Raw genomic sequence first — 57671 nt, forward strand, 5'->3', positions numbered from 1 at the left:
TTTACTTAAAGCGCCTTTGACGTCGTATATAATACCGGCATCAGCAAGATGCTGCTTTAAATCTAATTTTAAAAATTCTTTATGAGACACCGTAAGAATAATTGCGTCGTACTTTTCTGTAATACCAACCTTTTCTTTTAACTGAATACCGTATTCCTCCAGCACTTCAGATGAGTTTGCCCAAGGATCATAAGTATCTACAACGACTCCATATTCCTGCAGATTAGATATTACATCTATTACTTTTGAATTTCTTATATCCGGACAGTCTTCTTTGAAAGTTATTCCAAGGTTCAGTATTCTTGCTCCTTTAATACTGATATCTTTTTTGATCATCAGCTTAATCACCTGGGCAGCAACAAATGCACCCATAGAGTCATTCAGTCTTCTGGCACTGAGAATTAATTCTGAATAATAACCAATTTCCTGTGCTTTCTGAGCCAAATAAAAAGGGTCTACCCCAATACAGTGTCCTCCGACAAGACCTGGTTTAAATTTAAGAAAATTCCATTTTGTACCTGCAGCCTCCAGAACATCATTGGTATCAATGTTCATCAGTGAGAAGATTTTTGCGAGCTCGTTCATAAAGGCAATATTCACATCACGTTGTGAATTTTCGATAACTTTTGATGCTTCTGCCACCTTAATACTGGGAGCCAAATGGGTGCCTGCAGTAATCACTGATTTGTAAAGATCATCTACAATTTTACCAACTTCCGGCGTAGAACCGGAAGTTACCTTTAAAATTTTGTCTACGGTATGCTCTTTATCTCCAGGATTAATTCTTTCAGGTGAGTATCCTGCAAAAAAATCTACATTAAATTTAAGTCCTGATACTTTTTCTAAAACCGGAACACATTCTTCTTCTGTGACACCTGGATATACCGTTGATTCATAAATAACGATATCACCTCTTTTCAAAACTTTTCCAACGGTTTCTGAAGATTTGTAGAGTGGCGTGAGATCCGGTCTGTTATTCTTATCTACAGGTGTCGGGACTGTGATGATATAAACTGTTGCTGCTTTAATATCATTGAGCTCCGATGAGCAATACAGACCGTTTTTATTTGTATATAAAGGATTCTGCTGATCTAAAACCGATTTCAAAAGCTCATCATCTACTTCCAAAGTAAAATCTTTGCCTGCATTCAGGTCATCAATCCGTTTCTGATTGATATCAAAACCTACGACAGGATACTTTGTAGCAAGAAGTCTGGCAAGCGGGAGACCTACATAGCCTAAACCTATCACTGCAATTTTATGATTTGTGTTCATACCTTTAAAAGATTTTAATTTCAGAATATTTTAAAATCCTTTTTTATTGTTTAAAATTTAAACCAGTCTCTCCAGGTTTTGTTTTTCTGAGCTCCGTAGCCATAGCCATATTTGTATCCATAGCCATAACCACTGTTTTTCTTACTCACATCATTAAGTACAAAAGCTACATTCTTGATTTTATTCTGCTCCACCTGCGCATTTGCAAAACTTATCAGTTCTTTTTCAGTATAGTTAGATCTGGTGACATACATTGTCATATCTGCCACATCAGCGATAAGGAATGAGTCTGTAACCAGCATCAGCGGCGCAGTGTCTAAGATAATGTAGTCATAATCCGGTTTTAGAGATTCCACCAGTTCTTCATACCTTCCATTAGAGAGCAACTCTGTAGGATTAGGAGTAATCGCCCCGGAATAAATCACATCACAATACGGATTAAAGGTAGTCTGATGAATGATATTTTCTTTAGCCAAAGTTTCATCATACATAAACTCAGATAATCCGGTTAGACCCTTTCTTTTGTCATTGTATCTCTGAAGCTGAGGGTTTCGGATATCTGACCCGATGATAATTACTTTTTTTCTTGGTGTTGCTAAAGTAAGAGCCAAATTTACAGAAGCAAATGTTTTCCCTTCACCTTTTACTGTAGAAGTTACAAATATCACATGCCCTTTTTTATTTTTAGGCAGCATGAAATTAATATTGGTAATCAAAATCCTGAAAGCTTCTGCAAGCGGTGACATATCGTTGAGCTGTACCAACTCCGGATCGCCTTTTGAAAGAGAAGGAAGTTCTCCGATTATTGGTTTTCCTTCAGAAAGTTTCTCAAGGTCGTGCTTAGACTGTACTTTATTATTGAATAATTCAAGCAGATAAATAATACCGATCGGAATTAGTAGACCAACAAGCATTGCCAACAGGTATATTACTTTCTTTTTGGGCGATACAGGCTGAGGAGATGTAAGCGCATCATCTACAATTCTTGCTTTCGGTGCAGCGATAGCCAGAGAAATTGCGGACTCTTCTCTTTTCTGAAGCAGAAGAAGATACAGTTCTTCTTTTATAGTCTGCTGTCTTTCAATACTTCTGAACATTTTTTCCTGTACCGGGACCCTTGAAATACGGTCTGAAAGTCTGTTCTGTTCGCCTAAAAATGTGTTTTTGGTAATCTGAAGTGCAGAACGGCTTTTATTGAGGCTTCCTGCAATCGATGTACGCATATTGGCAATCTGTTTTGTAACATCCTGCACTACGGGGTTTAGCGATGTAGAACTTTCTAACAATCTATTTCTCTCAGTAACCAGCTGATTGTATACAGATATGTCTGAAGCGGTATTGGCATCCTGCAGACCTACATTCAGTGGCAAAATCTGATAACTTCCCTGTCTGTTAATATAAGTGAGTAGACTGTTAACCAATTCCAGCTGAGATTCTGTTTCAAGCTGTTTCTGTCTGTTTTGTGCATCTGTCTGAAGCGAAAGTTCAGCCTCTGCTTTTATATCTGTGATATTGTTTCGCTGCTTAAAGTCTTCCTTTTGGTTTTCAACTCTGCCCAGTTCCTCACCAATCAGCTTTACCCTTCCATCAATAAATTCTGCAGTTTTCTGTGCTTCAGAATTCTTATCAATAATCGCTTCCCGGTTGTAATTAATCGCAAGGCTGTTTAATATCATTTCCGCTTTTTCAGGCACCGGATAATTCATCGTCATCTTCAGAACAGTAGATTCTTCTTTTACCAGCTCAATGTTTAAGCTTCCCAAAAGATCACGTGTTCTGTTAATTGCCGAAGCAAACTGAAGACGGAATTTTACATCTTTAGCTTCTTTCAGATCATAAGTAGGATTTTTCTGAAACATAATTACCCCAAAAGGCATCGTAAGAGCTTTATTAAAATCTGTAACGATATTTTTCTTAAAATCTTCAGATTCAATAATAATCTTATTGTTTTCTATAGTCGCAAATACTTCATGGCCAGGATATGCTCCCTTTGGTTTTTCACTGATCACACGGACTATAAATGGTGCGGTATCTTTAAACAGCTCAATTTCTTTTATGCTGCCTTTAGAGTAAATATTGGTCTCAATACCCAACTCTCTCACCACCGACATCATCAGTTTTTTTGATTTCAGGATCTCAATCTCATTGTCTACCGAGTTAGTCCCCATACTTCCTACAGCTCCAATTTCTGAGAGAATTGACATTTCCGGCTGACCTGCGGAAGATTTATTAACTTCTTTGATCAATAGAGTGGCTTCAGTACTGTATACGGTGATAGAATACCGCAGAAAAAACCAGGCTACCAGCAGAGATAAGACAACACCTACTACAAACCAATACCATTTGTAAATGTAAGGTTTAATTAATTCCCGTAAATTAAATGGTGTTTTTTCAGTTTGATCCTGTAAATAATTTTGATCCACTATTTGTATATTTCTTTTAAATTAATTTTTTGTCAGGGCTAACACTCCGATGACCAGTGATGCGATTACCGATGCCACTGAAATATAAAGACCTGTATTCGGGTCTACTCTTGCTGCTTTTTCTCTGTTGGCATTTGGCTGCACATAGATGATATCGTTCTGCTTCAGATAATAATACGGTGAGTTGATGAAACCGGCTTTCGTAAGGTCTATTCTCTCTTTTGTGATCTGACCGTCTACATTTCTGATGATCAGTACATTGTTTCTGATTCCATACGGTGTAGTATCTCCCGCAAGACTCAGTGCATTGAGAATATTGGCATGGCCATCAGGAATTACATACATCCCCGGTCTTGCCACTTCACCGGTTACTGATACTTTGAAATTCACCAGCTTTACATCTACAACCGGATCTTTGATGTATTTGCTCAGTAAGCCTGTCAGTTTTTCCCTGAAGGTTTCAATATTTTCACCTTTGGTGCTGATTTTACCCAGCTGAGGGAAGATGATATTGCTGTCTGTATCTACAAAATAGGTAGGTCCGGAAGCGGGAATCTGCTGTGGCAGGTTGTTGGAATTCGGTGAAGAATACTGGGTAACCGTAGCAGATGAAGAATAATTTTGGTTGAACGGTTTTACAGCATCCATATCACGTGCAGAGATATTTACGATAAGCTGATCTCCGGGCTGAAGACTGCTGCGGCTGTTTTTTATAGCATTGTCCAGCGACACAGAGTCGATATCGGTCATGTAGTTGATTTCCTGTCTCGGTGTACATGAAGCCAATACAAGACCTGTAAAGCCATAAAGGCAGAATCTTCTGAAATTCATTCTCTCTAAAATTTTCACAAAAATAGGATTATTATTTATAAATTAAAATTCAAGGTTAAAATTAACTGTTAATATTATTTAACAGGATAGAAAATATTTTCTTATTATTACAATTTTGAATCAGTAAAAACAGCGTGCAAAAATATCAATAAATTTTCAAAGCCAGGTCATCATGTTATAAATCATTCTTATGATCATTTCAGACCGTGATCACTTACAAGAATTTCGTGGATAATAAATCTCAATTTATCTTTTACATTATAAACAAAAATCCTCACCAAAAGATATTATGACAGGCATAGCATTTGCACATTAAAACTTATTTGAAATTTTTATGGAATATAAACTGGAACTGAACACTGAAGGCTCATCGTTTAATATCGTTTTTCACAATTTAATCTTCAGCACCTTCAAAATAAACATCATTGAACGGTATCATGAAAATCAAAACGCACCGAGAAAACTGCTTGAGACCATTATCAAAGTGCGAACTCTTGATAATGTGCTTATCAAGGGCAAAACAGGAAACGGCCGCGTGATTCTGAAAGACAGAAAATTTGTTGACTATGCAAGACTAAGCAAGGCTCTCCGTTCCTACGAATACAGAAGAAGACTGATCAATCCCAAAGAGGTTGAACAGAATTATATAGACTTTTTACTTCTCGTACTTATCGCGAATTATGATGTAAACTCAATCCTCTAATAAATATATATTGTTTAGGATTTTACATTCTGTATTTCCGGATACTGCAGTTCAGCTGTAATGTATTCATTAATAAGTGTACACGTTCATATACATTAAATTAAACGTGAAGGATCAAGCTCCTCTGTTAGAGTACATCTATAATTGTCATGGTTTTTCAGGTAATTTAAAAGAGACTGTTTAAAAATGATTAAAATAAAATTTGCAGGTCATTTTTCTTCTCCCTAACCCTGAAGGATGGAAAAGTGCCTGAAAATTTAATCAAAACTGACTCCGCTATTATCCTGAGCTTGTCTAAGGATTGGAGAAATTAATTTAGATAAAAATTTAAACATGCTCTAGGTAATCAACTTCATTTTTAGTAAATTAAATAACGGTGCCTAAGACTTAACGCAAATGGACGATTTTAAAAGACCATTCAGCTGAATTATATATTCAAAGTCATCTGAATTTTACTGTATGTGCAATCCATGTATCTAAATCAGCTCATAAACATTCTTACTGATCATATAAAAATCCCTTTTTATACAAATGAATTTAGACGAATATCTATGAACAGATTCCTTTATCAATCATATCTCATTTATGTTTTTTTTATATTTTTTTCTTAAAAAAAAGATGAAATCATTATATTAAATAAAATTTATTAAATTTGTCTAAAACTTAAAATTTAATGCCTATGACGAAATTCTTTACAATTTATTCTTCACAACGCACAGAAAGCTTTAAAACAAGTCCTTGTTTTAAACAGTTCAAACAATTTTTTATTAGTAAAACTATGTGTAATTCTTATTATCCTTTCGGATATAAATATTTTAAAATATGAAAAAATTATTACTGATTTGTGGTCTGCTGATCAGTCTGTTTTCTTCTGCTCAGGTGGTTCAGATAACCACGGGAACAGCAGGAACTCCGGCTTACAATGCAGGACCGGTTTACCGATCAAGTGCGGCCAGTGCCTACGATGCCAGCAGGTATACTTACTTGTATACTTCCAGTGAGCTGGCTACTGCCGGTATAACCGCCGGAACTATTATCAATGATCTGGGGTGGGTAAAAAACAATAATGCCACCACGACAGGCGGAGGAATCTTCCGCATTTACATGAAAAATACAACTGCAACTGCTTTTGCGGCTGCATCAGAAACCTGGGCCAACTTAAATACAGGTGCAACAATGGTTTATCAGAATTTAAACCAGGCAATCCCTGCTACGCAAGCTCCAAATTACATTGTATTTACATTGAACTCGCCATTTACCTACACCGGTGGTTCTCTGGAGATTTCTGTAGAATGGGATATTAACCAGGTTTCAGGGAATCCTTCCACAGGAACTTTTGACTGGTTATGGAGCACAGTGCCAAACAGAATTTACGGTTCAGGAAATACAACTTTGGCTCCTATTACTACACTGTCATCAACTACCAATTCAATCAGTACGATTGATGACAGACGTCCGTTTTTACAGATTGGCTATACTCCGGGCACTGCCTGTTCCGGTGCAGTAACCGCTGGTGTAGCATCTGCATCAGTATCTTCAGCATGTGCCAATACACCTTTTACACTCTCGCTGGCAGGGGCTACTTCAGCAGGAGGTATTACCTACCAGTGGCAGGCATCACCGGCAGGAGCCAATACTTTTACTAACATTGCCGGAGCTACTACGATGTCTTATTCTGTTGCCAACCAAACTGCGGCAACAGATTACCGATGTGTTGTGACATGTACTAACGGAGGAAGCACTCAAACTTCCAATGTAGTTTCTGTTGGTCAGAATACAGTATTGCAATGCTTAACCTACTGTACTCCTGTATACAGTACAGGCTGTAGCAGTGGTGATAATCTCAACAGCGTTGTGATCACAGGGGTGGCAGGATCTGTAATCAGTGATCTGAATACCGGATGTAACGGTAATGGATATTATGACAGAACATCTGCATTTACACCTGTCAACATGCTTCCAGCACAGTCTTATCCTGTACAGATGAATACCACGTACAGCTCACCAGCATCAGAAGTTGTAAGTATCTGGATTGACTTTAATGACAACGGAGTTTTTGACGCATCAGAAAAACTGTTGACAGATCTTCCGATGGTACAAAGCCCTGCATTTGCCACGGCAAACATTGCTATTCCTGCCAATGCGCCACCCGGTGTGCACAGAATGCGTGTCCGTTTAATCTACAGTACCACGAATGTTGATGCCTGTGCTTCCGCAACATGGGGAGAAGCTCATGATTATAATGTAAATATACTTCCGCTTCCTGCGTGTACAACAAATCCACCGTCTAACATTACTGTAGGACCAATAACCCCTACTACAGCTACAGTTAACTGGGTACCGGCCACGGGAGCAACTTATATTCTAAGATACAGAGTGTCGCCAAGTGGCGCATGGATAACTGTTCCACTTAATACTCCGCTTACAAGCAGTTATAATATACCTTCACTGAATGAGCTTACAGCTTATGACGTCGAGATTGCCACTATCTGTGGAGGAACAACGGGAGCATTCTCAGCAACGACAACGTTTACCACACCTGCGGTTACCTATTGTACTGCCTGGGGAACATCTGCAGATGAGTTTATTTCTAATGTGACGGTAACCCCGGTAGGAATGCCACCAATGGTGAGCACATCTACAATGGCTACTGCAAGCCCATATTACTCAGATTATACGGCAGATCCTGCACGTCTTATAACACTTATCCGTGGTACAGCCGCTAATAATATCGTGTCTGTAACAAGATCATGGCCGGGAACTGTTTACAGCTGTGCTACAGTAGTCTGGATTGACTGGAACAGAAACGGTGTTTTTGAAGACAGCGAGAGAGTTCTCAATCAGGCATCTAACAGTACGCCGGTTAATACTTCAGCAGGTTTTGCTGTTCCGGCAGGTGCTTATGCTGGGAATTTAAATCTCAGAATGAGAGTTATCATCAGAGAAAGCACTACGCCTACTGCGTGTGGAACTTTCAGCTGGGGAGAAGTGGAAGACTACTCTGTTAAACTGATTGATCTTCAGCCGTGCAGCACTGTTGCACCAACACCGGTAAACTTCGGAACAGCTACTGCAACCACGCAGTATGTATCATGGATGCCAACAGCAAACGCTACCTATAGAATCAGATGGAGACAGGGAACAACCGGTGCATGGTTGCCTGCACCACTAGGTTATCTTGAGTTACCTGCAGGTCAAAGCTGGCATACAATTACAGGATTAACTGAGCAGACTGCTTATCAGGTGCAGATTCAGGCGAAGTGCGGAACTACTTGGGGAGCATGGGGAGCATCATGGCCTTTCACTACTCCGCCGCTTACTTACTGTCCTATGACTGGAGGTGGAACAAACGATCATATTGCCAACGTTACAGTGAGTCCTACAGGTCAGGCTGTGATGAGCAATACCTCAACTCAGAACGGTTATACTTTATATAATACTCCTGCAACTTTAATCAATCTGGAAATTGGTTCTACCAATAACCAAATTTCGGTTGCCAAGGGATGGACAGGTTCTACATCTGCTGATGCAGTGACAGCCTGGATTGATTATAACAGAGACGGTACTTTTGCTAATGATGAGAGAATATTGATCTCTGCATCAAGTACTACAACACCGGTAACTGCAACTTTCAATGTTCCGCAAACTGTTTATACAGGACCATTTAATACTACCATGAGAGTTGTATTAAATCGTGGTGCTGCTCCAACGATGTGTACGAGCCCTGCAAACGGTGAAGTTGAAGATTATTATGTAAAACTGAGACCTTGTAACAATGTTGCTCCGGCACCACCTACATTTACTACGGTTACTCATAATTCTGCTGTAGTAAACTGGGTTAATGCTAACAATAACCTTAACTTTATTGTACAGTACAGACCGGTAACTACACCAGCTTCTCCGTGGACTAACGTGAACGCTTCTACCATCACTAATAACCCACCATTGACGTTAAACGGTTTGACCCCGGCTACAACGTATGAAGTTCAGATCTCTGCGGTTTGTAACGGTATCGCCGGAACTCCGGGAGCGATCAGAACATTCACTACACGATGTGATCCTACGCCTCCAAACGTTACGATCTCAAGTGTAACTTCAGGTTCTGCAACCGTTACATGGAACCCGATTGTACCTAGTGCAACTTATATCCTGAGATACAGAGTTGTTGGTGCGACCAACTGGGAGCCTACAATTACATTACCTGTTCCTCCAACGAATACTTATATTCTTCAGGGGTTAAGTTCTTATGTGACTTATGAGGTTCAGATTGCCAATATCTGTGTGGGAGAAACCACTCCAAACCCATGGTCAAACCCGGTAGTGTTTACTACAATCAGAGTCTGTTCTATTCCGCCTCCGGGATTGACGATTACTCAACTGAATCCTACAAGTGCTGAAGTTACATGGGAACCTTATACAGGAACCGGTGCTACAAACAGCTATATCTTAAGATACAGAAAAGTGGGAATTCCGAGCTGGACTACGGTTACGGTGAACAATACCAATACTCACTTAATCACAGGTTTGCTTGAGCTTACCAAATACGAAATGCAGATTGCGAACGTATGTACCGGTACTCCGGGTAACTTTACACCGCTGTACTATTTCACAACTCCAACTGTAACCTACTGTCAGATGGGAGGAAGCAATGCAGGAAGTGAGTACATCAACAAGGTTACTGTTACACCTTATCAGGGTCAGGCCTATGTTAATGAGACAACAGGAGGTGCTCCGGGATATCATTATTATGAAACCAATACAGACGGTAAGCAGATTGTTTTGGTTCAGGGAAGTCAGGGTAACGTGATCAGAGTTGATAAAACTTCATCTACCGGTTCCAATACCGGAGTGGCAGTATGGATTGACTTCAACAGAAACGGATACTTCGATATCAACGAAAAAATCCTTTCAAACGGACCGAACACCGCAGACAATGCAAGTGCTTCATTTACAGTTCCTGATGACGCTTTCGTGAGCCTTACAGATTACAAATATGTAATGATGAGAGTAGCGATGCAGAAAGATGGTATTCCTGTAAACTGTACGAGTTTTGCCAATGGTGAGGTTGAAGATTATCTTGTAAGAATCGTTAAGCAGGCAGTTGTAAACCCTCTTAACCAAACCGACATCATGATTTACCCTAACCCGGTAGCTACTGTACTGAATGTAAAAAATATCAGCAAAAAAGCCAATTACAAAATTTACAGTGCAGCAGGTCAGCTGGTATCAGACGGATTGATCCTGAACAACAAGATCGACGTAAGCAGATTAATCAACGGATTGTACGTGATTGAACTGGTTGACGGCGACAAAACAGTTCAGAAGAAATTTATTAAAGAATAATAAATTCAATTAAATAAGAACAGGCTCTCAGAAATGGGAGCCTGTTTTTTTTATTGAGATTCGGGATGCGGGGGGCGGGATTTGAGATTCAAGGTTCGAGGTTCGAGGTTCGAGGTTCGAGATTCAAGATTGAAGATTTAAGATTTAAGATTGAAGATTGAAGATTGAAGGTCAAAGTGGATTTTTGCAGGTGTGAGATGGGATACTGAGAAAGAATAATATTTGTACGTGAGTTGGGGCTCAAAGTCGGGAGACTTTGCGCAGCGGGGATTCGGGATGCGGGGGGCGGGATTTGAGATTCGAGGTTCGGGGTTCGGGGTTCGAGGTTCGAGATTCAAGATTCAAGATTTAAGATTCAAGGTCAAAGTGGATTTTTGCAGGTGTGAGATGGGATACTGAGAAAGAATAATATTTGTACGTGAGTTGGGCTCAAAGTCGGGAGACTTTGCGCAGCGAGGGCTCAAAGTTGGGAGACTTTGCGCAGCGAGGGGACTCTAAATTCAAGGTTCGAGGTTCGGGGCTCGAGGTTCGAGATTCAAGATTCAAGATTTAAGATTTAAGATTCAAGATTCAAGGTCAAAGTGGATTTTTGCAGGTGTGAGATGGGATACTGAGAAAGAATAATATTTGTACGTGAGTTGGGGCTCAAAGTCGGGAGACTTTGCGCAGCGAGGGGAGGGGCGGGATTTGAGATTCAAGGTTCGAGGTTCGAGATTCAAGATTTAAGATTTAAGATTCAAGATTCAAGGTCAAAGTGGATTTTTGCAGGTGTGAGATGGGATACTGAGAAAGATAATATTTGTACGTGAGTTGGGGCTCAAAGTCGGGAGACTTTGCGCAGCGAGGGGACTCTAAATTCAAGGTTCGAGGTTCGAGGTTCGAGATTCAAGATTCAAGATTCAAGATTCAGGATTCAGGATTCTAGATTTGAGGTTTGAGATTAGGGAGGTGGTTGCGGAGGGTGATTTTGCGGTTGAATTGGGGTACATAGTTGGGAGATTTAGTACCGAGGGAAGTTCTGCGCTTATTTTAATTTATCCTGGATTTCTAATCTTTGAACTTCTTAAGCATATCATCAATGCTGATGATTTTAAGATTGATACTGTTGATTACAATATCTAAATAGTTTTTCAGATCTGTATTTTTTGTAATCCGGTCTGAAAAATTCTCAACAACGGTTAACTCTTTTGAAACAAGATTTTCTGTAAATATCAGTTCATGGTACATGTCAACAGAAACGGTACAGTCTTCGGCAGCGAGGAATTTCAAATACTTCCTTACTAAATTTTTAAAGCGGTCATTTTTATTCATTTTGATATCATTAGTGTCATCGTTAAACGTAGGCTCTAAAAACATGCCATTCAACAGCTTCACACAAGACCCGTCTTATTTATTAAAGAAAAAACCCTGTTATCAAACGACTTTGATGTCACCCTGAATTTTTGCACAAAAGTTTTTTTGGGGACAGACGTGATTATCTACACCTATTTCAATCTGCAAATGTTTAAAGATTGATTATCCGTATCTTTGCCCTTTATTAAAGTATGGACAAAAAAATTGTGCTCATTCAGGATAATGCAGAAATCCTTGAACTGATGGATGATGTGCTACAGGATGAAGGATACGAAGTGATATCTTCACTAACAACAGAACCCATTGAAAATATCGACATCATTGAGCCTGATGTAGTGATCGTAGATGATTATATCCAGGGAAGTAAAAGCGGTTCAGAGGTGATTTCCGAACTGAAATTAAATCCTGAAACAGAAGATATCTCAGCTGTTTTATCCTCCACTTCTCCTGTTCTGCCGGAAACTGCAGAGAACTGTAATGCCGATGATTATCTGGAGAAGCCATTTGACATTGATCATCTGATCGATGTGGTTGAGAAAAATTCTTAGTTTTAAAACTGTAAAGCGGAGGTTTCTGACCTGAGGCAGCATGGGGTTCGAGATTCAAGATTCAAGATTCAAGATTCAAGATTTAAGATTTAAGATTTAAGGTCAAAGTGGATTTTTGCAGGTGTGAGATGGGATACTGAGAAAGAATAATATTTGTACGTGAGTTGGGCTCAAAGTCGGGAGACTTTGCGCAGCGAGGGACTCTAAATTCAAGGTTCAAGGTTCGGGGTTCGGGATTCGAGATTGAAGATTTAAGGTCAAAGTGGATTTTTTCAGGTGTGAGATGGGATACTGAGAAAGAATAATGTTTGTCAGTCACTTGGGGCTCAAAGTCGGGAGACTTTGCGCAGCGGGAGAGACTTTGCGCAGCGGGAGAGACTTTGCGCAGCGAGGAAATTAGACGGTTAAAATGGGTAGACAAAAACTGAAATCACAAATAAAATCCGCTCCTTTGAGAAGCGGATTTGTCATTTTGACAGAATATTTCGGTATCGTATCGCTCTATGATCGCTCTATGATCGCTCTATGCTCTGCCTATCGTGAACTATTATAAATTTTCAATCTTTTCTGACAGATTGGCAGGTGCATCTGATGCGGTTATTGTAACCTTATCCCCTACTAAATCTGTGTTTTGAACAGTAGCGGTGTATATCCATTCTACTCCGCTGTTCACAGCATTTCCTTCTTCTACCAGTGAGCCATCCCCATTTTCGATTTTCACTTTCACTTCCTCTACACCGAAATCATCGGTAACCATTATCCTGATGACGTCACCTACATTTCCGGTGTAAGCTGAAAGGTCAATACTTTCAATATCAGGGGCGTTCAGAAGATCTGCTACAGCTACATTATAGGTAGTCTGACCCTTGGAGCGGTCTACTCCTTCCTCATAAAGCTCTTTCTTTGCCGGATCATTCAGGACTGATTTTGCGTACAGTACCGCTTTCTGAAATTTCAGTCTGTGGGCTTTCTGCCCTTCGGAAAGTTCTTTTGTACTTTCTTTTGGAACTTTGCCTACAAAAGTTTTCCCGTTTCTTTGGCTGAATACCAAAAGATCTCCTACTTTCCCACTTAGTCCGTGGGTTACGACGTTGTTTTTGCTTCGTGCCATTTTTATAATATTTAAAATTAGACTTATTTCAAAACTAAATAAAATCCTCTTATTATAAAATATCAATAGTATAAATTTAACTTTTTTTATATTTATACAGTATTTTATACTTTCATTGCTGTGTGAATAAAACTCAGCGTAAGAGTCCATCTTTAGTGATTTTTTTAAATAATCTGGGATTTCTGCAAGGTGATTTTTCTGTACATTTTTTGGGGCGCCATAATTTAAAATTCTGTTAAAAATTGGGATGAGAGGTGCGGGATGCGGGATTTGAGATTTAAGATTTAAGATTCGAGGTTCGAGGTTCGAGGTTCGAGATACGGGGTTCGGGGCGCGGGGTGCGGGATTCGAGATTCAAGATTCAAGATTGAAGATTCAAGGTTCAAGGTTCAAGATTTAAGATTCGAGGTTCGAGTTACGGGGTGCGGGATGCGGGATTCAAATTTAAGATACATGATACGGCTGCTGGTAGGAATCAAAATCTTAGCTGGCAGACAATAAACCGTTCACAGAAAGCTTTTACCGTGCTTTTGATTAAAAAAAATGATATATCCTTAATTAGTAATAACCTAGTTTTTAAAAGTTTGATTGTCATTCCGATGGAATCTAAGCTGCTATATTTTAATGTGTTGAGATTCCTACGGAATGACAAAGTTACTGCTGATCTTAGATTATAATCAAAAACGGACAATCGTAAAAAAAAATGATATATCTGTGGCGTCCAACACTCAATATCATTCATCATTCATCATTCATCAATCATCAGTGCGGGATGCGGGATGCGGGATTCAAATTCAAGATTCAAGATTTAAGATTCGAGGTTCGAGATACGGGGTGCGGGATGCGGGATTCAAATTTAAGACACATGATACGGCTGCTGGTAGGAATCAAATCTTAGCTGGCAGACAATAAACCGTTCACAGAAAGCTTTTACCGTGCTTTTGATTAAAAAAAAATGAATATCCTTAATTAGTAATAACCTAGTTTTTAAAAGTTTGATTGTCATTCCGATGGAATCTAAGCTGCTATATTTTAATGTGTTGAGATTCCTACGGAATGACAAAGTTACTGCTGATCTTAGATTATAATCAAAAACGGACAATCGTAAAAAAAAATGATATATCTGTGGCGTCCAACACTCAATATCATTCATCATTCATCATTCATCAATCATCAATCATCAATCATCAATCATCAATCATCAGTGCGGGATGCGGGATGCGGGATTCAAATTTAAGATACATGATACGGCTGCTGGTAGGAATCAAAATCTTAGCTGGCAGACAATAAACCGTTCACAGAAAGCTTTTACCGTGCTTTTGATTAAAAAAAATGATATATCTGTGGCATCCAACACCCAATATCATTCATTATTCATCATTCATCATTCATCAATCATCAGTGCGGGATGCGGGGGTTTTAAATTCAAAATTTACAGCTGAAAAATTAAATTTCAGTTGTGGGAAGTGGAGATTTTGTGCAGTGGTAGAAGACGCGGTATTTTGTGCAGAAATACGGTACTGCACAGGAGAGCGACACAGACAACCGATTACACAATTAGTTTTGGATTCTGTCGCCTTGTCCCTGTCCGCTTACGGTAGCAAAAATGTATCTGAAATAGTCTGAGAGGGTGAGGCTGCTGAGCATCTCGGCATCTTTTTCTGCAAGTTTTACGGGGGTAGACATGTCGATTTCTTCTATCTGTGCCAGTCCTGTAATCCCGGGAACGGCATTGTATACGCCTCTTCTGTCGCGCTCTGCCATCAGTTCGGTCTGATTAAACAGGTTGGGTCTTGGGCCTACCAGACTCATATCCCCTTTCAAAACGTTGATCAACTGGGGAAGTTCATCTAATTTGGATTTTCTTAAAAAGCTTCCCAGCTTCGTAATTGTTACGTCTTTTGCAAGATGGGTAGCAACAGACTTTGTATTTACCGGCATTGTACGGAACTTGATGAGTCTGAAAGGTTTTTTATTGCGCCCCACCCTCTCCTGAACAAATATGGGTGAACCTGTATCAAACAGACCTAATATGTAGACTATTAAACCGACAGGCCACAAAAATAAGAGCCCTACAAATGAAAAAAGGAAATCGAATATTCGTATCATCACAAAGTTTAGTTTTAGTTTTGGTTTTTAAGGTTTAGAGTTTAAAAGGTCAACTGACTATTTTACGTTTTTTGAAACTCTTTATTGTTTTTATCAGTCCTTCTCTTGCTGAGTAGGGAAGTTTCTCAATTCCCAGGGGAGACTTAATTTTCTGATTGCACACTACATAAGACTCAGTGAGTTTCTGTAATCTTTCCGAATTCAAAGGAAGTTTTAACCTGTCTCCTATGCTGGCAGATCTCTGAATAAAGCTCTTTGATACGTTCCACAGTTTTGCTTTTTTATCCAAAGCCAGATTCACAGTTGAAATCAGATCGTTGGTAGAAAGGGCATCATCATCAGCAAAATTGTAGATTCCAGACTCCAGATCTTTTTTCAGAAGCATCTGATGTATGAGGTAATTTAAATTATCGATTCCCAGAAAGGATCTCTGGTTGTGGAAGGCTGCCAGTGGCCAAGGAATGCCTTTTTCAACAATCTGATAGAGAAGATTGAGATTGCCTTTATTTCCGGGACCGTGGATCATGCAGGGACGGATGATAAAAACCTGCTTATCTTCAGGCAGATTTTCCATGATGTATTTTTCAGCTGCTTTTTTAGACTTTCCGTAGGGCGTCTGTGGATTGGACACCGAAGATTCCGTTAAAATCCCTTCCACAGCATCTGCAACTGCCTTTACTGAGCTGAAATAGAAAAAATATTTCATTTCGGAAGCCAGAAACTCATTGTACAGCTCAATGGTAAGATCACGGTTGATTTTAAAATAATCTTCCGGTACCGAAACATTTTTGGTGTCATGTGCTTTGCCGGCAAGATGGATCATCACATCTGATGATTTGCTGACATTATTTTTCCAGTCTTTATTTCTTAAATCAAGACCCTCTACTTTATAATTTTCCTTCTGCAGATAGGTTGAAAGATTTTTCCCAACAAATCCTGAAGCTCCTGTAATGACAATGTTCATATTTATTTCTAATAATGAGGGACTACTACTGCTTTGATTCTGTATTCATACATTCTTTTCTGCCTTTATTTCTGCAGAAAACCTATAAGCTTCCAAACAATTCTGTATTTCACTTTGAATGGCGAGAAGTCAATCTGATTTCCGTTGAACGCTTTTCCTACCTCGCTGGTAATGGTGCGGTAACTGGAGATGCCCGAACTGCTGGCTCCTCCGGTAGCCATAGATGTGGTAATCACGCCTGAATACTTCCAGGTAATATTATGTTTCAGGAAATACCTGATAATCAATTCGTAGTCGGCAGCAATTTTATATCCCAGAATGTAGACACCAAGGTCGTCAAAAAGTTTTCTTTTAAAAAATACTGCGGGATGAGGGGGCATAAAACCGATTTTAAGTTTTTCAGGATTCCACCTTTTCGAAGAGTATCTTCTGATTGTCTTGCCGTTTCTGTGTTGGAGAATATCTCCCGTACATGCATCTACATGGTTGCTCTGGAGAAAAGCAGCTATTTTCTCTATCGTCTTTGTTTCATGAAAAGTGTCATCTGAGTTGAGAATACCTACATAATCTCCTGTGGCCATTGCAATTCCTTTGTTCATGGCATCGTAAAGCCCTTTATCCGGTTCAGAGATCCAGTGAGATACGGTATCGGGGTATTTTTTGATAATATCGACTGTGGCATCGTGAGAATTACCGTCAACGACGATATATTCAATATCACCATATGTCTGTGATGCCACCGATCGGATGGTATCTTCTACGGTAGCTGCGGAATTGTAGCAGACCGTAATTATCGAGATTTTCATTACAGTTTAGTTAGAGTTTTTATTTTAGCAGTTTATTAATCTGCGGTAAGGGGGTAATTACTTTATATTCCGTTGGTTTTGAGTCATCACGTAATTTATTCCTGACCATCTAAAAGATATACAAGAGAGGGTCTCCCTCAAGATTCTGATCCTCTAAAATAGAAATAAAATCTCAGGAAATATCTATGATTATCACAAAAAAATGAGCGTTGATGCACCTTCCCATTAGAGTTTCCTTTTAAATCATTAAATACCTTTAAATAATTCATAACAAGTTGATTAGAATGATTATTTTTAAATAATATCAGAGTTTTATGTTTACAGTTTTATTTTATAATTTTTTAGTATGTAGCTTTTAATCATATTTATATCACGTCCACAATGTTTTTTTATTTCGTACACCTTTGCGTCAACTAAAGTTCTGTACCACCATCCTTGTAGAAAATTCCAAAGAAATCCTTCTTTACCATCTAGCAAGCCAAGTTTAAAAAAATATCTGTACACAAAATACATCATTGCCCTCAGAAAAAGCGGACTCTTAGCATACTTCAACTTCATTTTTCTCTTTTGCTTTGCCTGCCCGTCCAGATTAGTACGATGCTCATTTCCAAGTATATTATATTCTACATCCAAAAGGTCAATAGCTTCGCGGATGGAATAGCTGTTGTGCTTATCTGTCCACCATCCAATTGTATTGAGATTATTATCTGCAAAACGAACATGCAAGTCCTCCACCCTACCCGATTCTAACTGAATATGCTCATCCATCCAACGGATTTCGGAACGTCCTTTTCCGTTGCGGAATAAGCGAAGCATTCTGATTTGCGGCATTCTTTTCATTTCCCTACGCATAAAGAACCGCACCAGCTTTAAAGTAAATCCTGAAACTTCAGCATCTGCAGTTTCCATGGCGTTACGAAGCTGTGCAAAGTCTTCTTTATACAGATATTCGTCTGCATCAAGTCTTAAAACCCAATCTGTTTTTATCTCACAATTGTCTAATGCCCAGTTGAACTGTACTGCATGATTAGTCCACGGATTCTGATAAAATCTGCAACTGTTGGCATTTGCTATCTGTTCTGTTGCATCTGAAGAAAAAGAATCTACCACCACAATATCAGTACAGACTTCCTGCAACGAAGACAGACATCTTTGCAAATGTATTTCTTCGTTGTAGGTTAATATAATAGCTGTTAAAGAAAGCCTATGATTCATTCATCTTTTTTTGCTGCAAAGATAATTTATACCTTTTGTTTTGAATTGCGACATCCCGTAATTGCGATAAAAAAACATTTTTTTTTGATTGTTATTAAATTTACCATTAATGCAATTGTCGTTTAACATAGGTTTCGTAATAATTTAATACCTCGCTGATGATGGAATGTTTTTTTGAAATTTATGAAAATGACCCAGCATAGCAAATCAATTAAATTTATTCCAACGAGAATCTAAGCATTCTTGTAATTGAATTTGGTCAATATAAATAGTACAATTGCAGTAATATCTAGCGTAAGTTATATATCATTCCAAGTAATTAATCTGTTACTGGATTCCTTAATGAGATTAGAAAACAATATAATGTCTTTATACTCCCGTAATCGCCATTTGTCGTTATACCCAGGATGAACTCCTATTTCTAAGGTATGTTCATTGTCTAATGACGAGATAATTTTTAAGATCTCTTTCCCCCAGTCAACATCAAATGAGTTTGTTGGCATGTAAAAATAGTCTGTTGACAAAAATTTTTTTTTAAGCCCCGAATCCATCTTATTATTTATTGCATTTAAGAGTTTTCTTTTTAGCCCAGCCTTATCAACAGTACTTAAAAAAGTATCTTGACCTTTTCTCACTTTTTTAATATTAAAATAATTGATTGCCTCTTCGATCGCTTCCTGAAAGATTGGAAATTTATGAATATGACCGTGAGAATCAACATGTGATACAGAAACAGATGAATCCAGCAATAAGCCTATTTGTCGTTTTGTTTCTTCAACTATTTCTTTCTTATTTAATAAATTAAGAAAAGATTTTATTCTTATCTTATTTGAAGGTAAAAACACGTCATTTTTCAACAAAGATTTAATTTTATCGGGATTACTAACTGGCCTTAATCTGTCAACATAGGTGAGATGTACACCAAAGCTATACTGAGAATTTTCTTTTGCATATGCTAAAGCATCTTTTGTAGAAGACATCGTTGGCATTATGGTAGCGCTTGTGAGAGCTCCTTTTTCAAAACAGTCAATAGTAGCTTTCAGCGTATCGTTATCAAAACCGAAATCATCTGCGTGTAGGATAATTTTCATCAACTTAAATTTTATATGAAGTCTCAATTAATTTTTCATCCAATAAAAGTGAAGTGTCATTAATACAATACAGTACCTGGTCATTATCCACACTATCTTTTACAAAAGGTAACTCATCAAACACGTCAGCAATAGGCTTATTTTTAGTTGTCTTTTTCAGCAACGCATTTATTTTCTTTATTGCTAATTCATCTGCTATTTTTTTTAAAGAAAATACCATAGCATTTTCGACCTTCTTTTTGGCAACCCTACAGGAAATTACTAAGTCTACGATTTTCAATGTTTCATCTTTAATTTTAACAGAGATAAATCCAACTAAGCCGTAATCGCCATATTTGTCTGTGCAATTAAAAGAAAAACACTTATAATCCGAATCAATTAGCAATTTATCATATTCTTCTATAGTATATCTGTTCGTTGATAAATTTAACTGATTAGACCTTGACAATAGTTCAAAACATCTCTCTTTTTTTTCAGGAGAATCTATGTTGCTAACCTCTAACTTAATATCAAGATTCTTGATGTAATCATCATAATTATCATTAAATGTCTGTTTTAACTCATCTCTTTTGGCCTCCGTTAAATATGAGAGTCTTCTTTTTTTGCTCATCTCTGTAATTGGAACATCGAATTCGGCGAGATTCAGAATTTCATCTATTTGATTTTCGTTGAATATTCTAATCATTGGCAGATTAGCTCTAACCTCTTCTCTTTCTCTGACATTATCATCTATAAAAGCAAAAGTATCAATTCCAATATTTAGCTTTTTAGCTATTTGTTTTAAATTCTCACTTTTTTGTCCCCAATTGATTGCAGGATAAACAAAATAATCAGCAATACCCAACTTCTCTAAAACCGGATAGGCATCTTCATAAGAATTTTTACTGACTATCGTATTAATTATACCTCTTTCATCTAATTTTTTAATAACCTCTATTGCATTTTCATTTAATTGAATGCCATTCTGACCATCTTCAATCAATACCCCATTCCATAAAGTATTATCTAGATCCCAAGCTACGCATTTAACTTTTTCAGCAGGTTTTAAATTTTCAATTTTATCTTTAGTTTTTAAATCCTTTTCTTTAACCTTAACGAAATCAAGCCAAGTAAATATTAATTTTGATTTAATCTCTGTTGTTGGAGAAACTAATATTCTTGTTTCTTCATTATTCAAAATATTAAATTTTACGTAAGGAATTTTGATTGAATTGATACCCTGTTTGATTATCAATATTTCAGAAAATAAAATTTTGGTTGTAGAATACGCCTGCAGCATTACCTGAATATCTGAATGGTTTTCAGAAAAACACTCAAATAAGAAATAATCCGGTTTGCTTTGTTTAACATTTAATTTTATAAATGATAAAAATTTATTTTTATAAAAAACATAACCTCTCAGAAGCATGTATTTAGGAGATATTTTTTTTAGAATTTTTGATAAATAATAAAAAAAACCTGAAGCCAATTTATCTCCTGCTATTATAAAATTCAATTGGTTGGTAGAGACCATTGTCGGCGAAATTACTGTTTCTAATTTTCCCCATTTTTTAAACTCGCAGGCAATCCCAAAATTGAAATATCCTTTATAATTGTAATCTCTTACCAATCCATTTTTTATACGCACACACTTCAGGTCTTCTCTTTTTTCATATATAAGACAAGTTGTGTAACATAACGGGACGGCACATTCTATGCAATGCTCCTCCCAATTTAGTAATGAAACTCTATCTATATCTTTTTTTTGAAATTTACTTTCAATTTTTGCGTGACGCTGTCTAATTGATTTACCTTTAAATAAAATATCATACATATATTTATTTTTTATTTTTATTTTATTTCTCTTGTTTTTAGAAATCTGGCTGGATTCCCACCCACTATTGTCCAAGGCTCCACACTCTTAAAAACAGAAGATCTGGCTCCCACTACGGCGCCTTCGCCAATTACTACACCCATACCGATAAATGCATCAGCACCAACCCAAACCTGACTTTTAATAATAATTGGTTTGAATAGTAGTTCATGTTTAGCACTGGTAATATCATGTGATGCAGCACATAAATATGATTTCTGAGATACCGTGGCGTAAGCTCCAATTATAATCTTACCTACGTTATAGCAATCTACCTCTGGAGCTAAACAGCTGTATTCGGCCATCTCTAAATTCCATGGCTGATAAATTCGTACTGATGAATTAATAACCGCTGTACTATGAACTTTGGCACCAAATAACCGTAATAAAAAAATCTTCCAAAAATCCCCGATTCCCCTAGGTAAGGGTCTCGCAAAGAGAGTCCATACAATCGACCATACCATTCGAGCAAGTTTATTTTTTCTGCTTAATTTATTTTGATATTGTGACAAAGTAATTTTCTCATTATTCATACTACAAAATCTGGTTTTTGTGTTTTATTAATTATCCAGTCATAAAGCTCTAAAAATTGCTTTCCCACTGATTCTATTGAATATTTATCTTCTACAAGCCTTCTTCCATTTTTTCCCATTTGTTCCAGTTCTGAAGAATCTTTTTGAAGAAATTCCTCCAATGTTGTTCGAAGTGAATCAACTCCGACATCAATCCAGGCTCCGGCTTTATAATCTTTCAAGTCTATCCACGGTGTACCTTTGGTTGTGATAACAGGAATACCACAAGATAATGCTTCGGCTACTACAATTCCAAAGTTTTCACTGTAGGTTGGCAAAACAAATAAATCGGCGTTATGATAGCTTTCAAGTTTTTCAGTTCCGAATTTAGAGCCTATGATATCAATTTTATCAGCGAGTTTTTTTGAGTCTATCTCCTGCTTCAGTTTGTTAATATAGGCTTGATCACCATTTCCAGCAATCTTTATTTTCCAATTCTCTTTTATGCTTTCATCTAATAATTGCCAGGCTTCAATCAAGATTTCAATACCTTTTTTAGGATGAATTCTGGAAAGAAACAAAATTGTTTTATTAGTTTTATTGTGATATTCTTTCTTTGGATAGTCGTCGAGATTTATTCCATTAGGAATTTTGGCAATGGGATTTTTATAACCTAAATTCCTTATGCTGTCAACTTCCATTTGTCCAGTTGCATGAAGACACGTTGCTGATTTTAAATCTTGATGTTGATACAGTATCATCGCCAATTTTTTCTTGTGTCTATTTTGTTGCATTGACCAAGGTTCCAACATTCCTCGCACAGAAATAATATAAGGTTTCGATTTTTTACGGGCAGATTTTGCCATTTGATGAATAGGCAAATTCCAGATTCCATGACCATGATATAGGTCAGCATCTTTCTTTTGCAATTCAATATTCAGAGTTTTGGAATAATCCAAAAAACTGGGCTCTAAAAACTTCAGATTAATTTTTTTATTTTCAAATTTTTTATATAAAGGATTTGATGATTCCAATGTCAACAGATCGATATATTTTATTTTATTAGACATTGCCAATGAATCAACAAGAACTGTAATACTTCTTGCAGGTCCTCCAGTTGTTTCATCGATTGAAGATATACAATGAATTACTTTCACAGTTTTATAAATTTAAATTTGCTACTTCGGATTCTCTTATAATAAAATTACTTTATGAGTTATATTATAATTTTAATTATAAATTGTCTTATTTGACAATTTTCCAACTTTATAGTGCATCTGTTGCTCAGTATAAAAATTATTTACTGCCAACCATTAGATTATCAAGCAGGAAAACTGTATGTTTATGAGTTATATTATAATTTTAATTATAAATTGTTTTATTTGACAATTTTCCAACTTTATAGTGCATCTGTTGCTCAGTATAAAAATTATTTACTGCCAACATGAATAACATGAATGAGGTAATTAGATTACCATATGTTGTTCCCCCAATGTAGGTTACGAAAACTAAAATAAACCAGTATGAAGAGAATGATTTTTTTAGATTTTTAGATTTAACTAAATAAAAAATTATTAAGCATCCATATAATACATAAAACAGCGCACCTACAAAACCTAAATCTACTAAAGTCACGACCAATCCAGACTGAACTGGTATTATAGTATTTTTTTCAATTTGACCTGGTACATGAAAACTGTATTGTCCAATCCCATAGCCAAAAAGTTGATAGATCGTTTTATCCTCTGTAAAAGTTTCCCAAATAATTACTTCCTGACGATCATTTTCTAATTCATCTTGAGCTCTGCCGAATGTTCTATTTTCCAAAGCTGACCAGAAACTATTATTATTAACATCTACATCGACAGACTCCTTTAAAAATGAATAGGACAACAAGGATCCAATTATAATTATTACAATACCAACGAGCTTAGGGCGAATATTAAGCTTATAAAAAACAAGAAGACCCGCTATTGACAATATTACAGTTATAAGTGCAGAGGATGAATATGTTTGTTGAACTACAAAAAAGCCTAAAGCCAAAAAAATTAGATGGTATGCACTATTTACTCTTATTATTCCCCTAAAATAAGAAAAGAAAGACATTACCAAGTAAGGTGCGACCAAAAAACCAAAATTCTTGGGTTCACCCGCAAAGCCATAAATACGCTGTACTATATCTCCTCCAAAATTAGCGACAACTTCTTTATTTTCGTTTATTCCATCAGTTCTCAAAATTGGTGCAAATTCAACTCCTATCTTATTAAATATGTAGTGTATAAGTCCAGTTATTATAGCTATTTCTACAGCTATGCAATATTTTGGGAAAATTCTTGTTGCAAAACCTCTTTTAAGACCAGAACCGTAAAATAATAGAAGTATAGCAGTAAGATAACCAAAATCTTGAATTAGCAATCTTTGTATCGGATTAACTGAAGCTGGTAATGGACCAGGTAATATCAATGCTATAAGGCTACTTACAATTATCAATATAAGTAATAATATTGCTATAATCTTGATTATTAAAATTTTATCATCTTTTTTTGCATCAAATCTTAACATACTAACAAGCATTCCAATTGACACTACCTTACTTGGACTCCAAATAGTAATAGCAAAATAAAAACAAGTTCCGAAAACAAGCCCAAAAAAATATAATATCAGTAACGATTCATGTCTTTTCTGTATAACAAATTTTATTGTTAGTAGCAAAAAAATAAAGAATCCTATTTGTTGTAATAAAAACCAGATCATTTATAATGAGTTTAAAAGCTCTGAATATTTTTGTGCTGCAATCTCAAATTTAAAATTACTGGCATAAGCAATTATTTTATTTCTGTCAACTTTAAAATTATTCAAATTAAGAATGGCTTCTTTCATTTCATTAATATCAAAAGGATCAAACAATAATGCAAAGTCATTTGCTATTTCAGGCAGAGAAGTAATATTAGAACAAGCAACAGGTATTCCTTGTGAAAAAGCTTCGATTACAGGCAAGCCAAACCCTTCATAGAAGGATGGAAAAATAAGCCCTGAACTATTTTTCACTAGTGTTTTCATTGTGTAATTATCTTGAAAGGGAATTGTTTCAATATCATCTCCTAATTTACTTTTTAAAAATAACTGATCTTTTTGAAAATTTCCAACAATTAATAATTTAGGGATATTAGGATTAACTTTCAATGCCTCATCATATGCTGCAAATAACCCTTTAATATTTTTTCTTTGAGATATATTACCCCACCAAATGAAGTATTTTTTTTCTTTAAAATTGTAAATAGAGTTATCTACAAACTTTTGATCAAACCAGAAATCATCAATACCATTATAGATAACAACTGTTTTACTGTCATTATTAGGAAATACTTTATGAACATCATTTTCTGTATATTTTGAGATACAAACAATTTTATTCACAAATTTAAAAATATATTTTTTCGACCACTTCGAATGTAATTTCCAAAACAAGGCAAACTTAATTGTAGAAAAGCCATGAATTGTAGATAAATCGGCAATAGAGTTAATTTGAACGCCTTGAAAATTTTTAATGTATTCAGGATTGCCAGGATTTAGAAATACATCGAAAGTTCCATCCAATTTAATTGAAGATAAACAAAGCATACTTTTAATTGCTACTACTTTTCGAGGGGCATTCATATGGACAACGCTGACATTAGTTTGCTCATGCAGTTCCCTGTAAAAAGATTGTAATAGTGGAGACTTCGGTATATTTCGATAGAAAAAAACAAATTTATCTTCCTTCCTTAGCTTTACTAACGCTAACATCATTCCTCTAACTGGAAATCCAGATGTAAAAGCACTAAAACAATCTCCAGATACTGCTATTTTCATACTAACTATTATCTTTTAATTTCCTAAACCTATTTTCAAAATCTTAATCTAACAATAATTTTATTTACTACTACTTATAACTTTAATGGCCAAATTATAGTTTATTTTCAGCAAATAGATAATTAACTTTCTTTTCCATGTCAGTAAGTGTTTAGCAGATTTATAATTCACCTTTATAACCTTTTCTATAAAATTCGAAATTTTCGGTGTCTCTACACTTTTATCTAGTAAAATTCTGAGCACAACATCCAGATTGAATTTTGACCATTCAATATTTACTGTTTGTAATAGGTTATATTTTCGCAATTTTTCTTCGACAGCTATTGCATATTGCACCATGTATTCACCCAAGATATTTCCTTGTTTTGTAATAGAGCCTACTCGTTGATAATAATAATATAATGGCTTCTTCAAATAAAAAATTTTTGGTTCATTTTTCAAAGCTACTTCTAATAATAATAGAGTATCTTCTCCCATCATCCGTTGATCGACAGGATGGGATACGGAATCAAAAACAGATTTTTTGTACATTTTCCCCCATATCGTACTAGACAAATCTGATGTTAACATTGATTGAACCACCTCAAGACCAGAGATATTTTGTGTAATATTATGTGTCCCCAACCTTTGCTTTCCTGAATCCCAAATAGCTGTCATATCATGGATCACAATGTCTACATCATTTTCTTTAAATATATTAAGACACTCAGAAATACTGTCAATATATAAAAAATCATCACTATCTAAAAAATAGATATAATCACCTTCTGCTTTTTCAAGTCCATCTTTTCTAGCTTTTGCAAGTCCCTCATTGTTTTTATCTATAAATTTAATTCTAGAATCAATCTTTTGATACTCTCTAATTTTTGCTAAAGTTGCGTCTCTACTTCCATCATTAATAATTATTGCTTCCCAATTATCATAATTTTGACGTACACATGATTGTAAACATCGTTCAATATATTCTTCTACATTATATGCAGGTATTATAATTGTTACTTTCATCTAAATTGAATTTTTTTGTGTATTATCTTATGGCTGACACCATACCTTATTTATGAATTCCTCTAAATCGTTTTCTGATTACAGAAGTAAAATACTGTAACGTTTCATTTTTAAAAAGTGCTGCTATTAATAGATACGAAATCAAACCAACGATGCTTCCCAATACCAACTGAGAAAAATTGTTCGTAACATGATAGGTGGTTAAATAGATTAGTAGACCTGAGCACGACGACATTATTAACGCAGGCAGTATATTTTTTAACTGTTGAATCATACTTGTAGATAAGATTTTAGCTGTAAAATACAGGTTAAAAGAAATATCAAGAAATGATATAAAAACAGCCCCCCAGCACATAATATTGACTCCGCGAGGTAATGTAATTATTAAAACAATTATAGCAAAAAATTTATTTACAATTTGCAATTTTAAGAGTAAACTAGACTTCCCTAATGCTTTAATTAATGAAATATTCACTTCATAAATGGGGCTCCACATAGTTGCAAAGCACAGTATTTGAAGAAGAACAGCGCTTGCGATCCATTTTTCTGTAATAAAAAAAATTATCAATGGCTTTGCTAAAACTGCTAAAAAAATCATTATCGGAAACGTTACAAAAGAAACAGTTCCAATCATTTTTTTATAATTCTCAAATAAATCTTTTTCATCGTGAATACTGCAAAAAGAAGGATATGTCACTTTGCTAATTAGCGATGTGATGATTGATGTTGGAAGAAATGCATATCCTTGCGCTCTTGTAAACAGTCCTAAAGTTGATGCGTTATAAAATTTACCTATAACGATGGAATAAATATTCGTATATGCAGCTTCCATTAAAGAAACCCCTAATAATTTAGAGCCAAAATCGAACAATCCTTTAAAAGAGCTTAATGAAAACATAAAAATAGGTTTCCAATTTGAGAATATCCAAAGAAAAATACATCTAATTACAGCACCAAAAATATTACTATATATTAAAGACCAAACTCCATATCCATTATATGCTAGACTTAGTCCAACTAAACCTTGAATAACAGCACAAATAATTGAAATTAATGCTGGGGTTTTGAGATTTAAATATATTTGAAATCTTGTATATTGAACATTGCACAATGCATTAAAGATTAATGGAATAGCTACATATTTGGTTATTTTTTCCAAATCTTGCATATTGTAGAACTCAGCTATTTTTGGAGATAAAATAAACAAAAGCAGATAAACACTAATACTGATTGCAATATTAAAGAAAAATACAGTTGAATAATCAATTTCTTTTCTGTCTTTTTTCTGAATTAGTGCTGCTGTAAAACCACTATTGATTATGATTTCAGAGAAAACCATAAAAACTGTAAGCATTCCAATTATCCCATAATCAGATGGTGCTAGAATTCTCGCCAAAAATATTCCATTTGCGAAACGAACACCTTGCAATGAAATGTTTTCAATAGAACTCCATGCGAAGCCACTTGCAATTTTATTTTTGGTTTTCATCAAATTTTGGTATTGCTCGAAGTAATGTATGAGCATTATACATTTCTGTAATTATTTTATGATTAGATTCTTCGGTATTTAAATTATGGCACACTATAGAAATATTTATTAAAATATTGCTTAATTCCTCATGGTCTGTACTATTGTAAATAATGGGGTTATTCACTTTTCCCTTAATATGGTTGAGAGATTTAACACCGTCAGAAACAATAACAATCTTATTAAGTTGCAAAGCATCTAATGGAGGTATGCCAAAAGGCTCAAATATTGAAGCATGTATATAAATATTAGAAGCTTTCATATATTTAATATAAGTTTCATCTTCAATCCATTCTTTTACAACTATATTATCTGACAGTTTTTTAAATTCATTTTTATAGAAATTATACTGAGGACCTCCCCCAACTATGGTAATTTCAAATTCATCTAATTTATTTACTTCTTTTAATACACGAAAACTATCAATGACAATCTTATACCCCTTTCTTTCTATAAATCGATTTGCTATAAAAATTTTGATTTTATCAAAAATGACATTTGGTTCTGATTCAAATTCAAAATTATGAGCATATGGAAATACTCTCACTTTACTGTCTTTAATCCTGTATTTTTCAATGAAGAATTCTTTTGTTGAATAACTCGCAGCAAATAAATAGTCAGCAGATTCTATGATCCGCTTTTTTATAAAGCTATGGAACTTGCCTTGATTTTCTATTTCTGGGTAGTCAGTAAAAAATGCAGTTTTCGTATTCGTAAACTTCAATAACACACAGTATAGAATATTTATTTTTTTAAACCAACCTCCGAATACTATAAAATCATAGGTTTTAAAAAAACAAAGTAAATCTCTAAATGAAAAATCATCATTATAGAAAGCATCCTTAACACGGTAATTCTTCCATTCTTTTTCAGAACTTTTTTTTTTAAAATATAAGGCATCAACCTGATGATTCATGCTTAAAACCTCAAGCCATTTATCTATATATGGAGCTGGATGGTTTGTAGTTATTAGTATTCTCATTGTTCATGTAAAATATAAATCTGTAATAATAATATTTGCAAAATTTAATTTAAGCTATTCCAATTTTTCTTTTCGAATATTTTTAATTTCATAAAGAGTACTTTGCGTCTAACTTGTTATTTGCTTTCGATATAAATCAAATTTATCATTCTCTCACAAATTTTAATAAAGCATATTTCATTTCCTAAGACATTGAGTTTAGAAGTGGAGGATCACCAATAAGCAAATCTATTTCAAAGTTATGTAGTATTGAGGTTTTAAAGAAACTCCTGCTGTTAAGACTGTTTTCATCGAGAGAGATGTGAATATTATATAAAGGATCATAAATTTGATCACTAGTTTTCTATTTACCACTTAAATTTAAACCAGTTTCTCCAGCTTTTTTTCTCCGGAGCACCATATCCATAGCCATATTTGTATCCATATCCATAGCTGCTGTTGGAAGTATCCACATCATTGAGTACAAAAGCTGCATTTCTGATTTTATTTTTTTCTATCTGAGTATTGGCAAAAGAGATCAGTTTTTTCTCGGTATATCCTGATCTTGCTACATAAATCGTAATATCTGCAACATTAGCAATCAGAAATGAGTCTGTTACCAGCATTAGTGGTGCGGTATCGAGTACAATATAATCGTATTGTAATTTTACGCTGTTCAGCAATTCTTTATACCTTCCGTTGGACAGCAAATCTGTAGGATTGGGCGTTACAGCTCCGGAATAAATAACATCACAGTGCGGGTTGAATGTGGAGACATGCGTAATTTCCTCTGCCGTCACCGTTCTGTCGTACATGAATTCTGCAAGACCGGCAAGGCCTTTTCTGCCTTCGTTGTACCTGTGCAGCTGCGGGTTTCTGATGTCTGAACCGATGATGAGCACCTTCTTTCTCGGCGTTGCCAGTGTGAGCGCCAGGTTGACTGATATAAATGTTTTTCCTTCGCCCTTTACGGTAGAGGTTACCAGCATTACTTTTGCCCCTTCTTTTTCGGGAAGCATAAAGCTCATGTTGGTAATTAAAATTCTGAATGCTTCTGCCATCGGCGAGAGATCATTGAACTCAACCAGCTCGGGCGCCCCTTTCGGAAGTGAAGGAATCTCGCCAATTAACGGTTTTCCATGGGAAAGTTTATCCAGATCTCCTGCAGACCCCACTTTATTGTTGAGCAGCCCTGTAATATAAACGATGATAAAAGGAATAAGTAAACCGATGATAAAAGCTCCGAGGTATACCATCTGTTTTTTTGGTGAAACAGGAATTGGTGCGGTAAAGGCATAATCTACAATTCTCGCTTTCGGTGCTGCAATCGCCAGTGAAATTGCCGCTTCTTCCCTTTTCTGAAGCAGCAGGAGGTAGAGTTCTTCTTTAATGGTCTGCTGACGCTCTATGCTTCTGAACATTTTTTCCTGAAACGGCACTTTCGAGATTCTTCCGCTCAGCCTGTTCTGTTCGCTCTGGATAGCGCCTCTGCTGATCTGAAGTGCCGACCGGGTTCTGTTCAGGCTTCCGATGATGGACATGCGGAGGTCTGAAATCTGCTTTGTCACATCCTGAACCACGGGATTGAGCTGCGTGGAGCTTTCCAGCAAACGGCTTCTTTCGGTAATTAGCTGATTGTACAGCCCCATATTCATGGAAGTTTCAGAATCGTTTAAACCGATATTCAGCGGTAAAATCTGGTTGGAATTCTGTTTGCTGAGATAGCCCAGTAAACTGTTGACCACTTCCAGCTGAGCTTCGTTCTCAATCTGATCCTGTCTGGTTTTTGCAGAGGTCTGTAACGAAAGTTCCGCTTCGCTGCCGATATCGGCAATATTGTTTTTTACTTTGAAATCTTCTTTCTGGCTTTCCACCCTTCCCAGCTCCTCACCAATGAGTCTCACTCTCCCGTCGATGAACTCGGCTGTTTTTTGGGCTTCAGAGTTTTTGTCGAGTACGGCTTCCCGGTTGTAATTCACCGCGAGTCTGTTCAGAATATCTTCAGATTTATCGGGAACTTCGTTTGTGATCGACAGTTTCAGTACGGTGGTTTCCTTTTCTACCACATCCACTTTCAGAGCACCTGAATAGGATCTTGCCCTGTTCATCCCCGACATAAACTGAAGGCGGAAGGTATGGGTGGATTTGAATGCAGAACCGTCTGTATTGACGTTCTTCTGGAACATGATCACCCCAAAAGGCATAGCCAGCGCCTTGTTGAAACCTGTTTTGATGTTCTTTTTATAACCTTCAGATTCCAGTATGATTTCGTCATTCTTAATGGTAGCAAAAACAGGCTTCGTTGGATACTTTCCTTTTCTTTTTTCACTGATCACCCGTACCGTGAATGGTGCAGAATCTTTGTACAATTCAACTTCCTTGATCTTTCCCTGAGAATAGATATTGGTTTCAAGCCCCAGCTCTTTTACCACAGAAAGCATGAGGTTGGCAGATTTTAAAATCTGTTTTTCATTGCTCACCGAATTGGAATTCATGCCGCCAATGCCGCTGATCTCTGAAATAACAGACATTTCGGGCTGCCCTGAGGTGGATTTTTTCACTTCCTTAATCAGAAGCGTAGATTCTGTACTGAAAACCGGTAAAGAGTATCTCAGAAAAAACCATGCTGCCACCAAAGCAATAAAAACCCCGATCACGAACCAATACCATTTGGAAAGGTACGGCCTGAACTGTTCTCTGAGGTCAAGAACTTCTTCCTGCGGCTGGTCTTCAAAATTGAACTGATCCACTGTTTAGTTTAGTTTAGTTTAGTTTAGTTTAGTTTAGTTTGTGTTAGTTTTTAGTCAGCGCCAAAACTCCGATGACCAGTGATGCGATTACCGATGCTACTGAAATATAAAGACCTGTATTCGGGTCTACTCTTGCTGCTTTCTCTCTGTTGGCATTAGGCTGCACATAGATAATATCGTTCTGCTTCAGATAATAATACGGTGAGTTGATGAAACCGGCTTTCGTAAGATCTATTCTCTCTTTTGTAATCTGACCGTCTACATTTCTGATGATCAGTACATTGTTCCTGATTCCATACGGTGTAGTATCTCCCGCAAGACTCAGTGCATTGAGAATATTGGCATGGCCGTCAGGAATTACATACATCCCCGGTCTTGCCACTTCACCGGTTACCGATACTTTGAAATTCACCAGCTTTACATCTACAACCGGATCTTTGATGTATCTGCTCAGCAAGCCTGTCAGTTTTTCCCTGAAGGTTTCAATATTTTCACCCTTAGTGCTGATTTTACCCAGCTGAGGGAAAATGATATTACCGTCTGTATCTACAAAATAGGTTGGTCCGGAAGCAGGAATCTGCTGTGGTATGTTGTTCGAATTCGGTGAAGAATACTGGGTAACCGTAGCGGATGAAGAATAGTTTTGGTTGAAGGGTTGCACAGCGTCCATATCACGTGCAGAAATCTTTACGATAAGCTGATCTCCGGGCTGAAGACTGCTGCGGCTGTTTTTTATGGCATTGTCCAGCGACACAGAGTCTATATCGGTCATGTAGTTGATTTCCTGTCTCGGTGTACAGGATGCCAATACAAGACCTGTAAAGCCATAAAGGCAGAGTTTTCTGAAATTCATTATTATTTTATTGTTATTCAACAGTCATGATTCTGATATCTGGTGATCAGGAAGCTGCCGGATTGATGTTGGTTTCTTTTTTCTTGTCTAAATGTTCAAATTCAGAATTGTTGCTAATATATTCAGGTACCAGGGATTTTAATAATCCTACGACCTCATTTTTGTCTTTTTTCATTGCAGAGCGTATGAGCTTTACAAAGTGCTCATCCACCATTTTGAAATCTTCACAGTAATCTTTGCTGATCATGATTTTCTCTGTGTGTGTAGGAACCGTAGTGGAATTATCGCTGATGAGTTCCTCATAGAGTTTCTCCCCAGGTCTCAGACCAATAAAAGTGATTTTAATATCTTCATCCGGAATGTAGCCTGAAAGTTTTATCATCCTTCTCGCAAGATCTACAATTTTCACAGGATCACCCATATCGAAAACATAGATTTCTCCACCATCTCCCATTGTACCTGCCTGCAGTACCAGTTCGCAGGCTTCGGGAATGGTCATGAAATAGCGGATGATATCCGGATGGGTAATGGTTACGGGCCCTCCTTTCAGAATCTGTTTCTTAAAATGTGGGATTACAGAACCGTTGGAACCCAAGACATTTCCAAATCTCGTGGTAATAAATTTGGTGACATTGCCCTCGGTATTCTGTAAAGACTGCACAAAGAGTTCTGCCGCTCTCTTGGAAGCTCCCATTACATTTGTAGGATTTACCGCTTTATCGGTAGACACCATCACAAATCTGTTGACTTTGTATTTCTTTGACAGTAAAGCGACGTTTTTCGTCCCTAAGATATTGACAAAAACAGCCTCATGCGGATTTTCTTCAATCAGAGGGACGTGTTTGTAGGCAGCGGCATGATATACCATGGAAAAGCTGTATTCCTCAAATATTTTTTCAAGCCTGTAACTGTTTGAAATATCCGCTAAGATGAATTTAAAGTTCTGTGCAGGAAACTTTTCCAACAGCTCAAGTTCCAGATCATACAGCGGGGATTCCGCCTGATCCAGAATGACAATGTTGGTAGGATTGAATTCTGCGACCTGTCTTACAATCTCACTGCCGATAGAACCGGCACCTCCGGTGATCAGTACATTCTTCTCGAAATGTCTTTTCTTCACCTCTACGTTCTCGATCTTAATCGGTCTTCTGTTGAGTAAATCTTCAATCTGCAGATTTCTGATTCCACCCACCAGGTCCTGATCTCTCATTTTTCCAATGGTTGGCGCTTTTAAGACTTTTAGGCCACTGTCCAGAGACAGGTTCATCCATTCCTCGAGTTCTTTTTTACTCATGATTTCTTTGATGAGCAAGACCGCATCAAAGTCTCTGAGGATTTTGGGACTACTGAAAAAATGTTTCTTGCTGTAGATGTTATGTCCCAGAAGTACGGCTCTTTTAGAATCCGTTCTGTTGGTGACAAAACCACCTAACCTGTACGGGTAGTTGGGATTGTGCATAATGGCTCTTGCGAGAGCGACCGACACATCTTCTACGCCTACTACAGCAATATTCAGTGTAGATGGTGCCCTGCTGAAATCAACCAATACATTGAAAAATCTTTTGGTAGCCATTCTGAAGAAAAACAGGAAAGACACCGAAACGAAGAAAAACAGAAAAATATTGGGATACAGAAACAGCGGTTTACCTCTTACCAGATAAAAAAAGTAGTTTAAGACAATGAGTGCTATTAAGCTGCTACCTGAAGACAGAAGTATTTTAAAAAAGTCGAAGAAAGTAGAATGTCTGATGATTCCGGCATAGGTGCGGAAAATAAACATAAATACAACATTAACCGCCAGAACAATAAGGATCTTTACCGGTAAAAGATTCTGATAATTGAGTTTAACATTGAGCTTCAGCAGAAAGTAATAGGAAATAAGAACAGAGAAAAATACGAAGCCAAGGTCAAAAAACAATACCATCCATCTGGGGATGTATCTTACCCGTGTAATTCTCAATAAGTTATCACCGGCATATAATGCTCTCAAACCATCGCTCAGTTTATTCATCAATGTATTTAGAATTGTATTTACTTAACCGCAAATTTATGAATATTATTGTTAAATAATGGATTTTTGTTTCATTTTTAGAAGATTTCCATATAGCGGTTTAAAGCATTAATAATCAATATTATACAGCAGAAACTTCATGACCACAGGAGGTGATAATTCTCATTTTGAAGATTAAAGAAGGGAATGTTGGGTGATGGGTGATGGATGTTGGGTGGTGGGTGGTGGATGCTTGATGATTGATGATTGATGATTGATGCTGGATGCTAGGTGCAGGGTGTTGGATGATTGATGATTGATGAATGATGTTGGTTGTTGGGTGTTGGGTGTTGGGTGTTGGATGATTGATGATTGATGATTGATGATTGATGAATGATGAATGATGTTGGTTGTTGGGTGTTGGATGATTGATGATAGATGATGGACGCCACAGATACATCATTTTTTTCAATGAAAAGCACGGAAAAAGTTCTCTGCGAATGGTTTATTGTCTGCCAGCTAAGATTTTGATTCCTGCCAGCAGCCCTATCCCGTATCTTCAATTTTGAATATTAAATCCCGAATTTTAAATTCTAAATTTTGAATTTCGCATCCCGCACTGATGATTGATGAATGATGAATGATATTGGGTGTTGGACGCCACAGATATATCATTTTTTTAATCAAAAGCACGGTAAAAGCTTTCTGTGGATGGTTTATTGTCTGCCAGCTAAGATTTTGATTTCTGCCATCAGCTATATCCCGTATCTTCAATGTTGAATATTAAATCCCGAATTTTAAATTCTAAATTTTGAATTTCGCATCCCGAGCTAATGATTGATGAATGATGAATGATGAATGATGAATGATATTGGGTGTTGGACGCCCCAGACATATCATTTTTTTTAATGAAAAGCACGGAAAAATCTCTCTGTGAATGGTTTATTGTCTTCCAGCTAAGATTTTGGTTCCTGCCAGCAGCCGTATCCCGTATCTTCAATTTTGAATATTAAATCCCGAATTTTAAATTCTAAATTTTGAATCCCGCATCCCGAACTAATGATTGATGAATGATGAATGATGAATGATGAATGATGAATGATATTGGGTGTTGGACGCCACAGACATATCATTTTTTTTTAATCAAAAGCACGGTAAAAAGCTCTCTGTGAATGGTTTATTGTCTGCCAGCTAAGATTTTGATTCCTGCCAGCAGCACTGATGAATGATGAAGGATGAATGATGAATGATATAGGGTGTTGGACGCCACAGACATATCATTTTTTTTAATCAAAAGCACGGTAAAAGCTTTCTGTGAATGGTTTATTGTCTGCCAGCTACGATTTTGATTCCTACCAGCAGCACTGATGAATGATGAATGATGAATGATATAGGGTGTTGGACGCCACAGATATATCATTTTTTTTAATCTAAAGCACGGTAAAAGCTTTCTGTGAATGGTTTATTGTCTGCCAGCTAAGATTTTGATTCCTGCCAGCAGCCGAATCCAGTATCTTCAATTTTGAATATTAAATCCCGAATTTTAAATTCTAAATTTTGAATTTCGCATCCCGCACTGATGAATGATAAATGATGAATGATATTGGGTGTTGGACGCCACCGATATATCATTTTTTTAATCAAAAGCACGGTAAAAGCTCTCTGTGAATGGTTTATTGTCTGCCAGCTAAGATTTTGATTCCTTCCAGCAGCCGAATCCCGTATCTTCAATTTTGAATACGTACCTCGAATTTTGAATCTTGAATATTAAATTTTGAATTTTGTATCCCGCATCCCGCACCCCGTATCTCGCATCCCGAACCTTGAACCTTGAATATTGAACCTTGAACCTTAAATCTTAAATCTTGAATTTCACACCCCGCATCCCGCATCTGGCACCCCGCATCAAAATAAAAAAAACCCCAATCAAATAAATGATTGAGGATTTGAATAAAAAACTGGCGGCGACCTACTCTCCCGCTTTCGCAGTACCATCGGCGCTGGTGGGCTTAACTTCTGTGTTCGGAATGGGAACAGGTGAGCCCCACCGCTAAAACCACCCTAAAGGCTGTATATAACGTAGGGATGTACTGTTGTATAATGTATAAAGTATGTAAGCGTTGTGCTTTACTCTGTACATTGTACTTTCATACATTCTACATAATTTTATCGATAAAAACATTCACAAAGAGAGAACCTGAGCGGCGCGGATTAACGCTGCCAATTAGGCTATAAATCTACGGGTAATTAGTACTACTCGGCTATGCTGTTACCAGCTTTACACCTGTAGCCTATCAACGTGGTCATCTCCCACGACCCTTAAAAGATGTCTCATCTTGAGGCGAGTTTCGCACTTATATGCTTTCAGTGCTTATCTCTTCCAAACGTAGCTACTCAGCGGTGCTCCTGGCGGAACAACTGATACACCAGAGGTTTGTTCAAATCGGTCCTCTCGTACTAGATTCAAGCCCTCTCAAACATCTAACGCCCGCAATAGATAGAGACCGAACTGTCTCACGACGTTCTGAACCCAGCTCGCGTGCCACTTTAATGGGCGAACAGCCCAACCCTTGGGACCTTCTCCAGCCCCAGGATGTGACGAGCCGACATCGAGGTGCCGAACCTCCCCGTCGATATGAGCTCTTGGGGGAGACTAGCCTGTTATCCCCGGAGTACCTTTTATCCTATGAGCGATGGCCCTTCCATACGGAACCACCGGATCACTATGTCCTGCTTTCGCACCTGATCGACTTGTAGGTCTCACAGTCAAGCACCCTTATGCCATTACACTCTACGCACGGTTACCAAGCGTGCTGAGGGTACCTTTGAAAGCCTCCGTTACTCTTTTGGAGGCGACCACCCCAGTCAAACTACCCACCACGCAGTGTCCTTCAATTAAGAAGTTAGGCTCCAAGTAAGTAAAGGGTGGTATTTCAACGTTGACTCCACAAACACTGGCGTGCCTGCTTCATAGTCTCCCACCTATCCTACACATTACTTACTCAAAGTCAATACGAAGTTATAGTAAAGGTTCACAGGGTCTTTTCGTCCCATTGCGGGTACTCGGCATCTTCACCGAGACTACAATTTCACAGAGCTCATGGTTGAGACAGTGCCCAGATCGTTACACCATTCGTGCAGGTCGGAACTTACCCGACAAGGAATTTCGCTACCTTAGGACCGTTATAGTTACGGCCGCCGTTTACTGGGGCTTCAGTCAAACGCTTCGCATTGCTGCTAACGCCCTTCCTTAACCTTCCAGCACCGGGCAGGTGTCAGACCCTATACTGCATCTTTCGATTTTGCAGAGTCCTGTGTTTTTGATAAACAGTCGCCTGGGCCTTTTTACTGCGGCCACCATTGCTGATGGCGTCTCTTCTCCCGAAGTTACGAGACTATTTTGCCTAGTTCCTTAACCATGATTCACTCTAGCACCTTAGGATTCTCTCCTCGACTACCTGTGTCGGTTTATGGTACGGGTTGCTTCACTTCGGCTTTTCTTGGAAGCACTTTCCCTACAGCAACTTCGCCCGAAGGCTAGGTCTTGACTATTCCGTCAGTCTCCAGTAAGTACGGCACTCCGTCCCCTTTTTAGTGTGAGCAAGTATGGGAATATTAACCCATTGTCCATCCACTACCCCTTTCGGGTTCGCGTTAGGTCCCGACTAACCCTCAGCTGATTAGCATGGCTGAGGAAACCTTAGTCTTTCGGTGAGCGGGTTTCTCGCCCGCTTTATCGTTACTTATGCCTACATTTTCTTTTCTGTCCGCTCCACAATACCTCACAGTACTGCTTCGGCGCAAACAGAATGCTCTCCTACCAGATACAGTCCCGTGACTGTAAATCCATAGCTTCGGTAATATGTTTATGCCCGATTATTATCCATGCCGGACCGCTCGACTAGTGAGCTGTTACGCACTCTTTAAATGAATGGCTGCTTCCAAGCCAACATCCTAGCTGTCAATGCAGTCCAACCGCGTTGCTTCAACTTAACATATATTTGGGGACCTTAGCTGTTGGTCTGGGTTCTTTCCCTCTCGGACATGGACCTTAGCACCCATGCCCTCACTGCCGACCATCATTTATTAGCATTCGGAGTTTGTCAGGAATTGGTAGGATTTGACTCCCCCGCATCCAATCAGTAGCTCTACCTCTAATAAACTGTAAATCGACGCTGCACCTAAATGCATTTCGGAGAGTACGAGCTATCTCCCAGTTTGATTGGCCTTTCACCCCTACCCACAGGTCATCCGAAGACTTTTCAACGTCAACCGGTTCGGTCCTCCACTTTGTGTTACCAAAGCTTCAACCTGCCCATGGGTAGATCACAAGGTTTCGCGTCTAATCCTACTAACTATGCGCCCTGTTCAGACTCGCTTTCGCTCCGGCTCCGCACCTGAAGTGCTTAACCTCGCTAGTAAAATTAACTCGTAGGCTCATTATGCAAAAGGCACGCCGTCACCCAACTTGTGGGCTCCGACCGCTTGTAGGCGTACGGTTTCAGGTTCTGTTTCACCCTTCTATTCGAAGTGCTTTTCACCTTTCCTTCACAGTACTTGTTCACTATCGGTCTTTCAGGAGTATTTAGCCTTGGAGGATGGTCCCCCCATATTCAGACAGGATTTCACGTGTCCCGCCCTACTCATTTATCACTTTAATATGCCTTTCATATACGGGGCTATCACCCTCTTTGGCTGTTCTTTCCAGAACATTCTATTAAACATATAAAAGCTTTTGGGCTAATCCGCGTTCGCTCGCCACTACTTACGGAATCTCTTCGATTTCTTTTCCTCAGGGTACTTAGATGTTTCAGTTCTCCTGGTTTGCTCTCCTTGCGGAGTGACATGTCTTCAACATGCCGGGTTGCCCCATTCGGACATCTCGGGATCAATTCGTGTGTGCCAATCCCCCGAGCTTTTCGCAGCTTACCACGTCCTTCTTCGCCTCTGAAAGCCTAGGCATCCGCCATACGCCCTTAACGATTTCTTTCCTAATTTGTTGATTAGTTCAGTATTTTTTAATCAGCATTGCTGCCAATAATATTTTTGTAAACTCAAGCGCTTTTCCGCGCCCGGTTTTCTCTTTGTGATATCTTTACCGTTAATGTCAATGATCTTTTCTCTACTTCTGATCTAATTCGCAAAATATTGTTTTTGGCTCTATCTGCTTTTTAAAATTAAACCATCGGTGATGGTGGAGAATAAGGGAGTCGAACCCTTGACCTCCTGCGTGCAAGGCAGGCGCTCTAGCCAGCTGAGCTAATTCCCCTCTAGTTTGATTTGAGATTTGATATTTGAGATTTGATATTCAGACTTAACGAATTTCAAATTTCAAACCTTCAATTTCAAATCACTTAAATTAGTAGTCTCGGGCAGGCTCGAACTGCCGACCTCTACATTATCAGTGTAGCGCTCTAACCAGCTGAGCTACGAGACTTTGTTATGAGTGATGATTAATGAGTTATAATTGATATTTTCATACCGCATATTTCATTTTCATTCCCAATCTCTTATCCCTTATACTAATTTCTAGTGGGTTTATGTTTTTTATAAGTGATAAATGATGATTGATGTATGATGTTTTATCACTGATCAATTATCTTTTATCATTCATATATATACCAACCAAATAAAAAAACTAAAGCTAAAAAACTTTAAATAAGTACAATGTACTTGCGTACTGTTTTTGTTTAACGTCGAAAGACGCTCTAAAATGAGATGTTCCAGCCGCACCTTCCGGTACGGCTACCTTGTTACGACTTAGCCCTAGTTACCTGTTTTACCCTAGGCAGCTCCTTTTACGGTCACCGACTTCAGGTACCCCAGACTTCCATGGCTTGACGGGCGGTGTGTACAAGGCCCGGGAACGTATTCACCGCGCCATGGCTGATGCGCGATTACTAGCGATTCCAGCTTCATAGAGTCGAGTTGCAGACTCCAATCCGAACTGAGACCGGCTTTCGAGATTCGCATCTTATCGCTAAGTAGCTGCCCTCTGTACCGGCCATTGTATTACGTGTGTGGCCCAAGGCGTAAGGGCCGTGATGATTTGACGTCATCCCCACCTTCCTCTCTACTTGCGTAGGCAGTCTCACTAGAGTCCCCAACTGAATGATGGCAACTAGTGACAGGGGTTGCGCTCGTTGCAGGACTTAACCTAACACCTCACGGCACGAGCTGACGACAACCATGCAGCACCTTGAAAATTGTCCGAAGAAAAGTCTGTTTCCAAACCTGTCAATTCCCATTTAAGCCTTGGTAAGGTTCCTCGCGTATCATCGAATTAAACCACATAATCCACCGCTTGTGCGGGCCCCCGTCAATTCCTTTGAGTTTCATTCTTGCGAACGTACTCCCCAGGTGGCTAACTTATCACTTTCGCTTAGTCTCTGAATCCGAAAACCCAAAAACGAGTTAGCATCGTTTACGGCGTGGACTACCAGGGTATCTAATCCTGTTCGCTCCCCACGCTTTCGTCCATCAGCGTCAGTTAAAACATAGTGACCTGCCTTCGCAATTGGTGTTCTAAGTAATATCTATGCATTTCACCGCTACACTACTTATTCCAGCCACTTCTACTTTACTCAAGACCTGCAGTATCAATGGCAGTTTCACAGTTAAGCTGTGAGATTTCACCACTGACTTACAGATCCGCCTACGGACCCTTTAAACCCAATAAATCCGGATAACGCTTGCACCCTCCGTATTACCGCGGCTGCTGGCACGGAGTTAGCCGGTGCTTATTCATACTGTACCTTCAGCTACCCTCACGAGGGTAGGTTTATCCCAGTATAAAAGAAGTTTACAATCCATAGAACCGTCGTCCTTCACGCGGGATGGCTGGATCAGGCTCTCACCCATTGTCCAATATTCCTCACTGCTGCCTCCCGTAGGAGTCTGGTCCGTGTCTCAGTACCAGTGTGGGGGATCACCCTCTCAGGCCCCCTAAAGATCACTGACTTGGTGAGCCGTTACCTCACCAACTATCTAATCTTGCGCGTGCCCATCTCTATCCGCCGGAGCTTTCAATATTAAATGATGCCACTTAATATATTATGGGATATTAATCTTCCTTTCGAAAGGCTATCTCCCTGATAAAGGCAGGTTGCACACGTGTTCCGCACCCGTACGCCGCTCTCTCTGTCCCGAAAGACAAATACCGCTCGGCTTGCATGTGTTAGGCCTCCCGCTAGCGTTCATCCTGAGCCAGGATCAAACTCTCCATTGTATGTTTGTCTGACTCACTCAAAGTTTCTTTAATTACGCTTTAGTTTTTCCTTATTTTTTGGTTGTTATATTGTATCTTCAATGATCTCTTCTCTTCCGCTTTTTAACCGGGCTACTTTTCTGTCAGTTTCACCCCGTATTTGCGTGTGCAAAAGTAATAAGTTATTTTAACATGACCAAATGTTTTTTCAAGAAATTTTAAAGTTTTTTGATGACCTTAATCTTCCCGTTTTTCATTCAATCAATTAACTTCTGCGCTCCCCTAATTGGGATTGCAAATATACAACTGTTTTTTATTCTTGCAAATTTTTCAGCTAATATTTTTTTTGAAGTTTTGTTCTTATCTTTACTCTTCTGCGCTACTTACTTCCTTCCGTTTTCAGTGGTGCAAAAGTAGAAACTTTTACCTTTCCCCGCAACTATTTCGTAACTTTTATTTAACATAATATCCCAACACGCTGGTTAAGTGTGGGAAAAGTTGTGGGAAGATGGGAGATGGAAGATGGGAGATGGGAGTTTTTGGGGTGCGGGGTTGGAGGGCTTTAGTGGTTGAGTTGGTTAGTGGTTGAGTTGGAGAGCCGGAGAGTGAAGGAATGATTGATTTCAGGGTACGGGGTTTGGAGGACTTTAGTGGTTGAGTTGGTTAGTGGTTGAGTTGGAGAGCCGGAGAGTGAAGGAATGATTGATTTCAGGGTACGGGGTGTGGCATTGTTGTGGCGGGAGGTCATTGTGCTGGTTTTTTAGATGGCAATCCGATGGAGTGCGGTGATGGTGGGTGTGATTTTGCTGGTCGGATTTTTGACAAATGTGGCATTTTAGACAGTTGCCGGAAGGGAGACTATGATTTTCTAAGTGGGTATGGGCGGGACGCCCGCAACAGCGGACAAAAAGATTTGAGATTTGAGATTTGAGATTTGATGTTTGAGATTTGAGATTCGGGGTGCGGGTTATTGGATTACGGGCTGCGAAATGAAGGTGACGAGTTATTTGGGTTTTGAAAATGGAGAGTTATTGCTGCTGTAATTTTTTTATGGGTTACGGGCGGGACGCCCGAACCAGCGGACAGAAAAATTTGAGATTTGATGTTTGAGATTTGAGGTGCAGAGCAGGGAGACTGTGATTTTCCGAGTGGGTACGGGCGGGACGCCCGCACCAGCGGTGAGAGTTTTACTTGATGTTGTTATACTTCGATTCCTAAAAGATTGATTTTTGCGTGGGAGTGACCACCCCCGTTGAAAATCTGCGATTTTTGACATACCCTCCGGAGGATGGGAATGATTCAACACTACATTATAATAAAGGAGGGTTTTATTTTTTTACTAATAATCAAACTGAAAATGTGGGAAAATGGATGCTTAAAATCTAGGTTTTAAGTTATAGGTTCGTGATTGGATTTGTAAAAAAGTTCTGTAAAGTAAAATTCCTGAAATTACATATTACTAATTACCCATTACTTATTGCTCATTACTTATCAAAATACAGTCGTTCTAAAAAAGCAAAATCGTTACTAGCCCCGATGGAAACGGCATCCTTTTGTGATGAGGAACGAAAAGCAAAAGATATAGTGGACAGCGGGTTCCCGGCTCCTGAAAATATAGGTAATAAGCAATGGGTAATGAGCAATGTTAAGCAGGCAGTAAATATGTATAAAAAAAATCTAAATGATGATAGGGTTATTATATTGAAAAGTTTTATAACATTTATTCTATCCGAAATTAGAGCCTTATTTTTATGCTTCGGATTCTAAATCTTCGATGGCGAATTGAATTTTGTCGTATTCGAAGCCGCGGCTGATGAGATATTTGATGGTTTTGGATTTTCTTTGATATTCTTTTAAACCGTGCTGTCTGGATGAATAGTCCTGATAAATTTTTGTGATGGTTTTCTGGTAGTCTTCATCGTGAATTTCGTCAAAGCATTTGCTGATGAGCTTTTCGGTGATGCCTTTATGTTTCAGATGGATCTTGATCTTGGTTTTACCCCAATGTTTGATGTAAAATTTCCCGCGGATGTAACTGCGGGTGAAACGCTCTTCGTTGAGATAGTTTTCTTTTAATAAATAAAGAAAGATTTCCTCTTTTGCCTCATCAATCAACAGAAAATCTCTCATCTTCTGCTCCACTTCGGCATGACAGCGATCCTGATAAACACAGTAGTTGACAAGTTTCTGTTTGATTTCCTGAAAGGTATAGGATTTGCTCAAGGATGGGTGATGGGTGTTGGGTGATGGAAGATGGAAGATGGAAGCAAAATTACTGTCTATATAAAAAGGTGCAAAATAAATCTGCACCTTTTATATTATATATCAGCTAAAAGCAAGATGCCATCAGCCGAAAGCCTTCTAATAATTGAAAAGTGCTTTGCCTTCCATTAATTCGTTTACTTTTTTCTTTACGGAAGTGATTACTTCTTCGTTTTTGATGTTGTCAACCACGTCAGAAACCAGTCCGGCAATCGTGTCCATATCGTTTTCTTTTAAACCTCTTGTTGTGATGGCTGCAGTTCCGAATCTGATTCCAGAAGTTGTGAAAGGTGATTTGTCATCGAAAGGCACCATGTTTTTGTTGCATGTAATATCTGCCAAAACCAGGGCTTTTTCAGTTTCTTTTCCGTTTACGCCTTTATTTCTAAGGTCTACCAACATCAAATGGTTGTCTGTGCCGCCACTTACGATTTCGAAACCTCTGTCGATCATTGATTTTGATAATGCTCTTGCGTTGGACTGAACCTGTTTTGCATAGGTCTCAAACTGAGTATCGATCGCTTCTGCGAATGCTACAGCTTTTCCTGCGATCACGTGCTCCAGCGGACCTCCCTGAATTCCCGGGAAAACTGCTCCGTCAAGAACCTGGCTCATCATTTTGATTTCGCCTTTTGGAGTTTTGTGACCGTATGTATTTTCGAAATCCTTGCCCATCATGATCATTCCGCCTCTTGGACCTCTCAAAGTTTTGTGCGTAGTTGTAGTTACCACATGGCAGTGTTCGAAAGGATTATTTAAAAGTCCTTTTGCCACCAAACCTGCCGGGTGAGCGATATCTGCCCAAAGTGTAGCTCCGATTTCGTCTGCCACTTCTCTGAATTTTGCGTAATCCAAATCTCTTGAGTAAGCCGAGAAACCTGCGATCAGCATTTTTGGTTTTTCTCTCAATGCCACTTCTCTCATTTGATCATAATCGATCAAACCTGTTTCTTTCTGAACTCCGTAAGAAACCACGTCGTACTGAATTCCTGAGAAATTCACCGCAGAACCGTGGGTAAGGTGACCTCCCATTGAAAGATCCATACCCATGATTTTATCACCCGGTTTCAGAACTGCCAAATAAATTGCGGCATTCGCCTGAGAACCTGAGTGTGGCTGAACATTGACGTAATCTACTCCAAAAAGTTCTTTAGCTCTGTTGATTGCCAAAGTTTCTACCTCATCTACGACTTCGCAACCTCCGTAATATCTTTTTCCGGGATAGCCTTCTGCATATTTGTTTGTCAAAACACTTCCCATTGCTTTCATCACGTTTTCAGAAACGAAGTTTTCTGATGCGATCAGCTCGATACCGTGCGTCTGTCTCTGTCTTTCTTTTTCGATAAGGTCAAAAATAATGTCCATTTACTTTTTAAGTTTTAGATTACTGCAGCAAAAATAAGGAATTTTAAATAAGATTTAAAATATAATTCAAATGATAAATTTGATTTTAATTTGATTTAAACTATCAAATTTTTATTTGAAAAAGAAAATTAAATATATATTCTTTTGCCTTGAAGCAAAAGAACCAAAAATTCAAGACTTGGAAACTCGGCTAAAATTTCAAAAAAAATCCTAAAATTTCCAAAACTCGGGCGGGAAAAAAAATGAGTTTCATTTAACATGATTTTTGCCGCCACTCAAACAGTGGAAATTTCTTAACGGATTTTTTTTAAAATTTTTTAACGCCTCCGTTTCCGAGGTCATCTAAACAAAAAAGTTCTGAGAAACGAATCACAGAACTTTTAAAAATAATCAATTGAAGAAATTTTTATTGTAAAGTAAATTTTACTTTGGTGAGAATATCTTTTAACTTTTGCCTTGATGCAAAAGTTACAAAAAATCAAGACTGGATACTGCGGCTAAAAATATTTAAAAATTTCTAAAAAATCTAAACTCGGGCGGAAGAGAAAGCAGGCATTTAACCCCAATATTGCCCGCCCTCAAACAGTAGATTTTTCTTAACGAAATTTTCAAATATTTTCTTAACGCCTACGCATCCTAGGTCGTTTAAAACAGAAGAAGTTCTGCGAAACGAATCACAGAACTTTTAAAAATAATCAATTGAAGAATCATTTATTGTAAAGCAAATTTTTACTTTGGTGAGAATATCTTTTAACTTTTGCTTTGATGCAAAAGTTACAAAAAATCAAGACTGGATACTACGGCTAAAAATATTTAAAAATTTCTGTAAAATCTAAACTCGGGCAGTAAGGGAAGCAGGAATTTAACCCCAACATTGCCCACCCTCAGACAGTAGATTTTTCTTAATGAAATTTTTAAATATTTTCTTAACGCCTCCGCAGCCTAAGTCGTTTAAAACAAAAAAGTTCCGCGAAACGAATCACAGAACTTTTAAAAATAATCAATTGAAGAAATTTTATTTTAAAGTAAATTTTACTTTAGTGAGAATATTGTCTGAAGAGTTTCCGATTTGGGCTTCGAAATCTCCCGGCTCGGCAACCCATGCGTGTTTTTCGGCATCGAAGAAACTTAAAGCTTCTTTATCTATTGTTAAAGTCACTTCTTTTTCTTCGTCAGGGTTCAAAAATATTTTTTCAAAACCTTTCAGTTCTTTTTCAGGTCTTAAAACAGATGATTTTTTGTCTGAAATATAAAGCTGAACCACTTCTGCTCCGGCTTTACTGCCAGTATTTTTAACTTTTACAGTAAAACTGATTTTATCGTTCTGAGAAATGGTGGTTTTATCTGAAACAGCTTTACCAAACTGAAACGTAGTATAACTTAAACCATGACCAAAACTGAATAACGGTTTAATCTTTTTGGTATCGTGCCATCTGTAACCAACCAAAATCCCTTCGTTATAAGTAATATTGATCGGATTTTTCTGATCTTTACCTTTTCCGGCAGCCAGCTCTTCTTTATTGCCAGGATATTCTCCCAGTTTGTGAGCTGAATTATCTTCCAGTTTTACCGGAAATGTGAAAGGTAATTTTCCGGAAGGATTAGCATCTCCTGCAAGAATTGAGGCAATTGAATTTCCTGCTTCTGAACCAAGATACCAAGCCTGAACGATGGTTGGAACTTCTTTTACCCATGGCATTGCCACTGCATTTCCAGAAACCAAAACGACTGCAAAGTTTTTATTGGCTTTTGCCAACGCTGAGATTACATTATCCTGATTGTATGGCAAACTATAGCTTTTTCTGTCATTTCCTTCGCTGTCCTGAAAATCGGCTTTGTTTAAACCTCCAACAAAAATGACGTAATCTGAATTTTTAGCAAGTTCGACTGCTTCTTTTAAAATCTCATCTGCAGAACGGCCGTCTTTCAGATCCTGACCGGATTTTACACCGTTGTATTCTCCGCCGACATCGCCAACATAGCCTCTGGCAAACTGTACATCAGCATTTTTACCGAATCTGTTTTTGATTCCATCCAAAGGTGAAGTTTCGTATTTTACCTTTAAAGAAGAAGATCCACCGCCGACAGTCATTACCTTGATGGCGTTTTCACCAATTACTGCAATTTTTTTAGCAGTATTCGTATTAATTGGCAGAACGTTTTTATCGTTTTTAAGAAGAACAATTCCCTCCTCGCCTATTTCCTTCGCTATTGTTCTGTGCTCTGCTGATGCAACATTTCCGAAAGGTTTATTTCTGTTTAAAGTCGTTTTATAAGCTAAATTTAGAATTCTGGTGACTTTATCATCCAGTTCGGTGGTTCCGATTTTTCCTTCCTTAATCATTTTTAAGTAAGGATAAGCCAGATAATAATTGTCGTAAGCGTTGGAAGTTCCGGCAGAAAGGCCATTCGTCCAGCTTCCAAATTCCATATCCAGACCGTTCTTGATGGCCTGTTCGGTACTGTTGACCGCTCCCCAGTCTGAAACCACTACTCCTTTATAATTCCACTCTTTTTTCAGAATGTCATTTAAAAGATATTGATTCTGGCTGGCGTATTGATTTTTGTACATGTCGTAAGCTCCCATGATCGTCCATGAATCGCCTTCCGTAACGGCTGCCTTAAACGCAGGAAGATAAATTTCATACAACGCCCTGTCATCCACAATCACGTTGCTGGTATGGCGGAACATTTCCTGATTGTTGAGCGCAAAATGTTTCACAGAAGTAGCAACGCCATTGGATTGTACACCTTTTATATAAGGAACCACCATTTTTGAAATGAGATACGGATCTTCTCCCATGTATTCAAAATTTCGTCCGTTGAGTGGTGTTCTGTAAATGTTGACACCAGGCCCCAAAAGAATATCTTTCTTTCTGTATCGGGCTTCTTCTCCCAAAGCTTTACCGTAATTCCATGACATATTTTTGTTCCATGTTGCGGAAAGTGCTGTGAGAGCCGGATAAGCGATAATTGAATCATTCGTCCAGCCTGCCTGATCCCATTCGTCCCAAAGTACTTCAGGTCTTACACCGTGAGGCCCGTCCGTAGTCCAGAATTCGGGAATTCCCAAACGGGGAACGCCTGGAGAAGAGAATTTTGACTGCGCGTGAAGCATCGCCACTTTTTCTTCAAGAGTCATTCTTGAAAGTGCATCTTTTACTCTTTGCTCAACAGGTTTTGATTCATCCAGATAAACCGGTATCGTTTTGTTCTGCGAAAATGCAGAAGCGGAAAGTAATATTGAAAAACTAAAGAGAGCAGCTTTTTTGATCATAAATCTTTTAGTTTGAATTGGTAACAAATTTAAGCATTTTAATTTTATTTGCTCAAAATGAGACAATGAATTTTAAAAAAATTTACTTTGAAGTAAAATTAATTGTTCTTTTGCCTTGAAGCGAAAGAACAAAAAATTCAAAACCTGGAAATCCTTGACTCGACGACGTTAAACTCGGCTAAAATTTGAAAGAAATTCCTAAAATTTCCAAACTCGGGCGGAAAGATGATTGGTTTATCTAAAATGATTCCTGCCGCCACTTAGACAGTGGAAATTTCTTAACGGAATTTCTTTTAAATTTTTTAAAGCCTCCTTTTCCGAAGTCAAAAAATTTATAACTATTTTTTCACAAAGCCGCTGATAAATAAAAAACCTCCTCAAATGATTTGAAGAGATTTTTTTAAAATATTAAGTTTTAAGGAAATATTTAAAAATATTAACGAAACTCAGATACCTAATTCCTCAAAAATGTTTTTTCTCCAAAAACTATCGACTTGAATTCTCATCATTTTTGTTTAATTTAAATACTCTGTTCTTTTGTCTTGAAACAAAAGAACCAAAAGTTCAAGACTTGGAAACTCAGCTAAAATTTTGAAAAATCTCCTAAAATTTCCAAAATTGACTCCCTCTAGTCGTCGAACCTGAAGGTTTCGGGCGGATAGAAGACTACTTTATTTAAAGGTAATTTTTGCCGCACTCAAACAGTGGGAATTTCTTAACGGAATTTCTTTTAAATTTTCTAACGCCTCCGTTTCCGAAGTCAAAAAGGTATATAAAAGTTATTTCTCAAAGCCGTTGAATTATAAAAAATCTCTCCAAAAACTGAAGAGATTGCATGATATTATATTGATGTTTTTAATCAATTGGTTCCCAAAGCTGGATTTTATTGTTTTCCAAATCTAAAATATGGACAAATTTTCCATAATCATAAGTCTGAATTTCATCTAAAATCTTCACATTTTCTTTTTTGAGTTCTTCCACCAATAATTCGAGATTTTCTACACGATAATTGATCATAAATTCTTTCTGAGAAGGCTCAAAATACTCTGTATTATCTGCAAATGGTGTCCATTGCGTAGTTCCTGTACTGCCGGTTTCCTTGTCTTTCCATTCAAAACTAACGCCGTATGGAGTTGTATCTAATCCGAGGTTTTTCTTATACCAATCGTTGATGGCGTTGGTGTCTTTTGCTTTAAAAAATATTCCGCCGATGCCTGTTACTTTTTTCATTTTTTGTTGGATGCTGGGTGTGGGGTGATGGGTGTTTGTTTAGAGCCTGTTTAAACATGATTAAAAAACAAAATTTTACGTCATTTTTCTTTTCCCCAACCCTAAAGGGTGGAAAAATACCTTTGAAAATTTCATCAAAATGAACTCCCTCTAGGGTCGGGGAAATTAATTTTGTTGAAATTTAAACAGGCTCTAATATTCAAACAAAATACTTCCCCAGGTAAATCCGCTACCGAAGGCTGAAAGAAGGACTAAATCTCCTCTTTTGATTTTGCCCATTTCTATTGCTTCACTTAATGCAATCGGAATAGATGCAGCTGTGGTGTTTCCGTATTTTTGTATGTTGTTGTGGATTTTTTCATCCGGTAAACCAAATTTCTGCTGAACAAACTGGGCAATTCTTAAATTCGCCTGATGTGGAATAAACATATCTAAATCTTCAATCGTTTTTCCTGCTTTATCCAAAGCTTCCTGCATGGTTTCTGGGAATCTGGTCACGGCGTGTTTGAAAACGAAATTTCCGTTCATGATCGGATAGACCTCTTTATTAGTCACATTTTCCGGCTCTTTTCTCATTCTGTCGCTCCAGCCATATTTTGATCCCGGAAATTGTGTACATAATTCATCAGCATATTTTCCTTCAGAATGCATATTCATTGCTAAAATATCTCCGGCATTTTCATCTTCCGTTGCTGAAAGGACAATCGCTCCTGCCCCATCTCCGAAAATAACAGAAACTCCCCTGCCTTCATCAGAAAAATCAAGTCCGAAAGAATGCACTTCCGCTCCGACTATCAAAATATTTTTGTAAGTTCCAGATTTAATAAAAGCATTTGCCACACTCACTGCGTAGACGAAACCCGAACACTGATTTCTCACATCCAAAGCTCCGATCGTGTCGCAACCCAGCATATCCTGAAGCAAAACGCCGCATCCCGGAAAATAATAATCCGGAGAAAGTGTTGCGAAAACAATGTAGTCGATATCTTTTGCCGTTAATCCTGCTTTTTCCAATGCTTTTTCAGAAGCTTTAAAACCCAAATACGCTGTAGTTTCCTGAGCATCATTGCGGTTTTCGCGGTGTCTTCTTTCTTTAATTCCGGTACGTTCGGTTATCCAATCGTCGTTGGTGGTCATCAGTTTTGAGAGGTCATCGTTCGTGACAATATTGTCCGGAACATGAAAACCAATGCCTTTTATGGTACTTTTAATCATATTGTTTTTATTTTGGTAAAGATAAAATTTATTTGATATATATTAGGTTGAGGCTAAGGTTTAGGTTTAGGTTTAGGTAAAGATAAGGGACACATTTAATATTTGAAGTTTGCATAATGAATATTTTAGAGGTTTGATTTTAAACTCAATTAAATTGATGATGCTTGGTTTTCTCAGGAATGACAAACAGATATTAAACATAACGGATTTGCTGAATGAATATCTGCAGATATTTCCTTAAGCGAACTTGACAATTTAATAAATCTTATTGGTGCAATTTTTTTCGATTTAAAATTATCCTTTTTATATCAGTAAATATTCATTTCAGTATATCTTTGTTTTTCAAATATCATTACTTTTATAGTATGCCAATAGAAACCCTTTACCGAGATAAAAACTGTGAGTGGATAGACGTGGAAGCGCCTACAGAAGAGGATTTAAAATTCCTGCATGAGCGGTATGAAATCAACAATCTTCTTCTGGAAGACACGATGGATCCCAATCACCTACCAAAATATGAGCAGGATGGCAACATCCGTTTTTTTCTCCTGCGTGAAAGCACCGAGCAGGAACGCAAAAATCTGAACACCATCAGCGATATCAGCACCAAAATCGGCATCTTCATTTTTAATGAAACGATTATCACGGTACACCGCATGAAGACCAAAAGTATTGTACAGACCAAAAAACAGCTCAGCTCGGGAAATGAAGAATGCAATCCTGCAAAAATTGCCCTTTATCTCACGCTTCTTATTATGAAAAGTTTTGATGATGAATCTGTAAACCTTCTGGAAACCATGGATTCCATTGAAAATGAAATTTTTCTGAAAAACACCAATCACACCAATCAAATCCGCAGACTGTACCGCCTGAAAAGAAAATCGGGGCTGAATTCCCGAGTACTTTCCATTTCCACGGATGCTGTTGACAAATTTAAACTCCTCAATCTTCAGGACTCTGAAATTGCTGATTTAAAGGACAAACACAAAGATGTAGTCACCGATTTTGACCACCTGAATTCCCAGATTACCAACCTTATCTCCATGTTTCTCGCACTCTCAGACCAGAAAGCGAATCAGGTAATGAAAGTTCTGGCAATTTACTCGGTTTATTTTTTACCAATTACCTTCATCGCCGGTGTTTACGGGATGAATTTCGACAATATGCCGGAACTTCATACTAAATATGGATATTTTTATACTTTAGGATTAATGGGATTAATTGTGATATGCACTTTTATCTATGCGAGGAGAAAGCAATGGTAAGACTCCCGCAGATCTGGGAGATGACGCAGATTTTTTGTTATAGTAATCTGCAAAATCAGCTCAATCTGCGAGAGAACATCTAAATTTATAATCATAACAGAAGTGATTTTCGTCCCAGCAATTCTCAATGAAATCAAACAAAAACACCACACCAAATCATGAAACCCGAAATTTTAAACACAATCCTTGAAGATGCCACGCTTTCGGCAGAATCCCGAGAAAAACTCGTGGCACTGCATGAAATTATCTCTAAAAAAGAATTTTCAGATCTTTTGGATACCAGCGGAAATCAGTATGTAGAATTTGTGCAGGAAGGTGGCGGCGTCTGGGGAAGTGCTTTGGTGGGCTATCTGTACGGACTCGAGATCTTCGGAATCCGATTTCTGAAAGTGGCTGGAACGAGTGCCGGAGCCATCAACACCATGCTGATTGCAGCCTGCAAAACCAAGGAAGATGCGAAAAGTGACGTCATCAAAGACATTCTATTCAACTGGAATTTTGCTGATTTTATGGATGGTAAGGATTATGTGAAAACGACCATTCACTCGATTCTGAACAACAAACATTTCCTGCAGACCAATTTTATTTTAGCAGGAATTCTGATGCTGGCACTTGTTATTGCCCCATTTGCCGTGCCTACCGGAAGTATTCTCTACACGAAACTTCTGTTTTTAATTCCGATTATTCCGCTGATTATTGCTTTTTTGTATCTCCGAAAACTCTATCGTGATTTTAAGAGAAACAACAGCGGACTGAATCCCGGAAATACTTTTCTTGAAAAAATGACCGATGTGTTGAATGCATTCGGAATAAAAACCGTTGCCGACCTCAACAGAAAATTCTCGCAGAAAGAGGAAAATTTAAACCTGAACTACCGCTACGGAAGTGGTTCGGAATATTATGATTTAGCCCTTCAGAGCATTGAAAAAATAAAAGCCGGCCACACAAAAACCGAAAATCACATCGACGAAACCCGCTACAGACTTTTTTTTGAAAGTGCCAAAAATAATGACTACTACAAAACCAATCCGTTTTATCTCTTAAAATCTGAATATGTGGTCATCACAACAGACATCAGCGCCAAAATCAAGGTCGAACTGCCGGCGATGGCCAATCTGTACTGGTCTGAGGAGGAGTTGAAACGAAGCAGTCCGGCTGAATTTGTGCGTGCCTCAATGTCGGTTCCGTTTTTCTTTGAACCGATGCAGAAAATTATCAACAGCAAAGACGATTCTGTAAAATACGCATGGAAATACTGGCTCAATATTTCTCCCGAAGACATCTACCCTACCGGAATTTTCATCGATGGCGGAAGTCTTTCCAATTTCCCCGTCGATCTTTTTCACAACAATGATGTTTTCTACCCAAGACTCCCGATTTTCGGGGTGAAACTTACCAGCGATTCCGACATGCTCACCGATAAACAGCACACTTCAGACGAAATTCTGAAAACTCCCCTTTCCTTTGCCGGAAATATCATCAGCACGATGAAAGGTTTCAACGACAAAGCATTTCTTAGCAAATACAGCTTCTACGACATCTACAGCATCCAAAACGTCAATTGCGGCAAAAGCAACTGGCTGAATTTCTTCATGGAAAAGGAAGAAAAAGAAGACCTTTTCAACCGCGGATTTCAGGCAGCCCTCGATTTCCTCAACCGCTTCGACTGGGAAAAATACAAATATGAAAGAATGATTGTTTCGATGAAGGAGAAAAAGATCATAAAGGAGGAGGATACGCCGACGGTGGGGTGAGTTGGGTTGGAGAGTTTTAGTGTTTTTAGATTTCACTATCGAAAAATCTACAGAAAAAAATATTACTTCTTTAATATTATGGACAAAGAGAAAATACATTATGTGATTACATACTTCAGTAACTTAATGACTGACAATGAAAAATTAGCATTGAAACATAAAATGTACATGTCTAAAAGCTCAGACAATATAACGTTGAGGAATATGATGACAGAAAAAGGATGGATTAATAATGATCCTGAAACTCTCGATCTTCTGAAACAAGGCTACGATGAATTTGAAAGAAATGTGGTTAAAAGAATTTTAACAGAAACGCCCGAGCTTGTATTTTTTAATAAATGTTCACAATGTGGCAAACTTGCACGTACACCCAATGCACAACAATGCAGATATTGTTCATTCAGTTGGCACTCGAAATAATTATTATAAGCATGACAACCAAAATAGATCTTAGAGAATCCCTAAACCTTCCCAATACAGATGCAACAACTCCCATCGAATTGTTTCAAAACCAAACCCTGCGTCCCATTTTAAAATTGCAGAATGATTTGTATTTATCCCTGTTTAAAAATTATGCAATCCGTCAGAATTCAGATTTTGAAACTTTGTCTGTGCCAAAAAAGAACATCATGATTGAGCAAAGCCTACAGAAAGACAGTGTTTTGAAAAATACTTTCATCGGAATAACGATCGGAATGTTTACTCATGAAGAAATGAAAATTTATATTTCAGACAGCAAGGTTTTTAACAAAAGGATCATGACGATGTTGATTGAGAGATTAAAAAGTCAGATGAAATAATGTTTAATTTCTCAAAGAATTACTTAGGTTTTGGCTAAAGCCAATTTTGCCTCAATACGCATAAATGGACTGAAGCCCATTCCTATTGAATAATTCCAGCGCCGCAATCTTAACCTTTACCTTTACCTCAACCTAAAACCCACATCGGCTTCTCTTTCAAAATTTTCCCGTTAATCTCACACCCTTCCGCATGAGCGCCTTTCAGAAATCCAATGCTCATCAGAAATTCATTTACGATTTCGCCACCGGTGAATTTGAAGGTTTTTTTGAAGAGTTTCATCCATTCCTGTAAGGTTTTGGGATGATGGTGTTCCAGCCATTTTTCAAATGATCCAAATTCTTTCTGAAGTTCGATGATGGTTTTTGCGTTTTCGATTGCGGCATTTACTTTCAGTTTATTCCTGATAATTCCGGGATCTGCCAGTAATCTTTCACGGTCTTCTTCAGTGTAGGCAGCAACTTTTTCAATATTAAAATTGTCATAGGCTTTTCTGAAACCTTCCTCTTTTTTCAAAATCGTTTCCCAGCTCAGACCTGCCTGATTGATTTCCATGATTAATCTTCCGAACAGTTCATTATCATCATGAATCGGGAAGCCGTAATGGTTGTCGTGGTAATTTTTGTGCAGCTCTTTTCGGGTTTCGGGCTGCATATTTTCGATGGCTGAACAGTAACTCATTGTGATAAAATTTTGCTAAAGATAATACAAACTGCTGACACCTGCCTGTCAGGAAAACTTTAGGCAATCTGTTTTTCCTTTAATCTGAAAATCTCTTTTCCATTAAAAACAATTACCGCAAAAAAGATGATTGAGTAAGCTAAAATCTGTACAAAATCAAGTTTTTCATGATAGACCGCTCCTGCCAGAATAAATGCGATGATGGGATTGATGTTGAGAATCATTCCCACTTTTGAAGAAGCAATTCCTGATAAAGCATATAAATTTAACAGCAATGGAACGATGGTATACATCACTGCGATGATTTCGATATAAAAATAAAATGTAAAATCCGCAGGAACTGGTCCTGAGTACGTTGGGAAAAACGGGAGCAAGATTAACGCCGACAAAATCATGTGGAAATTGAGCACCAGAAATTTGTCAAACTTCGAATTGGTGCTTTGAATAATAAGATAACAGGCGTACGTAGAACCGATGAGGCTGCTGTAGATCATATCCAGAAGATTGGCGTATGACAGCAAAATACATCCCACCGCACTCAGAAAAACGGAAATCCACTGGAGTCTGCTGAGCTTTTCACGGAGAATAAAAAAAGCCAGAATCGTTGTAATGATAGGGCATACGAGATAGGCTACAGAGGTCGCCCGCACGCTGATGTGATTCATCACGTAGATAAATGAAAACCAGTTTCCGGTGAGTAAAATACTGCTTAGAATATTTAATCCGATGATTTTACGTTTGTCTTTGGGAATTAGATTTTTAAAATTATTCAGATTATTCCTCAACTTTACCTTTCTGAAAAGTACCGTCACCAAAGTCATAATAACAGCACAGCTGAACACTCTGTAAAAGAGAATATCCAGTGAAGGATAAGAATGCAGCGGCTTCAAAACCAAACTGAAAGTTCCCCATAGTGAGAAGGCAGTAATGGCAGCGAGGTAGTATTTCAGATTGTTCAAGGGGAAATGGAATTTATTGCTTTAATGTGAGGCAAAGATAGGGAATTAAGGCATGACAGATTGAGAAGCTTTCGCCAGTTTAATTAAAATTTTATGATTCTAAGGCAAACCTTTTTGGTGGGAAACTTTCCCAAATTGGGACGGGGCAAACCAGTTTAGAATGGTACTGTCCCAAGTTGGGAAAAGACAAACCAGTTTCGGGGGATGATATCCCAACCTGGGAAAGTTCAAACCATTATTGATTGAGCAAAAACATCGATGGGACGGGGCAATTTTTTTAGAATTCAAAAAAAAATCTCCATAAAACTTCAGAGATTTTAATGATTTACAGATTATCGATAAAATCCAGATACAGTGGAACACTTCTTTCAATCCATTCTTTAGAAACATTATGTTCTAAACCATAATAGACAAAAGGTTTCTGGTAATCTGCTTTTACGTATTCAAAACTGAGTTCGAAAGGTCTTGTGAATTCAATCACGGTATGTCTGTATTTTCCATCAGCCTTAAAATCTTCATCATCAACACCCGCTGATATTGCCAGAGCAACTTTTTTTCCACCGACTTTATATCCGCTTTTGCT

37 protein-coding genes, 2 tRNA genes and 3 rRNA genes (2 of these 42 cut by a window edge) are annotated in these 57671 nt (G+C 37.8%); 7 read left to right on the forward strand and 35 right to left on the reverse strand.

The window, feature by feature from the left end; genetic code table 11:
- The 3 genes in view from NG809_RS05280 to NG809_RS05290 are tightly spaced (at most 50 nt apart) and all read right to left on the reverse strand, a layout consistent with a single transcriptional unit that may run on beyond the window.
- Positions 1-1275, reverse strand: the 5' portion of a protein-coding gene (locus NG809_RS05280; RefSeq protein WP_262148685.1) for a nucleotide sugar dehydrogenase. Its footprint begins 24 nt before the window's first position; 1275 of the gene's 1299 nt are visible here — the first part of the coding sequence; it begins with the start codon at positions 1273-1275; the stop codon falls past the left edge of the window.
- A 50-nt stretch (positions 1276-1325) separates the two neighbouring features.
- Positions 1326-3698 carry a GumC family protein gene (locus NG809_RS05285; RefSeq protein WP_262148686.1) on the reverse strand — a complete coding sequence of 791 codons (2373 nt, stop codon included), beginning with the start codon at positions 3696-3698 and terminating at the stop codon, positions 1326-1328.
- Between the two features lie 21 nt (positions 3699-3719).
- Positions 3720-4529, reverse strand: a complete 810-nt coding sequence (locus tag NG809_RS05290; RefSeq protein WP_262148687.1) for a polysaccharide biosynthesis/export family protein — start codon at positions 4527-4529, stop codon at positions 3720-3722.
- A gap of 334 nt (positions 4530-4863) precedes the next feature.
- Between NG809_RS05290 and NG809_RS05295 the strand changes: the two genes are divergently transcribed.
- Together NG809_RS05295 and NG809_RS05300 are read left to right on the forward strand one after the other, a co-directional pair.
- Positions 4864-5232, forward strand: a complete 369-nt coding sequence (locus tag NG809_RS05295; RefSeq protein WP_262148688.1) for a prevent-host-death protein — start codon at positions 4864-4866, stop codon at positions 5230-5232.
- An 822-nt stretch (positions 5233-6054) separates the two neighbouring features.
- The gene (locus NG809_RS05300) at positions 6055-10575 is read left to right on the forward strand and encodes a GEVED domain-containing protein (RefSeq protein WP_262148690.1); all 4521 of its coding nucleotides are present in this window, start codon (positions 6055-6057) and stop codon (positions 10573-10575) included.
- Positions 10576-11622: 1047 nt separating this feature from the next.
- Here the strand turns inward: NG809_RS05300 and NG809_RS05305 are convergent.
- A complete protein-coding gene (locus NG809_RS05305; protein ID WP_262148692.1) occupies positions 11623-11949 on the reverse strand; it encodes a hypothetical protein in 327 nt (108 codons plus the stop codon).
- A 170-nt stretch (positions 11950-12119) separates the two neighbouring features.
- On the opposite strand from NG809_RS05305, the gene NG809_RS05310 reads away from it, so the two are divergent.
- Positions 12120-12476 carry a response regulator gene (locus tag NG809_RS05310; RefSeq protein WP_262148694.1) on the forward strand — a complete coding sequence of 119 codons (357 nt, stop codon included), beginning with the start codon at positions 12120-12122 and terminating at the stop codon, positions 12474-12476.
- A gap of 547 nt (positions 12477-13023) precedes the next feature.
- On the opposite strand, the gene NG809_RS05315 is transcribed toward NG809_RS05310, so the two are convergent.
- From NG809_RS05315 to NG809_RS05450, 28 genes are all read right to left on the reverse strand, one after another.
- The gene (locus NG809_RS05315; RefSeq protein ID WP_262148696.1) at positions 13024-13587 is read right to left on the reverse strand and encodes a hypothetical protein; all 564 of its coding nucleotides are present in this window, start codon (positions 13585-13587) and stop codon (positions 13024-13026) included.
- A 1557-nt stretch (positions 13588-15144) separates the two neighbouring features.
- Positions 15145-15696, reverse strand: coding sequence for a sugar transferase (locus NG809_RS05320; protein ID WP_262148698.1), 552 nt, complete (start codon positions 15694-15696; stop codon positions 15145-15147).
- A gap of 49 nt (positions 15697-15745) precedes the next feature.
- Complete coding sequence (locus NG809_RS05325; protein ID WP_262148700.1) at positions 15746-16660, reverse strand: NAD-dependent epimerase/dehydratase family protein; 915 nt, start codon at positions 16658-16660, stop codon at positions 15746-15748.
- Positions 16661-16725: 65 nt separating this feature from the next.
- Positions 16726-17466 carry a glycosyltransferase family 2 protein gene (locus NG809_RS05330; RefSeq protein WP_262148702.1) on the reverse strand — a complete coding sequence of 247 codons (741 nt, stop codon included), beginning with the start codon at positions 17464-17466 and terminating at the stop codon, positions 16726-16728.
- Positions 17467-17784: 318 nt separating this feature from the next.
- The gene (locus NG809_RS05335) at positions 17785-18681 is read right to left on the reverse strand and encodes a glycosyltransferase family 2 protein (protein ID WP_262148704.1); all 897 of its coding nucleotides are present in this window, start codon (positions 18679-18681) and stop codon (positions 17785-17787) included.
- A 299-nt stretch (positions 18682-18980) separates the two neighbouring features.
- A complete protein-coding gene (locus NG809_RS05340; protein WP_262148706.1) occupies positions 18981-19772 on the reverse strand; it encodes a ChbG/HpnK family deacetylase in 792 nt (263 codons plus the stop codon).
- Positions 19773-19776: 4 nt separating this feature from the next.
- A complete protein-coding gene (locus NG809_RS05345) occupies positions 19777-21585 on the reverse strand; it encodes an HAD-IIIC family phosphatase (protein WP_262148708.1) in 1809 nt (602 codons plus the stop codon).
- 17 nt (positions 21586-21602) lie between these two features.
- Positions 21603-22157, reverse strand: a complete 555-nt coding sequence (locus tag NG809_RS05350; protein ID WP_262148710.1) for an LbetaH domain-containing protein — start codon at positions 22155-22157, stop codon at positions 21603-21605.
- Positions 22154-23293, reverse strand: coding sequence for a glycosyltransferase (locus tag NG809_RS05355; protein ID WP_262148712.1), 1140 nt, complete (start codon positions 23291-23293; stop codon positions 22154-22156). The genes NG809_RS05350 and NG809_RS05355 overlap by 4 nt, the downstream gene beginning before the upstream one ends.
- Positions 23294-23498: 205 nt before the next feature.
- On the reverse strand, positions 23499-24890 hold the full coding sequence (locus NG809_RS05360; protein WP_262148714.1) for a hypothetical protein: 1392 nt from the start codon (positions 24888-24890) through the stop codon (positions 23499-23501).
- Positions 24891-25988 carry a glycosyltransferase family 4 protein gene (locus NG809_RS05365; protein WP_262148716.1) on the reverse strand — a complete coding sequence of 366 codons (1098 nt, stop codon included), beginning with the start codon at positions 25986-25988 and terminating at the stop codon, positions 24891-24893.
- Positions 25989-26048: 60 nt separating this feature from the next.
- Positions 26049-26993 (reverse strand): glycosyltransferase family 2 protein, encoded by a 945-nt coding sequence (locus NG809_RS05370; RefSeq protein ID WP_262148718.1) that lies wholly within the window; start codon positions 26991-26993, stop codon positions 26049-26051.
- Between the two features lie 46 nt (positions 26994-27039).
- A complete protein-coding gene (locus NG809_RS05375) occupies positions 27040-28482 on the reverse strand; it encodes a lipopolysaccharide biosynthesis protein (RefSeq protein WP_262148720.1) in 1443 nt (480 codons plus the stop codon).
- Positions 28466-29503 (reverse strand): glycosyltransferase family 4 protein, encoded by a 1038-nt coding sequence (locus NG809_RS05380; protein ID WP_262148722.1) that lies wholly within the window; start codon positions 29501-29503, stop codon positions 28466-28468. Before NG809_RS05380 ends, NG809_RS05375 begins: the two co-directional genes overlap by 17 nt.
- Positions 29504-29850: 347 nt before the next feature.
- A complete protein-coding gene (locus NG809_RS05385) occupies positions 29851-32232 on the reverse strand; it encodes a GumC family protein (RefSeq protein ID WP_262148723.1) in 2382 nt (793 codons plus the stop codon).
- 43 nt (positions 32233-32275) lie between these two features.
- Positions 32276-33085, reverse strand: a complete 810-nt coding sequence (locus tag NG809_RS05390; RefSeq protein ID WP_262148725.1) for a polysaccharide biosynthesis/export family protein — start codon at positions 33083-33085, stop codon at positions 32276-32278.
- Between the two features lie 46 nt (positions 33086-33131).
- Entirely contained in the window at positions 33132-35096 is a 1965-nt protein-coding gene (locus NG809_RS05395; RefSeq protein WP_262148727.1) for a polysaccharide biosynthesis protein, read from the reverse strand.
- A 121-nt stretch (positions 35097-35217) separates the two neighbouring features.
- Positions 35218-35538, reverse strand: coding sequence for a hypothetical protein (locus tag NG809_RS05400; RefSeq protein WP_262148729.1), 321 nt, complete (start codon positions 35536-35538; stop codon positions 35218-35220).
- 1493 nt (positions 35539-37031) lie between these two features.
- Positions 37032-37139, reverse strand: a 5S ribosomal RNA gene (gene rrf / locus NG809_RS05405).
- 163 nt (positions 37140-37302) lie between these two features.
- A 23S ribosomal RNA gene (locus NG809_RS05410) occupies positions 37303-40065 on the reverse strand.
- Between the two features lie 202 nt (positions 40066-40267).
- Positions 40268-40344 (reverse strand) — tRNA-Ala (locus NG809_RS05415).
- A 94-nt stretch (positions 40345-40438) separates the two neighbouring features.
- A tRNA-Ile gene (locus NG809_RS05420) sits at positions 40439-40512 on the reverse strand.
- 274 nt (positions 40513-40786) lie between these two features.
- A 16S ribosomal RNA gene (locus NG809_RS05425) occupies positions 40787-42303 on the reverse strand.
- Together the 16S, 23S and 5S rRNA genes with 2 tRNA genes alongside form the textbook arrangement of a ribosomal RNA operon.
- Before the next feature lie 1728 nt (positions 42304-44031).
- A complete protein-coding gene (locus tag NG809_RS05430; protein ID WP_396124817.1) occupies positions 44032-44592 on the reverse strand; it encodes a regulatory protein RecX in 561 nt (186 codons plus the stop codon).
- A 51-nt stretch (positions 44593-44643) separates the two neighbouring features.
- Positions 44644-45909 carry a serine hydroxymethyltransferase gene (gene glyA / locus NG809_RS05435; protein WP_262148730.1) on the reverse strand — a complete coding sequence of 422 codons (1266 nt, stop codon included), beginning with the start codon at positions 45907-45909 and terminating at the stop codon, positions 44644-44646.
- Between the two features lie 1015 nt (positions 45910-46924).
- On the reverse strand, positions 46925-49186 hold the full coding sequence (locus NG809_RS05440; RefSeq protein WP_262148732.1) for a glycoside hydrolase family 3 C-terminal domain-containing protein: 2262 nt from the start codon (positions 49184-49186) through the stop codon (positions 46925-46927).
- An 855-nt stretch (positions 49187-50041) separates the two neighbouring features.
- Complete coding sequence (locus NG809_RS05445; RefSeq protein WP_262148733.1) at positions 50042-50416, reverse strand: VOC family protein; 375 nt, start codon at positions 50414-50416, stop codon at positions 50042-50044.
- A gap of 192 nt (positions 50417-50608) precedes the next feature.
- A complete protein-coding gene (locus NG809_RS05450) occupies positions 50609-51631 on the reverse strand; it encodes a 3-oxoacyl-ACP synthase III family protein (RefSeq protein ID WP_262148734.1) in 1023 nt (340 codons plus the stop codon).
- A gap of 365 nt (positions 51632-51996) precedes the next feature.
- On the opposite strand from NG809_RS05450, the gene NG809_RS05455 reads away from it, so the two are divergent.
- The 4 genes from NG809_RS05455 (at position 51997) to NG809_RS05470 (ending at position 55450) form a co-directional block, all read left to right on the forward strand.
- Complete coding sequence (locus NG809_RS05455) at positions 51997-52896, forward strand: magnesium transporter CorA family protein (RefSeq protein ID WP_262148736.1); 900 nt, start codon at positions 51997-51999, stop codon at positions 52894-52896.
- A gap of 158 nt (positions 52897-53054) precedes the next feature.
- Positions 53055-54650 (forward strand): patatin-like phospholipase family protein, encoded by a 1596-nt coding sequence (locus NG809_RS05460; RefSeq protein ID WP_262148737.1) that lies wholly within the window; start codon positions 53055-53057, stop codon positions 54648-54650.
- Between the two features lie 78 nt (positions 54651-54728).
- A complete protein-coding gene (locus NG809_RS05465) occupies positions 54729-55070 on the forward strand; it encodes a hypothetical protein (RefSeq protein WP_262148738.1) in 342 nt (113 codons plus the stop codon).
- An 11-nt stretch (positions 55071-55081) separates the two neighbouring features.
- Positions 55082-55450, forward strand: coding sequence for a glyoxalase (locus NG809_RS05470; protein WP_262148739.1), 369 nt, complete (start codon positions 55082-55084; stop codon positions 55448-55450).
- 127 nt (positions 55451-55577) lie between these two features.
- On the opposite strand, the gene NG809_RS05475 is transcribed toward NG809_RS05470, so the two are convergent.
- The 3 genes from NG809_RS05475 to NG809_RS05485 form a co-directional block, all read right to left on the reverse strand.
- Positions 55578-56129, reverse strand: coding sequence for a DNA-3-methyladenine glycosylase I (locus NG809_RS05475; RefSeq protein ID WP_262148741.1), 552 nt, complete (start codon positions 56127-56129; stop codon positions 55578-55580).
- A 59-nt stretch (positions 56130-56188) separates the two neighbouring features.
- Positions 56189-57088, reverse strand: a complete 900-nt coding sequence (locus NG809_RS05480; RefSeq protein ID WP_262148743.1) for an EamA family transporter — start codon at positions 57086-57088, stop codon at positions 56189-56191.
- A 325-nt stretch (positions 57089-57413) separates the two neighbouring features.
- A protein-coding gene (locus NG809_RS05485; RefSeq protein ID WP_262148744.1) for an NAD(P)H-dependent oxidoreductase crosses the window boundary here: on the reverse strand, positions 57414-57671 show its 3' end. 273 nt of this gene lie beyond the right edge of the window; only the last 258 of its 531 coding nucleotides appear in the window; its start codon lies off the right edge, out of view — the gene reads right to left on this strand; it ends in the stop codon at positions 57414-57416.

It is taken from the genome of Chryseobacterium foetidum (genome assembly GCF_025457425.1).
GTDB classification, from domain to species: Bacteria; Bacteroidota; Bacteroidia; order Flavobacteriales; family Weeksellaceae; genus Chryseobacterium; species Chryseobacterium foetidum.

What these genes read in the sequence shown, in the direction of transcription:
- NG809_RS05380 (WP_262148722.1), bottom strand. Translation starts at nt 29,503, where the DNA reads ATGAGAATACTAATAACTACAAACCATCCAGCTCCATATATAGATAAA.
- NG809_RS05395 (WP_262148727.1), bottom strand. Translation starts at nt 35,096, where the DNA reads ATGAATAAACTGAGCGATGGTTTGAGAGCATTATATGCCGGTGATAAC.
- NG809_RS05455 (WP_262148736.1), top strand. Translation starts at nt 51,997, where the DNA reads ATGCCAATAGAAACCCTTTACCGAGATAAAAACTGTGAGTGGATAGAC.
- NG809_RS05465 (WP_262148738.1), top strand. Translation starts at nt 54,729, where the DNA reads ATGGACAAAGAGAAAATACATTATGTGATTACATACTTCAGTAACTTA.
- NG809_RS05470 (WP_262148739.1), top strand. Translation starts at nt 55,082, where the DNA reads ATGACAACCAAAATAGATCTTAGAGAATCCCTAAACCTTCCCAATACA.
- NG809_RS05315 (WP_262148696.1), bottom strand. Translation starts at nt 13,587, where the DNA reads ATGGCACGAAGCAAAAACAACGTCGTAACCCACGGACTAAGTGGGAAA.
- glyA (WP_262148730.1), bottom strand. Translation starts at nt 45,909, where the DNA reads ATGGACATTATTTTTGACCTTATCGAAAAAGAAAGACAGAGACAGACG.
- NG809_RS05295 (WP_262148688.1), top strand. Translation starts at nt 4,864, where the DNA reads ATGGAATATAAACTGGAACTGAACACTGAAGGCTCATCGTTTAATATC.
- NG809_RS05445 (WP_262148733.1), bottom strand. Translation starts at nt 50,416, where the DNA reads ATGAAAAAAGTAACAGGCATCGGCGGAATATTTTTTAAAGCAAAAGAC.
- NG809_RS05345 (WP_262148708.1), bottom strand. Translation starts at nt 21,585, where the DNA reads ATGTATGATATTTTATTTAAAGGTAAATCAATTAGACAGCGTCACGCA.
- NG809_RS05290 (WP_262148687.1), bottom strand. Translation starts at nt 4,529, where the DNA reads ATGAATTTCAGAAGATTCTGCCTTTATGGCTTTACAGGTCTTGTATTG.
- NG809_RS05300 (WP_262148690.1), top strand. Translation starts at nt 6,055, where the DNA reads ATGAAAAAATTATTACTGATTTGTGGTCTGCTGATCAGTCTGTTTTCT.
- NG809_RS05375 (WP_262148720.1), bottom strand. Translation starts at nt 28,482, where the DNA reads ATGAAAACCAAAAATAAAATTGCAAGTGGCTTCGCATGGAGTTCTATT.
- NG809_RS05335 (WP_262148704.1), bottom strand. Translation starts at nt 18,681, where the DNA reads ATGAATCATAGGCTTTCTTTAACAGCTATTATATTAACCTACAACGAA.
- NG809_RS05400 (WP_262148729.1), bottom strand. Translation starts at nt 35,538, where the DNA reads ATGATGTATCTGTGGCGTCCATCATCTATCATCAATCATCCAACACCC.
- NG809_RS05440 (WP_262148732.1), bottom strand. Translation starts at nt 49,186, where the DNA reads ATGATCAAAAAAGCTGCTCTCTTTAGTTTTTCAATATTACTTTCCGCT.
- NG809_RS05320 (WP_262148698.1), bottom strand. Translation starts at nt 15,696, where the DNA reads ATGATACGAATATTCGATTTCCTTTTTTCATTTGTAGGGCTCTTATTT.
- NG809_RS05340 (WP_262148706.1), bottom strand. Translation starts at nt 19,772, where the DNA reads ATGAAAATTATCCTACACGCAGATGATTTCGGTTTTGATAACGATACG.
- NG809_RS05450 (WP_262148734.1), bottom strand. Translation starts at nt 51,631, where the DNA reads ATGATTAAAAGTACCATAAAAGGCATTGGTTTTCATGTTCCGGACAAT.
- NG809_RS05360 (WP_262148714.1), bottom strand. Translation starts at nt 24,890, where the DNA reads ATGATCTGGTTTTTATTACAACAAATAGGATTCTTTATTTTTTTGCTA.
- NG809_RS05365 (WP_262148716.1), bottom strand. Translation starts at nt 25,988, where the DNA reads ATGAAAATAGCAGTATCTGGAGATTGTTTTAGTGCTTTTACATCTGGA.
- NG809_RS05370 (WP_262148718.1), bottom strand. Translation starts at nt 26,993, where the DNA reads ATGAAAGTAACAATTATAATACCTGCATATAATGTAGAAGAATATATT.
- NG809_RS05325 (WP_262148700.1), bottom strand. Translation starts at nt 16,660, where the DNA reads ATGAACATTGTCATTACAGGAGCTTCAGGATTTGTTGGGAAAAATCTT.
- NG809_RS05475 (WP_262148741.1), bottom strand. Translation starts at nt 56,129, where the DNA reads ATGAGTTACTGTTCAGCCATCGAAAATATGCAGCCCGAAACCCGAAAA.
- NG809_RS05310 (WP_262148694.1), top strand. Translation starts at nt 12,120, where the DNA reads ATGGACAAAAAAATTGTGCTCATTCAGGATAATGCAGAAATCCTTGAA.
- NG809_RS05390 (WP_262148725.1), bottom strand. Translation starts at nt 33,085, where the DNA reads ATGAATTTCAGAAAACTCTGCCTTTATGGCTTTACAGGTCTTGTATTG.
- NG809_RS05350 (WP_262148710.1), bottom strand. Translation starts at nt 22,157, where the DNA reads ATGAATAATGAGAAAATTACTTTGTCACAATATCAAAATAAATTAAGC.
- NG809_RS05460 (WP_262148737.1), top strand. Translation starts at nt 53,055, where the DNA reads ATGAAACCCGAAATTTTAAACACAATCCTTGAAGATGCCACGCTTTCG.
- NG809_RS05330 (WP_262148702.1), bottom strand. Translation starts at nt 17,466, where the DNA reads ATGAAAATCTCGATAATTACGGTCTGCTACAATTCCGCAGCTACCGTA.